Raw genomic sequence first — 57671 nt, forward strand, 5'->3', positions numbered from 1 at the left:
CGAACAGGGATTGCAGGCTGGAGCTCACTCTGGGAAGGCTGGCAAACACTGCAAAGTAAACTGGACGGCTTTATTGCCGCCAAAGAGATGATGGCTTCGGGGATCAAGATCTGATCAAGAGACAGGAGCAGGGCTTCAACCTCAGCTACCTCTTCACCAGCTTGGTGCTGGTGCTGGCCCTGAGCACCGCCGTGCTCAGAACCGTGCTGCCCCGCCTCAGACGCAGCTTGCGCTGGCGGATCATCGGCAGCCTGCTGCTCGGCAACCTCACCTTCGTGCTACTGCACGGCTTCGTGGTGTTCAAACTGGGGGAGTTTCTGCTCTGGTCAGGCTTTCGGCCCGAGCACTACTACCTCGCCTGGGGCAGCATGGTGCTGGGCTGGAGCCTGTGTGCACTAGCGGGTTTCAATCTCTACATGGGGCTGGTCTTTACCGCACTTTCCGGAATCGGTTTGCTCGCCAACTTCATGAAAATTGCCATCTACGGGGTGCCGCTGGGCGGGGACGATCTCGGTAACCTGCTGGCGCTGCTGCGTATCCTGTTGGGGCAACATCCCGTGTTGCCAGTGCTGGGCGCCAGCCTGCTGCTGTTTCTCTGCTGGCGTTTCGCCCTGTCACGCTGGATCCTGCGCACCGCTGCCGCCACCGCCGCCTTCTTTGCTCTGTGTGTATTCGCTACCCAGACCGGCAACAAGCTGCTGGGAGCCAACATTCGCTACGTGGACAGGGCGGTCAACTATCACAGGGACATCATACGGGCCGGCCCTGGCCTCTACCTGTTCAATCTGGTGGACGAGATGCTGCAAAACGGCAGCGTGTTTCGCTACCCCTTGCAGATCAACGAGTTCACTCCCCAGCTCAGCCATGCGAGCGAGGTGCCCCCCCCCCGCTTCGATCTGGTGATAGTGCTGCAGTACGAGTCGCTCTGGCTCGGTTGGCAGGGCAAGATCTGCGCCCCACCCCCTACCCTGAGCCTGCCCGCCAGCGTGCAGCAGTGGCACAAGACCATCCACTCTCCCACCACGGGCGGCATGACGGTGCTGGCCGAATTCGAGATGAACACGGGCCTGCCGGTGGGCCTGCTCAGACAAGGGGTCGTGCCTTACTACTACCTCTCCGAGCAGGTGCCCGGCCTTGCGCAAAGTGCCAAGCAAAGTGGCTACAAGACCCTGTTTGCCCACCCCTATGTGGAGAAGTTCTGGGGCCGCGCCAAGGCGATCCCGGCCCTTGGTTACGAGGAGCGCTGGTTCGATAGCCACTTCACCACGCTCGAACATAAAGGGCTCTATATCTCGGATGATGCCCTGATTGATCACCTGCTCAAGCGCAGCGAACAGGATAACCAGCCATTGTTTGCCTATGCGGTCACCATGCAGGGCCATGGCCCCTTCGACGGGGATCGCTATCAGGCCCAACAACTCGACAAGGCCTGCCCTGATCAGAGCGCGGCAGAGCGCCAGCTGCTCAACACCTACTACACGGGCGTGGTGGATGCCATGGCCTCGCTGGATCGGCTACTCAAGACTCTGGACCAGTCCGGCAAGCGGTATCTGGTGGTAGCCTTTGGCGATCACCAGCCGTTCCTGATGTCGGCAGGCAAGGGGATTCATGGTGACAAACCGCCTCGCGATGCCACTTACCAGATCCCCATGATGGCCTTTACCCGCAATAATGGTGGTATCTCACTCGCGCAGCAGTTTGCCTCTGTGCGCCAGCTCTACCAGATGGGCCAGGCCACCCGCCAGCTGCTGGCGGGAGACTTGACCCCGATCCCGGAGCTGGCCCTGCTCCATCCTGTGCTGGGTGAAGAGAAGGGATTCGACGTCTCGCCCCTGGTGCCACAGATCCGGGCCAGCTTCCGGCCGGATGCCCTACCCTGATCCCGAACCTGAGAACGTCAAAGAGGCCGCTGTTACGGCCTCTTTGCATACTGCGGTTGACGGGATGACTCACTCGCCAAGCCAAGGTTCGCACAAGGTGAGGGTCTGGGCATCGAGATCCAATTCAGCCTCGATGCCAAGAGGCAGGGTCAGCATGGGGTGGGTGTGGGCGCAGTCAAACTCCGCAAGGATAAGAAAGGCCGGCTCCCCCACCACCTCCAGCAGGATATCGAGCGGCCGCTTGCCACTGCCCTGATGGTTGAACAGCTCGTGCTTGCCGAGAACCAGGGCGCCGATGCGGTCAAACACCCCGCACAGCTTGAGATGGGCAAAGGAGCGCTCCACCGTATCCGCTGTCAAGAGGCTGTCTTCCAGTAGCAGAATATCCCCGCGCGCGATGGCTGGCATATAGGGGGAGTCCCAGATCCCCGCCATGGTATTGAGGTTGCCACCCACCAACCGTCCCCGCACCCGACCAGCCCCCACCGAGATCTGCCGGTTAGGCTGACACTGCTTGGCCCGCGTCTGGTTTTCCCAATCGAGCCGCTCGTCGGTCCAATAGGCTGGGGTCGGCAAGGTATGAGGCACGGCGCCCCCACCAGCCAGGCAGATCTGGCTAAACCCGGCCAGGGTCTCATCCACCAACGGAGACAATTCACCGAACGAGGCCACCAGCGCCGGGCCATAAAAGGTAACGAGGCCGGTTTTGGCATAAATGCCGAGCAGCAGGGCCGTCACGTCCGAGTAGCCGATGATGATCTTGGGATCCCGCTTGAGCGCATCAAAATCGAGATAGGGCAACAGGGAGTTGGAATTACTGCCGCCAATCACCGACATGATGCAGCGCACCTCGGGGTCGCGAATAAGGGCATTGAGCTCTTCGGCCCGCGCAGCGATGGAGCCGGATCGCCAGTGATCCTGCTGGCCGGTCAGGCTGCCCGCCTTGAGCCTGAAGCCCTGCGCTTCCAGAAAAGCCCTTGCGCGAGCAAAGCGATGTGGCGCCCAGGCCGTGGCCGCGCTGGAGGGGGAGAAAAAACCTATGGTATCGCCAGGTTTAAGCCTTGGCGGCTTGAGTAACGTCATCGCAAGAAATCCTGTTCCGAATATGGCCATCCAGGGCATGGCGCCCACAAAAGAGGACTCATAATAGCCACCCCATGACCCTGCCGTCACCAGGAAAAGATGACAGCGTCAACGTACTGGTCAGCTCCAACCGGTGGATGATCACGGGCTCAAGCCCAAGCATGGGGGTGCGGAACGCGCCACTCGCTCGTCAGTTTAGAGCCGTACTGCGTATAGAGGCTGACCCCCAAGAGCAGGTCGCGGATCGGTCGCCATCCACCCACTCCGGGGCGCAGAAACTGAAAAACCGGCAGCAGGTTGCCGGTTTTTCAGTGTTCTCAAGGGATCAGACCAACCTCAGTAGGGATCAGACCAACACGGCGGTACCGCTGATGCTGACCATCAGCATGCTGCCGTTTTGCCCCACCACCTCGTAGTCGATATCGATGCCGACCACCGCATTGGCCCCCAGTGCGCGGGCACGTTCTTTCAGCTCATCGAAGGCAATCTCGCGGGCACGGGCCAGCTCTTTTTCGTAAGCACCGGAGCGGCCGCCTATGATGTCGCGGATCCCGGCAAACAGATCCTTGAAGATGTTGGCGCCGAGGATGGCTTCGCCAACGACGATGCCGCGATATTCACGAATGGTCTTGCCTTCCAGAGTGGGGGTGGTTGAGAGGACCATCTTGGTTTCCTTATCGATTGTACTGGGGAGATAGCCTAAAACAGCGATAGTTTCCAGGCAAGCAAACAGACTCGATGCGTGTCTGTTGGATCATGGTGGCTGGTGTTGGGAGGGGCAGGATCTGCAGAGCGTCGACTGGTTGGATCCTGTAGGCATCAACCAACGGACGACAACGCCGATCAACCGGCAAGACAAGCACCAAAAGGCGCTCATTAGCCGATTTGGCTCAAACTTCAAGTGATACAAGTGTCAGTTGTGACCCATTTCGCCTTTCCATAGGGTGAGTCTGTCCCGGCCCTACGCCGGAGACTGACCCACTTCGTCACGAGGACAGCATCATGATGCAGCTCGACACCCGACCACCTCACCCCAGCCCCTCAACACGGGTACGTTTCCACGCAAGCCACCTCGCCGAAGCCGGTATGGAGGCCACACCATGACCACGATCACCACACTGGATCTGGGGGATCAAGGCCTGCTGGCAGCCTACCTGTCCGCGGCCTCACCGGCCCTACTCAACCAGAGCTATGCCAATCTGCTGCTGATGCAGCAGTCCCTGGCCAGGAGTGAGCTCGACTCATCTTTGGCCGTCAAGATTGAGGCCTACCAGGCGCAGATGCTCAACCAGGCGCGCTACTACCAACAAGATAACCTGCCTGGCTTTATCCATCTGATGAGCCATGGCTCGAATTTCTACGCCCTTGTTGCGGCGTTCAACCGGCTGCTCGGCCAGGATGACGATGCGGCTATGCTGGCCGGGCGAGCCCGGTTGGCAGAACAGCTGACCTCGCTGGCCGATCAGGCCCAGAGTTACCGGCTCATGGCCCAGACGCTCAATACCCGATTCCAGATCGCCTGGGGTTCGCTGCGTCCCCTGATGGACAACTTCCTTGGGGTGATCACTCGGCTCGAGCAGGATCTGATCGCCGACGCCCAGCGCCAGGCCAAGGCCATCGACGCACTGAACCAGGCCATAGCGGCAAACATTCAGGCCATTGTCGACGAAGGTGGCAAGGCCGGTGACGGCGTAGGCCAACTGGGCCGCGCTATCGTGACCTCGTTGGCGCTGGAGGAAACCCCCGCCGGCAAGCCTGCCGCGAGTCAAAGCTCGGCCAAGGGGTCAGACCAGCAGACCCAATACATGATCTCCGGTATCCAGGCCCTGTCATCCGGCATAGCCGGTGCCAGCCTGGCAGCCAAGGAGCTCAAGGCCAATACCCAGAAACTGGCACTGGCCTACCAGGCGCTGGCCGAGACCAACGCCATACTGACAGTCGCAAAGTCGGTGCAGGCCCAAAACCAGCTGTTTGTCAGCACCTACGAGACGGTAGCCCTGGCGATCACTGGCCTGCCCCTGGGCTGGCAAAAGGTGGCCGACGCCTATCAGAGCGCCGTACCCCTGGTGGCCGACCTCAACAACAGCGGTGATGTACGTCTGCTCAGGCGCACCCTGGCGCTGAATACCCAATCCTGGCAACAGCTCTCCGATCAGGTGAGTGACATCAAGGCCGCCTACGCCGGCAACGGCGTCCTGCCCGACGCTTAATCCCACCATAAAAGGACGATATACATGATGAATGCAACCATCTCCATGGACCAGAGCATGGCCGGTCAGGCCGGGCAAGCGCTGCAGATCCAGACCTATTGCAACAGCGTCAAGCAACAAGTGTCAGTGGACTTCAGCCAGTTCCCGAATCTCAAGGAGAATCAGACCCAGATCAACCAGGGACTGGACGTCGCCAAAGGGCATGCGGACCTGTACCTCAACCAGATCCAGCCACAGATCATCACCAACATCAGTAACATCTCCAACTACTACGCCCTGCAAAATGCCATCCCGACCGTGCTCCCCCCCGGTTCCACCAAGGCCCAGTGGCTCAGGCAGTTGAACGTTATCAAGGAACAAGCCACCGAGTACCATAAGGTCTCTTCCGATACTCGTCTCATTATCCTGGATCTCAACAACCAGCTGATCATCGACTCTCGCAACTTCCAGGGCATAGTGGTGAACCTCAACAGCAAGGTACAGGGTGACAACGGGGTGCTGGCTCAGCTCAACGGTGACATCGACAAGGTCAACGCAGCCATCGACGGCGCCATCGCCGGCATCGTGGTTGGGGGGTTGTTAGTGATTGGCGGAGCCTTCGTCACCGCCATAGGCGCAGTGGCCGACTTCGTCACCGCTGGCACCTCGACGCCTGTGGTCATCGGTGGCGTCGCCATGATGGTTGCAGGTGCCGCCGGTATTACGGCAGGCTCCATCGTGCTGCACAAATCGTTGGGCGCCCGCCAGGATCTGTACCAGAAGCGCAGCAGCCTCAACAGCGAGGTACTGATCGCCACCCAGATCGGCAATGGTTATCAAGGGCTCCAGGTGCAGGCCCAAAACGCTGTCTCTGCCGCGACCCAGATGAGCAATGCCTGGGACTCCCTGACCTCGGATCTCGGCAGCCTGATCACCGATCTGGACAAGGGCATCACCAGCGGCGACGACATCCGCCAGCTCTGGTTGACCGCCGCCGACACCACAGTGAAGACAGTGCTCACCGACGTGAACACCATCAAAGCACAGATGGCCGGTGTCAGCCCCATACAAGTACCCAGGACCGCCACCATAGCCGATTTCGTTGGCCGCCTGGCCGCCTGATGCCCAGAGGGCGGACCACCGCCCTCTCCCTATCGAGAAGACACCATGAGCAACGGAATCTTATCCCAGGCGATTGCCAACATGCAGCAGGCAGAAGCCACCATACAGTCCTTTAGCGGGCTCCCCCAGGGCGCCATCAACATTCAGCACAATGTGACCGAAGTCATTGCCAATCTGCTACCCGAGGTGCTGACGATGCAGCAACAGGTGCTGGTCTTCGGTCAACGCCTTGAGGGACAGCTGGAGCAGCAGCTGGCCAACCCCAACGGCCTCACGCCCCAGTCCCTGCAGGACTTCATTAATCTGGTGCAGGATGAGATAACGCCGATCCAGTCTTTGATGGCCCACACCTTGGGGGCAAGCCAAGCCGCCAATAGCCGTATCCTGCAGGACAACCTGGACCTGCAGCGGATTGGCGTCGAGCTGCAGGCCACCATCGCCGGGCTGCAGTCAAGCCTGGCGGGAGCCCGCCAAGAGCTGGATGAGCTGAACAAGAAGAAACTTTACCTGCTGGGCCTTGGGCTACTGGGGCTACCCGGCCTGATCGCCATGGCGGTGACCTTGTCGCAAGCCCAGAGCAAGGTGAACAGTCTGGAAGGACAAGTCAGCCAGATAGCGGGGCAGATCCAGCGCCAGCAAGGCTTCCTCGGACAAGCCAACGCCTTCTCTCAGAACTTCAGCACACTGATAGATCGCCTGACCAAGGTCGGCAACACCATTACCATCCTCGGTGGCGACATAGCCAACGTGGCCCACGATGCTGGCCAGAGGGATCCTGAAGTAGCACGACTCTTCTTCACTGCTGCACTAATGGAGGTGAAAACGCTGATCAATGATGCCTCCTGACGTACGAATCACATAAAACGAAAAGGAGAGGCCTGGCCTCTCCTTTTTTGTGCTTTGCACACCGGCTGTTCCGACTGCGGCTTAGTGCAGTTTCAGCGTCGGGCGCAACACCCGGTTGATGCGGCCCACCAGCATGATGAGGCCAGTCTTGACGTAGCCGTGCAGGGCAACCTGGTGCATCCGATAGAGCGAGATGTACACCATGCGGGCTATGTGGCCTTCCACCATCATGGAGCCACGCATCAGGTTGCCCATCAGGCTGCCCACGGTGGAGAAGCGACTCAAAGAGACCAGCGAACCGTGATCATGATAGAGGTAGGGCTTCATCTCGCCACCCGCCAGCTTGGCCAGGATGTTCTTGCACGCACGGGTCGCCATCTGGTGTGCGGACTGGGCGCGTGGCGGCACGAACTTGCTATTTGGCTGCGGGCAGGCGGCACAGTCACCGATGACGAAGATGTTCTCGTCACGGCTGGTCTGCAGGGTCTCTTTCACCACCAGCTGGTTGATGCGGTTGGTCTCGAGCCCGGCGATATCCTTCATGAAATCCGGTGCCTTGATGCCGGCAGCCCATACCATCAGATCCGCTTCGATGAGTTCGCCGTCCTTGGTGTGCAACCCTTCGGCGGTGGCTTCGGTGATCATGGTGGCGGTACGCACGTCCACCCCCAGCTTCACCAACTCCTGATGGGCGGCACCGCTGATGCGCTCCGGCAGCGCCGGCAGTATGCGGGGGCCCGCTTCCACCAGAGTCACCTTCAGGTTGTCGGTGGTGAGGTGCTTGAAACCGTAGGCATAGAGCTGCTCCACCGCGTTGTAGAGCTCGGCGGAAAGTTCGACGCCGGTGGCACCGCCGCCGACGATGGCGATCTTCACCTTGTCACCGGGCTGGTATTCGGTGGCGAACTGCAGGAAGCGGTTCATCATGCTGTTGTGGAAGCGGTGTGCCTGGGAGGGACTGTCCAGGAAGATGCAGTGATCCTTGATGCCCTTGGTGTTGAAGTCGTTGGACACGGAACCGATCGCCATCACCAGGATGTCATACGGCACTTCCTGCTCATGCACCACTATGTCGCCGTTCTCGTCGACTATCTTCGCCAGCACGATGCGCTTTTCATCGCGCTTGATGTCGGTGAGGGTGCCCAACTGGAAATCGAAACCGTGGTTTTTGGCATGGGACTGGTAGCTCAGGGCATCGATACCCGCGTCCATGGAGCCGGTGGCCACTTCGTGCAGCAGGGGTTTCCACAGATGGGTACGGTTACGGTCAACCAGGGTGATCCTGGCCTTGTTCTTCTTGCCCAGCTTGCGACCCAGACTGGTGGCCAGCTCCAAACCGCCAGCCCCGCCGCCGACGACAACAATATTGGTCATGGTTAATTACCTCGGTTCCATTAAAGCGAAGGGAGCCATCGGCTCCCTTGATAGTTGAATCCATGACGTGACGAGCAATCAGGCTTCCTTGAAAGCCTTCATCTGTTGCAGGTGATGAGAGATGTTCTTGAACTTGTGAGTCTCTCGCTCATCCCACTGGATGTTGTAATAATTCTTCAATTCACGCTCAGTTTCGCCATTATCGCGGATTTCATCCTGAACGGAAAGGATGCAGAGGCAATTTCCTGAATTTTTACTACGAAATTCAGACACACATTTGGTGCCTATATCCTCGTACTCTTCCGGTCTGTCTATCTTGCCCTGCATGGTGATCTCGGGGTGCAGATTGGGATTGAAAATCACCTGCTTGATGCCGCACAAGAAGCCGATCCGCTCGCTCCAGTAGCCTCCCAGCCCCACCCCGCAGATGAGGGGCTTGGGGTCTGTGCTCATGTCGAGCTGCTTCTTCACTTCCTTGAGCAGATGGCTCATGTCATGACGGGGGTGAACCGTGCTGTAGTGCACAAAACGCACATCATCATCGATAAACTGCAACTGCAGCACTTTTTCATGATTACCGGGGCTGGTGGCATCAAAACCATGCAGATAGATGATCATGGACAAGACCTCATAAACTGTGTCGGTTCTATCGAAACTACCCCAGCGGCAGGGCTCTGCGCCACCAAAACATCCCACTTTCTTGCTTTGGATCACGCCTGCGGTTGCGGATGAAACCAGAACCAGGATGCCTTTACCCCGCACGCGTATCAAAGTGAGAGCCCGCAAGGCAGAAGTGATACGCCGGCTACCAATGTGAGAACCCGCCCCGCAGGCCGGCCAACGATGACCCACCCACAACCTTCCCACCCTGTGATCCCGCCCACAAAACCGCCAGCCAACGTGCCACCGCTAAGCCAATGCGCACGTTTTGTGCAGTACCAACGTCCATGGGTGCGCACCCGGGGTGGCCATCCACGCCGATCCTGCCTGCCCGCGCACAAGGTCTGCGCTCGCATCCCCGTCCAGCCCATAATCCCTGAGCGGGGGGGCCAGCCCCATCTTGCCCGGCCGTACCGCTCGGGCCGCAAGGAGTGATGTCTTCATGAACCAGACCAATCCCCCCGGGACGACCACCTGCCGCCCCGTCGATGAAGTGGAACGCATGCTCCCCCCTGGCCAGCTCTTTACCCTGGGTTTGCAACATGTGCTGGTGATGTACGCCGGTGCCGTGGCGGTGCCGCTGGTGATCGGCGGCAGCCTGGGGCTGCCCAAGGCACAGATCTCCTACCTCATCAGCTCTGATCTGTTCTGCTGCGGTATCGTCACCCTGCTGCAGTGTCTGGGGATAGGCCGGTTTGCCGGGATCAGGCTGCCCGTCATCATGTCGGTCACCTTCGCCGCCGTCATGCCCATGCTGGCCATCGGTGCCAACCCGGATCTGGGGCTGACCGGCATCTTCGGTGCCACCATCGCCGCCGGGATCATCTCCACCCTGCTGGTTCCCCTGGTCGGCCGCCTGATGCCACTCTTTCCGACCGTGGTGACAGGTGTGGTCATCACCTCCATCGGGATCAGCATCATGCAGGTGGGGATCGACTGGATGGCGGGGGGCAAGGGCAATCCCGAGTACGGCAGCCTGCGCTACATAGGCACCAGCTTCCTGGTGCTCGCCTTCATCTTGCTGGTGACTCGCTTCACCAAAGGCTTTTTCAGCAACATCTCTGTGCTGCTCGGCATACTGTTCGGCTTTGTCATCGCCATCGGCATGGGCGAGGTGAACCTGACCGGCCTCAATGAGGCAGCCTGGTTTGCCCCCATAGTGCCGTTCGCATTTGGCTGGCCCACCTTCGATCCCATCTCCATCGCGACCCTCACCGTCATCATGCTCATCACCTTCATCGAATCCATGGGGATGTTTCTGGCCCTCGGCGACATAGTCGGCCACCCGGCCACCCGGGGCGACATAGTGCGAGGGCTGCGGGTAGACGGCATAGGCACCGTCATCGGCGGCATCTTCAATAGTTTTCCCCACACCTCGTTTTCCCAGAATATCGGGCTGGTCAGCGTGACCGGGGTGTCGAGTCGCTGGGTCTGCGTCATGTCGGGGGGGATACTGCTCGCCTTTGGCCTGATCCCCAAGATGTCACTGATGGTCGCCTCCATTCCCCCCTTTGTGCTCGGCGGCGCCGGCATCGTCATGTTCGGCATGGTGCTGGCCACCGGCATTCGCATCCTGGCGCGGGCCGATTACAACTGCAATCGTCACAACCTCTATATCGTCGCCATCAGCTTAGGCGTCGGCATGATCCCCACCGTCTCCGGCCACTTCTTTCAGCACTTTCCCGCCGTGCTGCAACCGCTGCTGCACAGCGGTATCCTGCTGGCAACCCTGAGTTCGGTGCTGCTGAATCTCTTCTTCAACGGCTACCAGCCGGATCTCAGCCACCAGCCCAGACCCCTGCTGGTGGGCCCGGTACGGCCAGTCGACCCCCAACCATAAAAAAAGCCGCCGGGCAGATAGACTGCCCGGCGGCACGTTCACCTGCCTGAGTCCCCTTAACCGCAGGTCTGCTCGAAGCGATCCACCACCGCCGCCACCAGCGCCATGCTGCCCTGCCAGAACGCGGCTTCACGGATATCCTGACCCAGATGTTTTGCCACCAGATCTTCGGCGCTCATACGGCCGGTATCACGCAACAGGGCGCGATAGGCCTCGGCCACATTCGTTTCCCCCGCCGCCTTGCGGCTCATCAACTGCTGATAGACCCCGAGGCTGAACAGATAACCGAACAGATAGGGGTAGTTGTAAAAGCCGAACCCCGCGATGGAGAAGTGCGCCTTGGCCGCCCAGAACATGGGGTGATAGTGGGCCAGGCTCCCCTCATACCAGCGGCCCCACGCCTCGTCGGTCAGCGCCTTGAGTCGCTCTGCCGACACATAGCCCTGCGCCCGCTCCGCCACCAGCGCCTGCTCGAAATCGAAGCGGGCCGGAATGTTGACCAGGAAGGTGGCAGCGCCATCGGCTTCCGCCCAGGCGATGGCCCGCTGCTCTTCCGGGCTTTGGGCCTGTTCAAACAGGGCGCTGCGCACCAGGGTTTCGGCGAAGATGGAGGCGGTCTCCGCCAGCGTCATGGGGTAACGACGCTGGCTCATCGGCAGGTCGCGAATGACCCAGTTGTGCCAGGCGTGACCCAGCTCGTGAGCGAGCGTGATGACGTTGTCCATGGTGCCGGCATAGGTGACAAAGACCCGCGGCTCCACCGGATCGGCAAACTTGGTGCAGTAGGCGCCGGTGCGGCGATTTGGCGTGGGCGCCGCATCAATCCACCCCTTCTCGGCCATCATGCGGGCAAAGTCCCCCATCTCGGGATCAAAGCGGGCAAAAGCCCCCTCGATGATTGCGATCGCCTCCTCGAACGGGATGGCGCGGCTGCTGGCGGCCGGGGGCGGTGCAAACAAGTCCTCCGGCCCCGGATCTGTGATGCCAAGCTGCCGGGCCATCAGCCCCAGCGCCCGCTGGCCCAGACCCCGCGCGTGATACGTCTCGGCCATGAGCGTATCCAGGGTGGTGCGCTCGATATGGCTCTGATGGCAGGAGAGATCCAGCGCATCGAGCACACGCTGCTTGCCGCGCTGGCGCGCCAGCTCCAGCCGCCAGCCATTGAGGGCATTGAGGATGGCCGCCACCGTCTCCTGCTCCCCTTCCCAGCCGGCACTGATGGCGTCAAAGGCCTCGCGGCGCAGGGCCCGCACCGGGCTGGAGAGCAGGTTGCTCGCCTCGGCCAGCCCCATCTCGCGGCCGTCAATCACGAGGCGGATCTTGCCCACCAGATCGTTGTAGAGGTTGCCCCAGGCGTGCAGCCCATCGGTGCCGAGCCCAATCACCAGCTGCTCGGCCTCCACCGGCAGGCGCTGATCCTGCAGCCGGCGCTCATGGCGCAGCCGGTACGCCTCCTCCCCCAGCAAGGGGTCCTGCATCAGCCGCTCAAACTCGGGCTCGGGCAGTGCCAGCATCAAGTCTTCCACCGGTGCCAGGGTCTTGAACAGATCGGCGTTGAGGGCGCGGGCACGGGACGCCAGCTGCTTGGCCTGCGGATCCCGCGCATCCTGACTGCCGCGGCATGCGGCCAGAATCGCCACGTTCCAGCCAATGTTGTGAATGTCCCGAGTCCGCAGGCGCACTTCCCGTAAAAAATCGGGCAAGGCATCGGTGCTCTCCAGCATCGGGGCAAGACCGTCGATAAAACCGGCCAGCTCGGCGAGGTTGGCACGGGCCAGGCTCATGTCAGCGTCCAGCTCGGGGCAATCGAGGGCGGGATAGATATGCTGGTTGTGCCACTGTTGTGGGTAAATTCGTTGCTGCATCAAACGCTCGTCATCAATCTCTGGGGGCAGAGGCTGCCCGGGGTGAAATGCGCGTGGCCAGGCCGCTGCAGGCCCGCCACGAAAGAAACAGGGGCCGCCTGGGCGACCCCGAACGGCCAGTCTGATCAGCCAATGCGATCAGAGGAGCCAGCCCGTCACACCAGTCGTTCGAGGCGCTCGACCGCCTCCTCCACATAGCGCAGGCTCTCCTGCCAGAAGGCGGGTTCGCGAATGTCGACCCCCAGGTGTTTCTCCACCAGATCCTCGGCGCTCATGCGGCCCGTGTCGATGAGCAGCGCGCGATAGGCGTGGGCAAACTCGCCCCCGGCCCGCTCCTTCTGGGCATAAAGCCCCAGGCTGAAGAGATAGCCGAACAGGTAGGGGTAGTTGTAAAACCCGAGTTCAGCGATGGAGAAGTGGCCCTTGCTGGCCCAGAACAGCTCGTCGTACTGGCTGAGGGTGTCACCATAGCACTGCTGCTGCGCGGATTTCATCATCTGCCGCAGCTGGCTTGCCCCCACATAGCCCTGCTCCCGCGCTGCCACCAGCGCTCGCTCGAAGGTGAAGCGAGCGGGGATATCGAGCAGCAGACTGGCGGCCCGCTCCCCGTCCAGCCAGGCGATGGCCCTGCGCTGCTCCATGTTGTCGGTGGCGGCCAACAGGGCATCACGCACCAGGGCCTCGGCAAACAGGGAGGCGGTCTCGGCCAGCGTCTTGGGGTAGTCGCGCTGCTCCAGCGGCAAGTCCCGCAACAGCCAACTGTGCCAGGCGTGCCCAAGCTCGTGGGCCAGGGTGATGAGGTTGTCCATGGTGCCCTCGAAGGTGAGAAACACCCGAGGCTCGGGGGGATCGGCATATTCGGTGCTGTAGGCACCGCTGCGCCTGTGACTGCTGGGGGCCGCATCAATCCAGCCCTGCTTGGCCATCATGCGGGCAAAGGCCCCCATTTCGGGGTCAAACCCGGCGAAGGCATCGGCCACCAGGGTCAGCGCCTGCTCGAAGCTGAGCGCGGCTGAGGGCGCGGCGGGCGCAGGGGCATAGAGATCCCAGGGGGCAAAATCGGTGATCTGCTGGGCGCTGGCCATGGCGCGCAAGGCTCGCCGTCCCAGCGCTTTGTGGGCGTCAGCCTCGGCCATCAGGGTATCCAGGGTGGCGCGTTCGATATGGCTCTGATGGCAGGAGACATCCAGCGCATCGAGCCGACGCGTCTTGCCACGCTGGGCGGCGAGTTCGTTGCGCCAGCCGTTGATGGCGTTGAGGATGGCGGCCACCGTCTCCTGCTCTGCCTGCCAGGCGGCCTGGATGCCGTGCCAGGCGCTGGCACGGCGCGCCCGATCCGGGTGAGCCAGCAAGTTGTCCGCCTGGGCCAGTCCCATGGGTTCGCCCTCCACCACGGGCCTGAGTCGGCCCACCAGACTGTCGTAGAGATCGCCCCAGCCTTGCAGCCCATCCACCGAGAGCCCCTCGATCAGCTGCTCGCTCTCCAAGGAGAGCCGTTGATCCTGCAGGCGGCGATCATGACGGATGAGGTAGGCCAGCTCGAACAGCTCGGGATCCTGCAACAGGGCCCGCACCTGCCCCTCGGGAGCGCTTGCCCAGAACAGGGTCACCGGTTTGCTGAGCTGGGCCAGGGTCGCCTGCAACTGCTGACCCCGGGAGAGCAGCACCTTGGCCGCCTCGTCGCGACCATCTCGGCTGAGCCGGTTATAGGCATAGGTCTGGCTGTTCCATTCCAGCCGACGCACATCAGTCCAGCAGGATCTGATGGCTCGCAGCAAGTGGCGCAAGGCATTGATGTCGGTGGTCTTGGGCAGTTCATCCAGCAAGCGTTGCAGGCTGTTCAGGGCCTCGCGGGCACGCTGGAAATCGGCGTCGATTGCCGGGCAATCGGGGGCGGCATAGATGTGATCATCCAGCCAAACGGGTGAGTTCATAACTGTCCTTGTTTGTTTGCATCCAGGTCGGGTGGCATCGCCTCTGCGGGCGAGTGCCACTGACGATAGTACGAAGGCGGTCGGCATTTTCCCAGCCCCCATCCAAGTCAGCAAACAGGAGACACAGTGGCCGGTACGACGGCTTTATCATCGAGCAGGGCAGACGCCACACGCGAGGACCGACCAGAGGGGGGTCCTTATTTCAGGCAAAAGATGGCACAGTGTAACGAGAAGTCGCCCGTAAGGCCGCAACCACACCAGGGTCAATGGACCCTGCTTCACCCCGAGTCATCCCGGCTCAAGGAGTTCCCATGCAACCCTGGCAATCTCTACTCGATTTCTGGTTTGGCGATGACACCGACGACGCCACCCGCGCCCAACGGCAAGCCCCCCTCTGGTAGGGAAAAAGCAGCGCAACCGATGCACTGATCACCCGCCGCTTTGGGGCACTGGCCGAGGCAGCCGCCACGGGCACTCTGGCCCACTGGGCCGAGGTGCCCGTCGGCCGGCTGGCGCTGATCCTGCTGCTGGATCAACTGCCACGCAACATCCATCGCGCCACCCCAGGCGCCTTTGCCCAAGATGCCGGGGCCCGGGATCTCTGCCTCAAAGGCTTGTCGCTGGGGGCAGACAAGGCGCTCTCGCCGCTGGCCCGGGTCTTCTTCTATCTGCCGCTGGAGCACGCCGAATCGCGAGAGCAGCAAGTCCGCAGCGTGACCCTGTTCGAAGCACTGGCAGCAGAGCAGGTCAACACACAGGCGCAGGCCACCTTCGAAGGATTTGCCGACTTTGCCCGCCGCCATCAGGTGATCATCGAGCGCTTTGGCCGCTTCCCTCACCGCAACGCCATCCTGGGTCGCACCAGCACTGCGGAGGAGGCTGAATTTTTGCAGCAACCGGGCTCCGGCTTCTAGGCTACCCGCAGAGATAAAAAACGGGCCCGATGGGCCTAATGCCAGTCAGTTAAGCATTTTTATGACTAAATATTCGAGATATTGAATATCAAAAACTGTTCCATGGTTGAAGAGTCAATTTGGCTCCAACCCTTGCCCTGACTGGCATGCAATAAAAAGAGGGAGGCATCATGCCTCCCTCACTCTTTAGCCCTTATCCCCTGCGGGTTGGGACTCAAATTCTCTTAACTGACTTGCATTAGGCCCGATGGGCCCGTTTTGCATGCAGGGAGTGAACAAGGGGCATCACGCCGCCTCTGCCAGCTCCTCCTCTTTCTTCTGGTAGGCCTGGGGCGAAAGACCCAGCAGCTCCTGCACCGTGGAAGCGACCGTGATGGAAGAGAGGGTCCCCACCAGGATGCCGGCGAACAGGGTGAAGGCGAAGCCGTAGAGGGCGTCACCCCCGAACAGCAGCAGGGCGCCCACGGTAAAGAGGGTGGTGCCCGAGGTGATCATGGTGCGGCTGAACGTCGCCTTGATCGCCACGTCCGAGCAGTCGTGGATGGAGAGCTTGGTGCGTGAGCTCAAGATGTCCCGCAACCGGTCCGAAATGACGATGCTGTCGTTGAGCGAATAGCCGATCACCGCCATCAGGCCGGCGATCACGTTGAGGTCAAACTCGATGTGGAACAGTGCCAGCAGCCCCAGAGCCACCAGACCGTCGTGCAGCACCGACACCAGGATGCCGATGGCCTGACGCCACTCGAAGCGCACCGCCAGGTAGGCGGAGATGGCGAGCGACGCCACCAGCACCGCCAGCATCCCCTGCTGGAACAACTCGGCGCCCACCTGAGGGCCGACGATGGTGGTGCGCAGCAGCTCCACCGGCAAGTTGAGCTGTTGGCCCAGCATGAGTGCCAGCTCTTCGGCCGGCCAGGGCAGCTCGTGGGGCGGCAGCTTGATGAGCCACTCCCCCGGGATGCCGGCGCCGCTCAGCTCGACCGCCCCTGCCAGCGGGGCGCTCAGCAGGGCGTTCAGTTCATGGGCCTCTTTCAGGGTCTGGATGCGAAATTCCAGCAATATGCCGCCAGTGAAGTCGAGCCCGAGCGACAACCCGTTGATGGCCAGCACGGCTATGCTCGCCACTGTCAGCAGCACGGAAATCCACAACCCGATGTAACGCCAGCGGGTCAACCCCATGGCAACGATCATTCTCAACATAGTTTTATCCTCGACAACAGCTGACTCGGGCTTCCCAACCGGAAGCGCGTGGCGCAGGCGCGGAGCAGGCTCGAACGCGCGACGCGATGGCACAAAGTGAATGCAGGGGTCATGATCACACCCTCAGCAGCTTGTCGCTGCACTTGCCCCACAGGGGGTTGATGATGGCGCGGGTGCCCCAGATGCCGGTCACCATGCTGGAGATGAGACCCAGGATCAGGGTGATGGAGAAGCCCTGCAGCGGGCCCGAGCCGATGGAGTAGAGCACCACGGCGCAGATCAGGGTGGTGATGTTGGCATCGAAGATGGTGCGAAACGCCGAGCGATAGCCAAAGTCGATGGCGTTGGCAAGGCTCCCCCCCTCCCGCAGGCGGTCTTTGATCCGCTCAAAGATCAGCACATGGGTATCCACCGCCATGCCGACCGTGAGTACCAGACCGGCGATCCCGGGCAGGGTCAGCACGGCCCCCGGCAGCACGGCCAGCATGCCCACCTGCATCAGCAGGTTGGCGATGAGCGCCGTGATAGCGACCCAACCGAACTTGCGATACCAGGCCATCATGAACAGCATCATGCCCGCCATGCCGAACGCCAGCGCGGTGAAGCCCGCCTCTATGTTCTGCAAGCCGAGAGTTGGGCCGATTGAGCGCTCCTCCAGGATCTTGAGCGGCGCAGTGAGGGCGCCGGCCCGCAGCAGCATGGCCAGCTCTTGCGCCTCAGGCAAACTGCCAATGCCTGTGATGCGGAACTGGTTGCCAAGGGCGGTCTGGATGGTGGCGACGTTGATCACCTCGCTCTGGGCACGCAGCTGGCCCTGGGCGTTGGTCTTGTATTCGGTGAAGACGGTGGCCATCGGTTTGCCCACGTGCTGGCGGCTGAACTGGTTCATCTTGCTGCCACCCAGGCTGTCGAGCACGATATTGACCTGGGGTTGGCCCATCTCGCCCATATTGGCGCGCGCATCGACGATGTGCTCACCAGTCAGCACCGGCTTGCGGGCCAGACCGACCGCCTGACCGCTGCGATCCGCCATGAAAAAGCGGCTGTCGGCCTGGGCCTCGTAGAAGGCCAGCGACGCAGTGGCTCCTATCACTTCCTTGGCTTGCTTGGGATTGTGCACCCCTGGCAGCTCGATGCGGATGCCATCCTGGCCCTGACGCTGGACCGAGGCCTCGACGATGCCAAGCTCGTTGATCCGTTTTTTCAGGATCGACAGGTTCTGGGTCACGGCGTTGTTGGCCAGCAGGGCGCGCTCGGTCTCGCTCATCACCAGTCGCAGCTCATTGCCGCTGCGACTGAGGATCCACTGATCCTGTCGGGTGCCGGCGGAATCCTTGATGATGTTGAGCCAGGGTGCCTGATCGGCCACCTCGGGCAGTGTGACTCTCACCTCCCCTTCGCTCACCCGGGCCACGTTGGCGCCCCGCAGGCGCGCCTCGCGAAACTGGGTGCGCAGCATGTCCACCAGGTTTCTGGTCTGGTTGTCCACCACGAAGCTGAGATCGACCCCGATCAGCAGCTGGGAGCCGCCGCGCAAGTCCAGCCCGAGCTTGATGGGGGAAGCGCCGAGCTGGCTGATCCAGGTCGGGGCATTGGAGTAGAACTCCAGAGTCAGGGCCGCGCTGTCATAGCCCTGCTGCTCCAGCAGCTGCTTGGCCCTTTGCTGTTCGGACTGGCTGTTGAACACCAGCTCGACCCGCTCTTTCTGTTGCACCTGTTTGACCGGCACTATCCGGTTGTCGGCCAGCAGGGTGCGCTGCGCCTCGGTCAGGCTGGTCTGGCCGTGCAGGCCGAGGGAAGGCTGCTCACCAAAGAAGGTGGGCAGGGAGTAAAACGCAAAGGTAACCAGCATGAGCAGCAGCAGGGCATACTGCCACATGCTCATGCGATTCAGGGTGGTACGACTCTTTTTGCTCATGGCAAAAGCCTCTGTCAGTAGAAGGCGGCGCGCTCGCCACCCATGGCGGGGGCGGTACGCAAGAAAACACAAATGAGATCAGGGCCCGTTCACGCACGGTGAGCAGGCTTTACAGGAGACGATGAGGCAGTGCAGCAAGGCCGGACCCCATCGGGATCAGGCGAGGTAACTCTGGGAGAAGCGGTATTGCAGGTGTTGGCGTTGCAACCTGTGCCGGTGAATGGTGGCAAAGCAGTCGCGGAAGCTGTTTGTGGGGTAGAAGAGGGCCGCGTAGAGCAGCAGGCCACAGAGCAGCAGCAGGATAGCCTGCTGCGACCAGCTCATGATCAGCTCGTAGACGACGCTGCCGGGCTGGTGATCACTGCGCAGGGAGTGTTCGAGCCGCAGCAGATGATTCTGGTAGGAGCCGACAAACTTGACGACACCGTCGTCGCTGTCGCTGGCGCTGTGGATCACCCGCGCGGTATCGGGCTGATCGCCTGTGCCGACATCACTCATCAGCTGGCCATGCTGGGAAGCGGCCTGAGGCGCGGATGCCTTGAGCCCCTCCACCGAGACGGTAGAGAGCAACAGAGTGAGCGAGATGAGCAGTGTCATCAACGCCAGTTTCACTTTGTCCAACAGGCTCAAAAAGTTAATTCCCGAATAATAGAAGGGGCAAACTACCACAGGCGCCCAACAAGGACAAGGGCGGCAGGGCCATCAAACCTCGCGCGGCGCCCTGCCGAAAACAAGACTCACCCCTGCGACATCTGCCTGAAATCGCGGGCATAGCCCTTGAGCAGGGTGTAGAGATGGGCGCGCTGGGAGATGTCCAGCGACTGGCTCAGGGCGCTCAGCCAGTTGACGGTGCGCTGGCGGGACTGATCCGTGTAGCCGGTGAAACGGCCATCCATGAGTCCATCCCCCTGCTGCAACAGGGCGGTGAGCTGGGCGCCGAAGTCCGGGCTCTGGCGCTGCTGCATCAGCCTGTCCAGCTCCTTGGTCCAGGCGCTCTGGAACTCCAGCCAGGGGGCCTGCAACTCGTACTGCCACGCCACCCACTGTGCCACCAGCGGCGCCTGGGCCGGCTTCACCTCCCCAATCCAGAACACCAGCCGCTTGTTCATCCTGTCGGTGAACTCCCTGAGCCGCTCGGCCTTGGGCTGGCGGGCAAAATCCTGCTCCCGCTCGGTCTGCCGGCTGAGCCTCTCCTTCATGAACAGGGCCACCTGCTCCTCGGTCAGGGTACGGGCCAGCCGGACGGCGCGGGGAACCGTGTTCTCCAGGGTGCGAGTCAGGCTCTGCTGGGCCGCCTCCAGATGAAGAGAGACCTGGGCCGGGCTCATGGGGCTCACCACCGCCTTGGCCAGCGCGTCCAGATCATCGGCGTAACGGGGCACCTCATACTGACGGTGCCAGGCCATCAGCCCCTTGACCTCGTTGCCCAGCAGCCGCTTCTGGCTGCGATCCAGCGAGAAGTAGTCATCCAGCTGCCAGACGATGGCCACGTCCAGCCAGTAATAGACCACCCGGGTGGAACAGCCCAGCAACAGCAGGCAGAGCAACAACAGACTCCAGCTGCGGGGCTGACGCCAGGAAAAGGAGGTCACCATGCACTACTCCAACGGTTGACGAGTTAATGATTCATCTCGATCTGATCCTGTCAGGGCCAGCCACTGAAACGTGGGCGATGCGTGTCGAGCCGCCCCTGACAACCCCGCCACCGGCACTACTCCAGCCGTTGACGATTGCTGTCGATCAACGCCTGATAATCGGGCCCGGGGGCTTGCTCGGCCATCAGCAGCGCCCACAGCAGCCCTATGTAGTCGACCCAGGGCAAGAAGGCCTGACTCTGAAAGCCCTTTGCTCCCAGCGCCCCCCCTGCCCGTTCAAGATAGCGCTGTTCCAGCGCCTCTCGCTGGTCGTCGTTCCATCCGTGGGTGCGCTGTATGCTGGCGACCTCGAAACCGGGATGGCCGGCGGCGCCATACTCCCAGTCGATGACCCAGGGGCGCGACCCCAACAAATTAGCCGGATTGAGATCATGATGGCAAGGGAGCCAGCAATCGGCCGGCTCACAGCTGGCGATCAATCCCCGCTCCAGCGCAGGCAACCATTCAGGGATCCGGGCCAGGCGGCCGCGATAACCGGCGGCATGAGCCCGCACCGCCATCACCACGGCGGGCACCGGCAGCCGGTGCAGTCGCACCAGCACCTCGGCCAGCAGACGGGGCTGCTCGGCGGATGGCGGGGGCGCCTCGGCCCAGTTGGGTTCATCGCACCAATCCAGCAACATCAGACCGCTGGCGGGGTCGCTGTGATGGCAGGGCAACGCCAGCCCCTGACCGATGGCCCCCCGATAGAGCTGCCACTCGGTCGCCCTGTCGATGCCGAGCCGCGTCGGATCCGGATGACCGAGCCGCAAAAAAAGGCTGCGCCCCGAGGGGAGGCGCAGTCGATAGTTGCAGTTGGTCAGGCCGCTGGCCAGCGCTTCCAGCCGCCCCGAACACCAGGGGGCCGGCAGGCTGGCCAGTAGCGCGAGCGCCGCCAGATCACCAGCCAAAGGTGGATTTCTTCGCCTGTTTGCGGATCTCCTTCTGATCGGCCCACAGCAGCTCGCCGTTTTGCAGATCCATCAGGTTCATGGTCATCTGGTAGTAGACATTCTTCACCTTGCCGTTGTCCTTGACGATGCTGGCGAGGTTGCCATAGATCATGTAACGGGCCCCGGTCTGCTTGCCCAGACGCACCATGGCGGCGGGATCCACCATGCCGCTGCCCTGCTGGTACTCAAGCTGCTGCTTGACCGACGCCACCTTGCTCATGTCGACGAAACGGAACTTGCCAGACCGCAACAACTTGGTGCGGATGGTGTCGGTGATGGCCTCGGTATCTATGTGCTCCGAGGTCTTGTTGCGGATGGAGTCCATAAACATCACCGGACGACCGCCGGCGGTGATCTCGCTGGTGGCCGGCGAGGCGAGCATGGAGTCCGCCATCTTGTCAGCGATGGCCTGCAGATCCGATGAACCGTAGTCCACTGTCACCGTCTCGGTTTCGGTCGGGTCGCCATAGCTGACAGTGGTGCTGGAACAGCCGCCGAGCAGCAGGGCGCCAGTCAATATCAGCAGGGCATGATTCATTTTCATCAGTAGGATTCCTCAATCACTTCGCGTACATAAATCCGGTATCCCCGGGCGGCCGGGCTCGGCGCCAGGGCTGAGAGGGTGCGGCTCTGATAGCCGTGGAGCTGAATAGGGGTCCAGCCGCGACCATCGCTGGCTACCTCCTGCCCCGCCTCATCATACCAATAGAAGAGGTATTGCAGCCTGTTATCGCCACGCTGGGTACTGGCCGCAGCCACATTGACCTGCAGCAGGCCATTTTGCTCGCGCCGGCTCAGTTCGGTCAGGGTCACATTGACGTTCTGATGCTGTTCCTGCACGGGTGCCGCCCCCGCCGCGCCATAGAGCGCCACGCCGGACGTATTGGTGGCGCAGCCGGTCAGCAGCATCGCCAGGGCCAAACCGTATGCTTTCATCTTGATCTCCTTCACCGGCAGGCCACAGGTCACGCCGGTTTATCGTATCTGTCACGCCATCCTTATAACGGCATAACGCGGGTGGTCAAGCCAGCCCCGAGGCGCTGTACCCAGACCAGGGTGGTGTGTCCCTTGTGGATGGTGAGTGGCACCTGGCGCTGGGCGCCGCCCGCCCCCAGGGTGAGCTGCACCTCGCCAGCCGGCAGCATGCCCTGCCAACTGGACGCCAGGGCCGGCAACGTCAGCCAGCTGCGGGTATCGGCCCGCTCCGAGAGGATATTGAAGATGCCGACCAGAATATTGCCCACATCGCCCCCCTCTTTGGCGGCGGTGTGCCTCAGCTGCTCCTTGGCCACCAGCCGCAGCGCCTGACGGGTCAGCATGCCCGGCAACCGCTCCTGCAGATCCTTGGCGGCCAGCGCTTCAAGCCTGACCAGCTCGCTGGTCTGCTCGATTCGCTTGCCAACCGAGACGACAAGGGGACCTGTCTGGCTGGCTCTATTGTCGTAATAGGGGATGGCAACGGTAAAGGTGCGAAAATCACCGCGAGAGGTAGCGATGGGCAGCGGCAGGAACAGTTCGCGCCGCGCCGGGATCAAGCCATCTTCAAACAGCACCACCAGCTGCCCCTGATCCTTGGCAAGCGGCGGCGCCTTGCGACCCACTTTCTTCTCGGTCTCGCGGATCTCGTCCGCGGAGCCCCGTAAACGGGCGAGGCGCAGCAAGGCATCCTGCAGGCTCTGGTTGTCCGGCGCTATCTGGTAGCCACGCTGATAGTCGACCCAGGCATCGTTAAGATCCCCGGCAGCCTCATACAGCACGCCAGAGAAATAGAAGGTATAGGCGTTCTGAAAGCCGTTTTTCACCTGGCCAATCAGCCGGTCAAGATCCGGAGCCCCGCGCGACATCATCTGGCGCATCTCGCGCTCTGTAGTGGCTTCAGCCCCCTTCTCTCTGGCCTTGTTCAGCTCCCCCGCCCGTGCCTTGAGGGCCCGCTCCTGCACCTGATTGGCACGGCGTACCTCCACCAGGGCGCCGTCGGCATCTCCCCGTTGCAGGTAATTGAGCGCCAGATAGTGATGCAGCATGGTGCGCTCATAATCCGGCGTCAGGTAAGCCATGCTCTGATCGTTAGTAAGCAGGCTACCCGCCTGACCCAACCCCTGGCTCAGCCGGTATTGGGCCTGATTGTCTTCCCACTCAAGGCGGCTGTCGGCGGCGGTGAACGCCTGCTTGCTGCCCGTATCCTGGCCGGCCAGCCAGGCGATGCGGCCCTGCTCGAGCCGGTCCAGCACATAGCTGTCGTCCCCTTGAGTGGATTCGCGCACCGCTGGCAACGCCTCGGCGGCGTGTCCCAGCAGCAGCTGGTTGCGCAGCGGCGCCATCTGATCGGAATAGGAGACGAATATGTCCTGCCAGTGGGAGGCGCAGCCCCCCAGCAGGGCACTGACCAGCAGAAGAGCGGCCAGACGGGGAAACCGAAGCATCACAGGCTAAGCAGCGGCCCCAGGGATTGACCCCCCAGCAGATGCATGTGGATGTGGTAGACCTCCTGCCCGCCGTGGCGATTGCAGTTCATGATGAGGCGATAGCCATCCTCGGCAATCCCGGCCTCGCTTGCCAGCTTGCGCGCCACCGTGAACATGCGACCAAGGGCCAGCTCATGTTCGGCTTCCACGTCGTTGACCGTGGGGATCAATACGTTGGGAATGATCAGGATATGGGTCTTTGCCTTGGGCTGGATGTCCCGGAATGCGGTCACCAGCTCGTCTTGATAAAGGATGTCGGCGGGGATCTCTTTACGGATGATTTTGCTGAAAATGGTTTCTTGCGCCATGGATAACTCCTTTATATGAAAAAGAAAATTCAACACCCACCTCAAGTTGCTCCCGAGGTGGTCATCAAGGGGTGTCAAGTGTGACACAAGCCAACATTTGACACAGCCGTTGTCCCATTTTCTTCAGTTATTGTTAAAAATACCGATAGCCGGAAGACGTCAGATGGCGTCGCTCGCCCAGGGTGGTAGCAGGGTATCAAATGGACGGGGTATTCAGGCAAGGGACTTTTGCATATAAAGCGGGACAATAATGAAACAAACAATGTCAGACCTCTCCATCTTGCAGAGGGTCTATTTAGGCTTTGCCATTCTGGTGGCCGTGATGGCGGCCTCCTCGGTACTCACCTTTCGCAGCCAGCGCGAGCTCAATCAGGCGCTCGATCAGGTCACCCGGCAATCCATGCCGCTGGTGATCGCCAGCAGTCAGACCCAGATCAGTTTGCTCAGCGCCAACAAGTGGCTCACCGACGTGCTGACCGAGCAGGATCCCAAGCAGATCAAGGCCGAGGTGGCCGCGCTACAACAGGCCAAGGCCCAGGTCGACAAGACGCTCGCCACCCTCAGTCGGCAGGCGGCGGCTCACCCTGAACTGCAAGGCGAGATGGCGGCACTGAGCACGCTGGTCAGCGACTATCTGCAACTGACCGGCACCCTGCCTGCCGAACATCAGGCCTTGCTCATTCGCTTGCACAAAGTGAACCAGGCCAAGGGGCAGTTCCAGGTCAGTCTGCCCCAGTTCAAGAAGAGCCTGGGGGACATGATGGTCACCATAGACGACAACTTCATCAAGATGCTGTCCGAGACCCTGACCACCAAACTCTCCGCCATCGAACTCTCCACCATGGATGCGCTCAACCAGACCATACCCGCCCCCATCGCGGGGGCGCTCAAACGCAACAAAATGCAGATAGAAGGCTTCAACAGCACCATCCAGGATCTGCAGGGAGAGCTCAAGAACTTCGACAATGACATGGGCCACTACGTGCACGGCTTCGTGCGCGATACCACCGCCAGCGAAGGGGTGCTCTCCCAGTACCTGGCGCTGATGCAGCAGCAAGAGCGGATGCGCGAGCAGAGCAAGCAGGCCAGCAAACTCATCGTCAGCATCCAGCGCAAGCTGGAGGGGATCACCGACCAGAGCCAGCAGCTGATGAACAACAACATACGCGCCTCCGGCAAGGTGCAGGCCCAGAGCACACTCACCCAGGGGATCAGCATCGCCATCGCTATCCTGGTGGCCATTCTGGTGGCCTACACCCTGGGCAAGGCCATTCGCCGCCCGCTCAAGGAGCTGCTACGGGTGCTGACCGAGGTGACCCAGGGCGACATGACCCAGCGCATCGGTTTTCGCAGCAAGAACGAGTTTGGCCAGCTCGGCAGCCAGATCAACCTGCTGATCCAGCAGATGGGGAACGTGCTGACCCAGCTCTCCCAGGCCTCGACCCAGCTCAACGCCACCGCCCACGACAACCGCCACACCACCGAATCGGTGCGGGTGGATCTGGAGAAACAGCGCCAGGAAACAGCCTCGGTCGCTGCCGCCATGACCCAGATGGAAGCCTCGGTACGTGAAGTGGCCCAGGCAGCCAACCAGACCCTGGAGCGGGTGCAGGACGTGGAGAAAGCCTCAGAGACAGGTCGTAAGGTGATGGCCGGCAACATCACCACCACCCATCAGCTGGCTGGCAAGTTGCAGCAGACCGGCAAGGTGATCGGCGATGTGAGCGCCATGAGCAACCAGATCGGCAACATACTCGACGTCATTCGCGGCGTCGCCGAACAGACCAACCTGCTGGCGCTAAACGCCGCCATCGAGGCGGCCCGGGCCGGCGAGCAGGGCCGCGGCTTTGCGGTGGTGGCCGACGAGGTGCGCAGCCTGGCGGGACGCACCGCCCAGTCCACCAGCGAGATCCAGACCATGATCGAAAACCTGCAGCAGGGGGTCGCCAAGGCGGTCACCGTCATGCAGGAGTGCTCCCGCGAGATGGACAGCTGCGTGAGCCAGAGCTCCCACGCTAACAACGCCATGGAGGAGGTGCAGGGGATAGTGGTGCTGATCAGTGACATGTCGAGCCAGATCGCCTCCGCCGCCGAGCAGCAGCAGGCCACCAGCGCCGACATCGCCACCAACCTCAACCGCATCTCGGATATCTCGGATCTCAACTATCAGGGGATCGAGCGGGTGGCCGAGACCAGCCAGCAGCTCGACTCCCTGGCCGAGCAGCAGGAGAGCCTGGTCAAACACTTCCGACTCAGCGCCTGATAAGGCAGTCTGTTTTTCCATTGCCCTGAAACGACAAGGCCCCGCAGATGCGGGGCCTTGGTTATTCTGACAACGAACGCGGGATCAGGCGTAGGCGATGGCGCCCTTGCCCACCCCTTCATACGCCACGATTTTCACGAACTTGTCGCCCACCGCCTTCTTCACCTCCCGGGCTATGTAGCATGCCAGCAGCTCTATGGTGGTATCGGTGTCGATCATCTCCACCTCCCCCGCCGGCATGGCAAGCTGGAACAATCCCTGAGGGGCCACGTACTTGAAGCCGAGGTAGTGCTCACCCGGCTGCGTGTTGGCCGCATCATTCAGGATGCTTTTGGCCAGCTCGCTCAGGCTCAGTTCGCCAAGAGCCACCTTGTCTTCATCGGTGCCAAGGTAGATATCGGCCCAGCGCTCGGCCCAGTTCAGCTCCAGCTCACCATCGCGCTCACCGTCTACATGGATCTCGATGGGAGAACGATGGCCGTGGGCGATGCGCTGGCAGTTGCCATCGTGCTTTTTCAGGCCGTGGCTGTAGTGGTAGAAGGCGCCATCAATCTGCTCCTGGCGCAGGGTCAGCGCCAAGTCCTTGATGTTGCCGGGCAGCCGCTGGGCCAGCACCGCCAGCAGATAGCGAGTGACGGACTCCTTGTCTATCTGGGGGGCCGGAATGAAGGCAAACCCCTGAGTGGGGCAGCGCAAGTGAATAGAGCGGCCAGGGCGCAGCAGATCGACCGTGCTCTCCTCCCCCTCCAGATGGGCCACATGGACCAGGGCGCATTCGGCCGGTACCAGCAGCTTGTGATCCACCTCTTCATCGATGATCGACTTGATCAGTTTTTTCACCCGACCAAAGTCAAGCAGCATGCTCATCTCGTTGAGCTCGCCGCTCATCTCGACATCCACCAGCCAGCTCTCCCCTACCATGCCACGGCGTTCACACAGGTAGCTGGAATCGATCACGGTCAAATCTCTTACAAATAACTTCATCAGTCAGGCCTTGCTACAGAGAAAGTGCAGTTTGCGATATTATGACCCGCGATCACTGACAAAGGAACCGGACTCCCCCATGAACAAATTGCTTATCAAGAATGCCACCCTGGTCAATGAAGGCCGCATCTATGCCTCGGATGTATTGATTGAAGGGGAACGGATCGCCCGGATCGCCCCTCACATAGAGGCGCCCGATGCCGTGGTGATAGATGCAACCGGTCGCCACCTCATCCCCGGGATGATCGATGATCAGGTCCATTTCCGTGAGCCAGGCCTGACCCACAAGGGGACCATCGCCAGTGAATCCCGGGCCGCCGTGGCAGGGGGCACCACCAGCTTCATGGAGATGCCCAACGTCAATCCCCAGACCACTACCCTCGATGCCCTCGAAGCCAAATACCAGATAGCCGCCAACGCCTCCGCCGCCAACTACAGCTTCTATCTCGGCGCCACCAACGACAACCTCGACGAGATAAAGCGCCTCGATCCCAAGCAATCCTGCGGGGTCAAGGTGTTCATGGGCTCCTCGACCGGCAACATGCTGGTGGACAACCAGGAGACACTGGCGGCGATTTTCCGCGAGAGCCCGGTGATGATAGTCACTCACTGCGAGGACACCCCTTCCATCAAGGTGCTGGAAGACGAGGCCCGCGCCAAGTGGGGCGAGGATGTGCCGATGCGCGAGCACGGTCGCATTCGCAATGACGAGGCCTGCTACAAGTCCTCCAGCATGGCGGTGGGTCTGGCGAAAAAGTACGGGGCCAAGCTGCACGTGCTGCACCTCACCTCCGCCAAAGAGCTGTCGCTGTTTACCGCCAGCCATGACCTTAGCGAACTCAAAGACAAGAGCATCACCGCCGAGGTGTGCGTCCACCACCTGTTCTTCAACGAGGCGGATTACGACACCCTGGGCAGCCAGATCAAGTGCAACCCGGCGGTCAAGACAGCCGCCGACCAGCACGCCCTGCTGGATGCGGTGCGCAACGACGTGCTGGACATTATTGCCACCGACCATGCCCCCCACACCTGGGAGGAGAAGCAGAACAGCTACTTCAAGGCGCCGTCCGGCATCCCTCTGGTGCAGCACTCCATGCTGGCGCTGCTGGAGCTCTACCACAACGGCGTGTTTTCACTGGAGACTATCGTCAAGAAGACATCCCACGCGGTAGCCGAGCGCTTCCAGGTGCAGGATCGCGGCTACATTCGTGAGGGCTACTTCGCAGACTTGGTGCTGCTGGATCTGGGCAAGCCCTATGTGGTCAACGACAGCAACCTGCTCTACCTGTGTGGCTGGTCCCCCTTCAACGGTTACCGCTTCCACAGTACGGTGGAGATGACCCTGGTCAATGGCCAGATCGCCTGGCAAAACGGTCAGGTCACCGATCAGGTGCTGGGCAAGCGGCTGACCTTCAACCGCTGATCCCTTCATCACTGATGCAAACGGCCGCCTCCGGGGCGGCCGCTTTCATGGTGGGTTGAAACCTGCGTAGCAAAAGGCCCCTGACATGGGCCCTCAATGGCCGAATGTCGCCGCCATGGCGGTACTTTGAACGCCAATTGCTCGTAAAGCAGGCAAACGGTCTCGGAGTGGGATTTCCCCTGTTGACAGGGTCGGGGCATCTCCATAAACTCAGCCCCCGTCAGCCGAGCTGACTCCGTCGGTGTGTAGCGCAGCCAGGTAGCGCATCTGCATGGGGTGTAGAGGGTCGGAGGTTCGAATCCTCTCACACCGACCAAATTCCCCGGTAAAGGCCTTGTCAAACGACAAGGCCTTTTCTTTTATCCCCAGTATCCCCACGGTGACCCGACCGGCGATTGTCTCACGGATCGGTTTGTGCTGTAGTGGTGAGGTGTTTCGCCAAACGGCCCTCATGATGCAACGTCTGCTCCCCCTCTCCTTCTGCTCCCGTCGCCATGCACGACGGTTTGCCAGCGCTGCAAGCCTGCCTGATCTGGTGCTGGCCTGCCTGCTGAGCGCCCTGCTGCTCGGCTGTGCCACCCCTTATCACAGCGAAAAATCATTCTGGAACGGCCAGACCGGCTTCTCCCAGACACAACTTGGCCCCGACAAGTGGCAGCTGGAGTTTGTCGGTAACGATCTGATCGATCGGGAGACGGCCCGCAAGTATGTGCTCAAACGGGCGGGTGAGATGGCACTGAGCCAGGGTTACGAGTGGGTGGAGGTGAACGAGCTGACCCTGTCGCGGGATGCGGTCAGGGTCACCCCCTCACATCCAGTATTCGGCTTTGATACGGACGAGCCGGACCCCTTTCTGGCGCAGATGCAGGTACAGCACACAACCTCGGCCCTGCTGATCTTCACCCTGTCTCATCGCTCATTAAACGAACAGGACATGCAAGCCAGTTATCTCGCCAACATCAAAATAAACAGTGATTAATATTGATGAAATGCAAGATCCATATCACATACAACTAATGGCAACATAAAATTCTGCTACAAGACTCTGGATTTACCCCCCCGGATTAGGCATGCTGCAAGCACACCGGCTGTCAGGGATCTACTGCCCGGATCACAAAAACGGACTTGAAGTGGCCCCCCTGCCACCCTCAACGCGTTGCACTTATCAAAACTGGGACCCCCCCATGAAAATGAATAAATTGACGGTTGCCATCCTCATCGCAATGCTGGTTGGCATCCTGACTGGTCAGGGCTATCGCATGTTTGCCCCGGATCAGGCTGCTGGCTTTGCCAGTGACATCACCATACTGACCGATATCTTCCTGCGACTGATCAAGATGATCATTGCTCCCCTTGTCTTCACCACCCTGGTCGTCGGTATCGCCAAGATGGGTGATACCCGTACCGTGGGCCGCATCGGAGCCAAGACCCTGGGCTGGTTCATGCTGGCCTCCTTGCTCTCCCTGACCCTGGGTCTGGTGATGGTCACCCTGATGCAACCGGGTGTGGGGCTCTCCCTCTCCCTGCCGGATGATACTGCCAGTTCCGGCGTGGTCGCCGGTGCCATCTCCCTCAAGGACTTCGTCACCCACGCCATCCCGAAAAGCGTGGTGGAGGCCATGGCCACCAACGAGATCCTGCAGATAGTGGTGTTCTCCCTCTTCTTCGGGCTGGCCGCCGCCGCTCTGGGCGATGCCGCCAAACCCGTGGTCAAGCTGATGGCCAGCGCCGCCGAGATCATGCTGAAGGTGACAGGCTACGTGATGAACTTCGCGCCGTTCGCCGTGTTCGGTGCCATCGCCGCCATGGTTGCCAAGGAAGGGCTCGGCATACTCGCCACCTACGGCACTTTTATGGCCCAGTTCTATCTGGCCCTGGCCTGCCTCTGGCTGCTGCTCATCGCCATGGGCAGCCTGTTCATTCGCCGCCGCGTGCTGACCCTGCTGGCCATGATCCGCGAGCCCATCCTGCTGGCCTTCTCCACCGCCAGCTCCGAGGCCGCCTATCCCAAGACCCTGGATCGGCTGGAGAAGTTCGGCTGTGACAAGCGCATCGCCAGCTTCGTGCTGCCCATGGGTTACTCCTTCAACCTGGACGGCTCCATGATGTACTGCACCTTCGCGGTCATGTTCATCGCCCAGGCCTATGGCATAGAGCTCTCCCTGGCTCAACAGATCACCATGCTGCTGTTGTTGATGGTCACCTCCAAGGGGATGGCCGGCGTGCCGCGCGCCTCTCTGGTGGTCATAGCCGCCACCCTGAACCAGTTCCATATTCCGGAAGCTGGCATCCTCTTGCTGCTCGGCATAGATCACTTCCTCGACATGGGTCGCTCCGCCACCAACGTGCTGGGCAATGCCATCGCCGCCAGCGTAGTGGCCAAGACCGAAGACAGCCTGGGTGAAACCGAGCCGCTGGGTGAGGTGGATACCGCCAAGGTGTGATCTGTCCCGCCAGCAAGATACAAAAACGGCCCGCGGATACGTAACACCCGTCACTTAAACACTTTTGTGACTGAATATTAGAAAGGTTGAATAACAGGAGCTGTACCAGGGTTAACGCGTCAATGTGGCTGACACCTTTGCCCTGACTGGCATCCAATAAAAAGAGGGAGGCATCATGCCTCCCTCACTCTTTGGCCCTTATACCTCGCGGGCTGGACTCACATTCTCTTAACTGACTTGCATTAAACTTCAAGCCACCTTTTTCTTTTTACGGGTCACAAAGAGTCTTAGCCCCATGGACACCAACAGGATCAGCGCGACGACACCGAGTGCTATGTCATTCAGGGGGATCTGGAACTGTCCCCCCCGAGATGATGTTCAGCGCCTTCAAGCCACCTTTTTCTTTTTACGGGTCACAAAGAGACTTAGCCCCATGGACGCCAGCAGGATCAGCGCGACGACACCGAGTGCTATGCCGGTCGGGATCTTGAAGATATCCAGCAACAGCATCTTGACCCCGATAAACATCAGGATCAGCGCCAGACCGTACTTGAGCAGGGCAAAGCGATCAGCCACACCAGCCAGCAGGAAGTACATGGCGCGCAGACCCATGATGGCAAAGATGTTGGAGGTCAGCACGATGAAGGGATCCGTGGTCACCGCGAAGATGGCCGGGATACTGTCCACCGCGAAGATGAGATCGCTCACCTCCACCAGCACCAGAATGAGCAGCAGCGGCGTGGCATAACGCACACCGTCACGCCAGACGAAGAAGTTCTCCCCCTCCAGCGTCTCGGTCACCTTGAAGCGGCGGCGCATCCAGCCCAGCAGCGGGTTGTTGGCCAGATCTGGCTCCTTGTCGGCCGCCCACAGCATCTTGGCACCGGTCAGCAGCAAGAAGGCGCCGAACAGATAGAGGATCCAGTGGAACTGCTCGATGAGCCAGCTGCCCGCGAACACCATGCCGGCCCGCATCACGATGGCGCCCAACACCCCGTACAGCAGCACCCGGCGCTGCAGCTCGGCCGGAATGGCAAAATAGCTAAACAGCATCAGCCAGACGAAGACGTTATCCACCGCCAACGCTTTCTCGATGAGGTAGCCGGTGAGGAACTCCAATCCCTTCTGGTTGGCAATGTCACGGCCAGCACTGTGATCCAGCCAAAACCAGATGGCCAGGTTGAAGAGCAGGGCCACGCTGATCCAGATGAGAGACCAGATCCCCGCCTCTTTGAGAGACACCTTGTGTGACCTGCCACCACCGACAAAGCGTATGTCAATCCATAACAGGACCAGCACTATGCTGAAAAAACCGGTCCACATCCACCATTCACCCATTTTTATCCCTCCCAAAAATGACAAAACCCACGTCCGAGAGGCGTGGGCTTGCGTTTGGAGCAGATACGCCTTGCCTCTCGGCAAGGTCTCACTTATAGCCCATTTTCATCGACTGCCCGGCTGCCGGGTGCACTGCAGGATATGGGTGCACCGTAATGACGACAAACCAGCGAGAAGTTACTCCCCTTGTTAGGCAAAGAGTAACAGTGGCCAAAGAGAACGCCAAGGGAGATCTTCCCTATTACCCAAGTTAATCGGGGCTCCATCTGGGAGCCCCGAAAACACGTTCAACAAACCACCATCAAAGCGGATCAGCCTTGAGGCAGGAGACCGCATGGTCGAAGTTTCCCTCAAGCATGGGGCGGGTCTTGGCACACTCGGGGCCAGCCACCGGGCAGCGGGTGCGAAACACGCAGCCGGACGGCGGGTTCATGGGAGATGGCAAGTCCCCCTCCAGGATCTGGATGACCTTGCTGCGCTCCAGATCCGGATCCGGAATGGGCACGGCCGACATCAGGGCCTTGGTATAGGGGTGCAAGGGGTTTGCGAAGATCTCCTTGCGAGTGCCGAGCTCCACCGCATTGCCCAGATACATCACCAGCACCCGATCCGAGATGTGTTTGACCACCGACAAGTCGTGAGCGATGAAGATGAGCGACAAGCCCATCTCCTTCTGGATAGCCTTGAGCAGGTTCACCACCTGGGCCTGGATGGAGACATCCAGCGCAGAGACCGGCTCGTCACAGATGATCATCTTGGGTTCCAGGATCAGTGCCCGGGCAATCCCGATCCGCTGGCACTGGCCGCCGGAGAACTCGTGCGGATAGCGATTGACCAGGTTGGGCAAGAGGCCCACCTTGGTCATCATGGTGCGCACCTTCTCCTTCACCTGCTCTTTGGAGAGGTTGGGATAGAAGGTGATGAGCGGCTCGGCGATGATGTCGCCTATGGTCATGCGCGGATTCAGGGAGGCCAGCGGATCCTGGAAGATCATCTGGATCTCCTTGCGTTTCTCCCGCAGTGCCTTCTGATCTAGCTTGGTCAAATCGTTGCCCAGCCACACCACCTTGCCGTCGGTGGCCGGTACCAGGCCTATCAGGGCACGGGCGAAGGTGGACTTGCCACAGCCGGACTCGCCCACCACACCCAGGGTCTCCCCCTCGTACAGGCGCAGAGTCACCCCATCTACCGCCTTCAACGCCGAGGGCTTGGCCCAGGGCCAGGCTCTGTCACTCTTGATGCTAAAGTGGACCTTGAGGTCAGACACTTCCAGCAGCAGTTTCTTGTCAGTACCCATTTAATTCGCCCCCTTGATCATGGCATCCGATACCCAATGGCAGGCCCGTTCGCGGCCGTCGTTGAACGGGGTCAGGATCGGTGACTGCTGGCCGCAAATCCCGCTGACACGGTGGCAGCGCTCCTGGAAGGGGCAGCCGGTGGGCAGACGCAGCAGGTTGGGCGGATTGCCCGGAATGGTAGGCAGCTCTTCCCCTTCGGTGTCGAGGCGGGGAATTGCGCGCAGCAAACCTTCGGTATAGGGATGGCTCGGGCGATAGAAGATGTCCTTCACCCGGCCGTACTCCATGGTACGACCGGCGTACATCACCAGCACCTTGTCACAGATGCCCGCCACCACGCCCAAGTCGTGGGTGATCATGATGATGGCGGTGTTGAACTCGCGCTTTAGCTCGTTCATCAACGTCATGATCTGGGCCTGCACCGTCACGTCCAGCGCCGTGGTCGGTTCATCGGCGATGAGCAGCTGTGGCCGGCACAAGAGGGCCATGGCAATCATCACCCGTTGACGCATACCGCCAGAGAACTCGTGGGGGTACATGTTCATCCGCTTGCGCGACTCGGGGATCTTCACCGCATCCAGCATGCGTACCGACTCTTCGAACGCTGCGGCCTTGCTCACACCCTTGTGCAGCATCAGCACTTCCATCAGCTGATCCTTCACCTTCATGTAGGGATTAAGAGAGGTCATGGGATCCTGGAAGATCATGGCGATCTTCTCGGAGCGGATCTTGTTGAGCTTGTGTTCCGGCAGGTTGAGGATTTCGTCGCCCTGAAACTTGGCCGACCCCGTGATGATGCCGTTCTTGGCCAACAGCCCCATGATGGCAAATGCAGTCTGGGACTTGCCGGAACCGGACTCGCCGACGATCCCCAGGGTCTCGCCAGCCGCCAGGGAAAAGTTGAGGTCGTTGACCGCCACCACATTGCCGTCCGGGGTCTTGAACTCGACCCGCAGATCTTTTACATCCAGTAACTTCATATAAAAACTCCTTATCGATCTTTCGTGATGCTTTCCTGTCGATCCGATGCTCGATTAACGATCTTTCGGATCGAGGGCGTCACGCAGACCATCCCCGAGGAAGTTGAAGCAAAACAGGGTCACCACCATGAAACCGGCGGGGAACAAGAGTTGCCAGATGGCCACTTCCATCGACTTGGAGCCTTCATCCAGCAGGGCACCCCAGCTGGTCATGGGTTCCTGGACGCCGAGGCCCAGAAAACTCAGGAAGGATTCAAACATGATCATGCCCGGTACCAGCAAGGTGGCGTAGACGGCCACGATACCGAGCACGTTCGGCACTATGTGACGGGTGATGATCTTCCACTTGGATACGCCACAGACGTGGGCCGCCTCGATAAACTCCTTGCTCTTGAGACTCAGGGTCTGGCCTCGCACGATCCGCGCCATGTCGAGCCAGCTCACCGCCCCGATGGCGATGAAGATGAGTGCCAGATTGCGGCCGAAGAAGGTCACCAGCATGATCACGAAGAACATGAAAGGGAAGGCGTTGAGGATCTCGAGTACGCGCATCATCAGACTATCGACCCGACCGCCGATAAAACCGGAAGCCGCGCCATACAGGGTGCCGATAACCACGGCCACCATGGCGCCCATGATGCCGACCATCAGCGAAATGCGGCCCCCCAGCAGGGTACGCACGAACAGATCACGCCCCAGACTGTCGGTACCGAACCAGTGGCCGGTTTCCATATCCGGTGCCGCCTGCATCGCGCCCCAGTCCGGATCGTCGAAGGTATATTGGGACAGGTGCGGCCCCACTATCACTGCCAGACCGATAATGGTCAGTATGATGAGGCTGGTCAGCGCGGCCTTGTTACGCAGGAAACGGCGACGGGCATCCTTCCACAGGGAGCGTCCTTCCACCACTTCCACTTGCTGTGCGAACGCCGCTATGGCTTCGCGTTTCTCAGTTGTGACAACCATGATCTACTCCCGACTTAGTAACGGATCTTGGGATCGATAAAGGCATAGAGAATATCGACCACGGCGTTAAAGGTGATGGTGAGGGCGCCGACCAGAATGGTCAGCCCGAGCACCATGGAGTAATCACGGTTGAGGGCACCGTTGACAAACAACTGACCAATTCCCGGCAGACCGAAGATGGTCTCAATCACCACGGAACCCGTGATGATACCGACGAAGGCCGGGCCCAGATAGGAGACCACCGGCAGCATGGCCGGACGCAGTGCGTGTTTCAGTATGATGTGACGCAGCGGCAAGCCCTTGGCACGGGCGGTACGGATGAAGTTGGAGTTCATGGTCTCGATCATGCTGCCACGCATGATGCGCGAGATGGCGGAGATGTAGTACATCATCATGCCGAACACCGGCAGCACCATAAACTGGATACCGCCCCCCTGCCAGCCACCGGCCGGGAACCAGCCCAGATAGATGCTGAAGAAGAGCACCAGCAAGGGTGCCAGCACAAAGCCCGGGATCACCACCCCGGCCATGGCCGACGACATCAGCAGATAGTCGATGATGGTGTTTTGTTTCAAGGCCGCTATGGTGCCGAAAGTGCCCCCCAGCAAGACGGCAAAGACGAAAGCCGCGCTCCCGATCTTGGCAGAAACAGGCAACGCCTGGCTCACCAGATCATTGACGCTGAAGTCCTTGTATTTGAAAGAGGGGCCCAGATCGCCCCGTAACAGGTTGCCCAGGTAGGTGAGGTATTGCACGCCAATGGGCTTGTCCAGGCCGTACTTGGCCTCGATATTGGCCAACACTTCCGGCGGCAGGGCACGTTCGCTGGTGAAGGGGTTGCCCGGCGCGAAACGCATCATGAAGAAGGAGACGGTGATCAAGACCAGCAGCGTCGGGATCGCTTCCAATAGCCGTTTAAAAATGAATTTCAACATAGACAATTCCTGTCCTGTACAGCTTCCAAAGGGTCGCGGTTGTAATAAAGGCCCGCCGTCTGGCGGGCCTGCTTGTTATGCGACTTGTTATGTTATTCAGTGAGCAATGATGTACATGTCTTTGCTGTAGAGGTTATCCAGCGGGTTGGCCGGATAGCCGCCCACATAGGGCTTGACCATGCGAGAGGTCACGTACTGATAGATAGGGGCAATCGGCATGTCCTTGGCCAGGATCTCTTCGCCCTGGACATAGAGCTTGTTGCGCGCATCCGCATCAACCTGATCGCGTGACTCGTCCATCAACTTGTCAAACGCAGCATTGGAGTACTTGCCATCGTTGTTACCGTGAGTGGTCTGCATCAGATCCAGCATGGAGGAGGCTTCATTGTAGTCGGCGATCCAACCGCGACGAGCCACGTCAAACTGACCTTGCTTGAGCGTCTCCAGATAGGTTTTCCACTCCTGGTTCACCAGACTCACCTCTACCCCCAGCTTTTTCCACATGGAGGCGACGGCGACCGCCACTTTCTTGTGGTTGTCATCTGTGTTGTAGAGCAGTTCAAACTTGAGTGGATTACCCGGACCGTAACCGGCATCGGCCAGTAGCGCCTTGGCCTTGGCATCGAGCTCCGCCTGGGTCAACTTGGACCAGGCCGGGGCAACAGGTTTGAAACCATCAACGAAGTCCGGCACCAGGGCATAGCCTGGGGTCTCTCCCTTGCCCATTACCTTGTCGGCTATCACATTGCGATCGATGGCATAGGTGAGCGCGGTGCGTACCCGCACATCATCATAGGGTTTTTTCTTGGTGTTGAAGGTGTAGTAGTAGGTCCCCACATAGCCACTCACCTGCACCTCATCGGGCTTCTCTTTTTTCATCTGCTTGAAGCGTTCGATGGGCATGTTGTAGGTGAGATCCAGTTCGCCCGCCAGATAGCGGTTCAACTCGGCATTGGTAGACTGGATCGGCAGGTAACTCACCGTGTCGACCACCGTTTTGCTGTTATTCCAGTAGTTGGGATTACGCTCGATATCGACACGCTCGTTGACCACCCAATCTTTGAGCTTATAGGCGCCGTTGGATACCATATTTTCCGGCTGGGTCCACTTGTCACCAAACTTCTCGATCACCTTCTTCGGGACTGGGTAGGTGGTGGTGTGAGAGAGCATGCTGACGAAGTAAGGAATCGCTTTTTCAAGCTGTACTTCAAAGGTGTAATCGTCGGTCGCCTTCACGCCCAGGGTGTCAGACGGCTTCTTGCCGGCAATGATTTCGCTGGCGTTGAGGATGGTCGGAATTTCCATGTACCAGGCGTAGGGAGAGCCAGTCTTGGGATCCACGGCCCGCTTGAAGGCGAACTCGAAATCGTGGGCAGTAACCGGTTCACCATTGGACCATTTCGCATCTTTGCGCAGGTGGAATACGAAGTGTTTGTTGTCCTTGGTTTCCCAGGACTCGGCCATGGCAGGGAGCACTTCCCCTTTGGGACCGGAAGAGACGAGACCTTCGAACAGGTCGCGCAAAATATTGGATTCAACCGTTCCTTCGGTTTTATGAGGGTCGAGGGTAGCCGGCTCCGAGGCATTGCCTTTGACCAGTTGCTGGACTTCAGCCAGCTTGGTTCCCGCCGGGACATCGGCAGCCTGAGCCACGTTGACGCCACCAAACAGGGCAGCCATCAGCAGTGTGTTAATCATTGTTTTTTTATGAGTCATTTCCCTACTCCAACAAGAACATTCCATGCGTTTGTCCATCAACGAGATAAATACCCGCTGCCAGCATAATTCCCTGACAATTCTAATAATGCAATAGATATCATCAGACCAAGCTGGGCTTCATGGTTAAAAAAACAGCTTTCAGCCAATTATTCAGCATTTAAATATGGCGTTACGGACGCTTTTTATACAGATCCGCTCGATTCTAGGAAATGACCAACAAAAAAGAAACAATAAAAAGCCGGTCACGAGGACCGGCTCAGACAAAACAGACCTGAATCACATCAATCCGGGGAAGACCCCCTTGATCCCCGCCACCATGATCTCGATGCCGAGCGACATCATGATGAGACCCATGATCCGGGTGACCACGTTGATGCCGGTGTTGCCCATCAGCTTGAACAACAAGGGGGCGGCGCGGAAGATGAGCCAGGAGCAGAAGGCAAATACCATCACCACCAGCGACATGCCCAGCATCTGGGACCAGGTACTCTGGCTGGCGTTGACAATAGAAGAAGAGATGGCACCCGGACCCGCCATCAGCGGCAGTGCCAGCGGCACCACAGCGACTGATTCCCGCGTGGCCAGTTCCCCTTTCTCCTGCTTGTTATGCTTCACCTCCCCCAGCTTGCCCTGCAGCATGGACCAGGCGATCAGCGTGATGAGCGACCCGCCGGCGATGCGAAACGACGCCAGCGAGATACCAAAACCGTCCAGGATCAGCTGCCCCATGTACATGGAGACCAGCAGGATGATCATCACCGCAATGTTGGCGGTGGTGTTGGTCTTCATCCGCTCTTCCGGGGTTTGATGGCCGGTCAGACTGACAAAAACCGGCAGCAATCCCAGCGGATTGATGATCGCGAACAAACCGATGAAAAACTTCAGATATAAAGAGACGTCAATTGCTGCCATAGGCGCCATCCAGAAGGTAAGCAAAGCCACGCGGGCCACCCCGATAAACCGAGCGTAAATTTACACCATGCCCTCAACCTGCACCAATCAAATAATCTCACCCTTTCCGTGGCTTTTCAGTTAGTTCCTCTAATGTATAGCCAAAATTCAACATATTTACTTGTTAACAAACATCGTCACCATTTAACACGCTGATAAAATCACTCCGCGTTTTATGTGGTCATGCCGTTTTGGTGCGACATTTTCTCTCAGCAAACAAGGATTTTTTAATGATTGATACGGACATCAAGTTGCAATGGTGCCTGGCTTCGCAGCAGGCAGGCACGGTCGATCCCCTGCTCGGCTTTTTTGACCGGCGGCAATGAGGGTGTCAGTGGCGGCAAGCTTCAGCGCTATCATGGATTAAAAGAACAACCATTTTTTCAACAAGAATTAAACGCTGGTGGGTATCTGCTCCTGGATGATCGCCGTTTCTATCACAATACGGCCCCCATACTGCCCCAGGCCCCGACCCGAGGACACCGGGACGTAATCGTGCTAACTGCTTGAAAGATGGTGTGTAGCGCCTTGTTCACGCGCCATTCAGCCCACTTTCGCCCCAAGCTACATTCGTGTAACATCCGAAAAACATGTATTGTGAAACAAAATTTCTTTTGTTCTTTTGTTACACATGATCCAGATCAACTTTTTCTGAGTCAGCCGCGCTCTATAATCGACTCAGAAAGCAATTTAGTAAGGCATGTAAATACCCCCTTGTAGTGATTCTCGCCTTGACAAGGCGACTATAATTGCCGGGCATTGCCAAGCTCTTACTAAACAGTTTTCAAATCATCAGGAGATAAACATGGCAGTAACCAATTTGGCCGAACTGGATGCACTGGTCGCCCGCGTTAAAGAAGCACAGCGTGAATTCGCCAGCTTCTCGCAAGAGCAGGTAGACAAGGTTTTCCGTGCCGCCGCCCTGGCCGCCAGCAATGCCCGTATCCCCCTGGCCCAGATGGCCGTGGAAGAGTCCGGTATGGGGATCATCGAAGACAAGGTTATCAAGAACCACTTCGCCTCCGAATACATCTACAACGCATACAAAGACGAGAAGACCTGCGGCATCCTGAGCCAGGATGACGAGATGGGCACCATGATCATCGCCGAGCCGGTCGGTATCATCTGCGGTATCGTTCCGACCACCAACCCGACCGCTACCGCGATCTTCAAATCGTTGATCTCCCTGAAGACCCGCAACGCCATCATCTTCTCCCCGCACCCACGTGCCAAGAACTCCACCAATACCGCAGCCAAGCTGGTACTGGATGCAGCCGTGGCCGCTGGTGCACCGAAAGACATCATCGGCTGGATCGATCAACCGTCCGTTGAGCTCTCTAACGCGCTGATGAAGCACAACGACATCAACCTGATCCTGGCCACTGGTGGCCCAGGCATGGTGAAAGCCGCTTACTCTTCCGGTAAGCCTGCTATCGGTGTGGGTGCCGGTAACGTGCCGATCGTCATCGACGAAACCGCCGATGTAAAACGCGCCGTTGCCTCCATCCTGATGTCCAAGACCTTCGACAACGGTGTGGTCTGTGCTTCCGAGCAAGCTGTTATCGTCGTTGACTCCATCTACAACCAGGTGAAAGAGCGTTTCTCCAACCACGATGGCTACATCCTGTCCAAAGATGAAGCGGACAAGGTACGTAAAGTGCTGCTGATCAACGGCGCGCTGAACGCAGATATCGTCGGCCAGCCGGCCACCAAGATCGCCGCCATGGCTGGCGTGACTGTGCCTGCCACCACCAAGATCCTGATCGGTGAAGGCCTGGAATTGTGCGCTGAAGATGAGTTCGCTCATGAGAAGCTCTCCCCGACCCTGGGTATGTTCCGCGCCAAGAACTTCGAAGAAGCCGTCGAGATGGCCTGCACCATGGTTAACATCGGTGGTATCGGTCACACCTCTGGTCTGTACACCGACCAGGATCGCAACCAGGACCGTATCAGATACTTCGGCGACAAGATGAAGACCGCTCGTATTCTGATCAACACCCCCTCCACCCAGGGTGGTATCGGTGACCTGTACAACTTTGCTCTTGCTCCTTCCCTGACCCTGGGTTGCGGCTCCTGGAGTGGCAACTCCATCTCCGAGAACGTCGGTCCCAAGCACCTGATCAACAAGAAGACAGTCGCAAAACGGGCAGAAAATATGCTGTGGCACAAACTTCCGAAATCCATCTATTTCCGTCGTGGCTCCCTGCCGATCGCCCTCGGTGATCTGGAAGGCAAAAAGCGTGCAATGGTTGTCACCGACCGCTTCCTGTTCAACAACGGCTATGCCGACGACGTGGTTCGTCTGCTCAAGAAGCTGAACATGGAAGTGGAAGTATTCTACGAAGTAGAAGCTGACCCGACGCTGTCGGTGGTTCGCAAGGGCGCCGAGATGGCCAACTCCTTCAAGCCGGACGTTATCCTGGCACTGGGTGGTGGTTCACCGATGGATGCCGCCAAGATCATGTGGGTCATGTACGAGCACCCGGATACCGCGTTTGAAGATCTTGCCATGCGCTTTATGGACATCCGCAAGCGTATCTACAAGTTCCCGAAAATGGGCGTGAAGGCCGAACTGGTTTGCATCACCACCACTTCCGGTACCGGTTCTGAAGTCACCCCGTTTGCGGTCGTGACCGACGACGCCACCGGCATGAAGTACCCGCTGGCTGACTACGAGCTGACCCCGAACATGGCCATCGTCGATGCCAACCTGGTCATGAACATGCCCAAGTCCCTGTGCGCCTTCGGCGGTGTGGATGCGGTCACTCACGCCATGGAAGCCTACGTTTCCGTACTGGCCAACGAGTACTCAGACGGTCAGGCGCTGCAAGCCCTGAAACTGCTGAAAGAGTACCTGCCGTCCAGCTACCAGAACGGTGCCAACGATCCGGTTGCTCGCGAGAAAGTACACAACGCAGCCACCATCGCCGGTATCGCGTTCGCCAACGCCTTCCTGGGTGTGTGTCACTCCATGGCGCACAAACTGGGTGCAGAATTCCACATTCCGCACGGTCTGGCTAACGCCCTGCTGATCAGCAACGTGATCCGTTACAACGCCAACGACAACCCGACCAAGCAGACTGCGTTCTCCCAGTACGACCGTCCGCAAGCTCGCCGTCGTTATGCCGAAGTGGCTGACCACCTGGGTCTGAGCGCAGCCGGTGACCGTACCGCTGCCAAGATCGAGAAGCTGCTGGCCTGGCTGGATGAGCTGAAAGCCACTCTGGGCATCCCGGCCTCCATCCGTGAAGCTGGCGTGAACGAAGCCGACTTCCTGGCCAAGGTTGACCAGCTGGCGCTGGAAGCCTTCGATGACCAGTGCACCGGTGCCAACCCGCGCTACCCGCTGATCACCGAGCTCAAAGCCATACTGATGGACACCTACTACGGTCGCCCCTTTACCGAGGAAGCACGAGTAGCAGTGGAAGCCAAGGCTGAGACCAAGGCGGACAACAAGAAAAAATCCAAGGCCTGATAATCGGACTTGAACTAGAGAGCCCGCGCACATGCGCGGGCTTTTTTGTTTGTCTATCTCTCTAATTTTGCTAGCTTGTTGGTAAGCATTCATGGACCTCGAGTTAGCACATGTCGCTGATACAAGCCTCGATAGAGCAGTTACGGATCGGCCACTACATCCATCTCCCCACAGGATGGACCAGTCACCCTTTTATGTTCAATGCCTTCAAGATCAAGGATCAGCAACAACTCGACATCATTCGCCATCTCGACCTCAATCTGTTGATGGTGGATCCGGACAAGAGCGACCTGCCCATAGAGCCCATCTTGCGCGGCGATATCCCCGCCGCCGGCCCCGATCTGTCGATCATCGATGAGGTCATAGACACGGGCCTCACTCCCTTCGACGAGAAAGCTTTCCGCCGCTCCCTGCGCGCCGCCGATAAAGCCTTTGGCCAATCCATGTCCGAGCTGCGCGATGCACTGGGGGCCCTCAACCTCAAGCCTGACGAAGGGCTGGCTAATACGGCGCAAATAGTGCGCAATGCCGCCGCCCGTATCAGTGAACACGAGGGGCCACTCGGCCTGCATCTCATTCGCAGCCCGCACACCGACATATTGCTGCAGCACAGCCTGAACGTGGCTTTCATCGCCATGCTGATGGCCCGGGAACTCGGCATGAACCCCATCGAGATCGAGGAAACTGGACTGGCAGGCCTTGTACACGATATCGGAGAGCTGAGAATCCCGAGCCAGATCACCCAGAAACGAGGGGATCTCAACAAGTCAGAGCAAAATTTTCTCAACATGCATCCCCAGTACGGGCTGGAGATGCTGACCCAGTTACAGGCATTTGAGTTCAAGATCCGCCAGGTGGCCCATCTGCACCACGAGCGGCTCGATGGCAGCGGCTTTCCTCTGGGCATCAAGGGCGGCGAGATCCCGCCACTGGCACGGATCATCGGGCTGGTGGACTACTATGACGAGCTGCTGCACCCGCGCAGCAGTGCGACCCCGGCCGCCCCGAGCCAGGCCATCAGCCAGCTCTACAAGCTGTCCCAGAAGAAGTTCGATCAGGATCTGGTCAAGCTGCTGATCAAGGTGTTGGGAGTCTATCCCCCCGGTTCACTGGTGCAGCTCTCCGACGACTCTGTGGCGCTGGTGCTCTCAACCGAGCCCACCATGCCCCTCAAACCCAAGGTACTGCCCTACCTCAAAGCGCAGCGACCGGAAGGGGTGGCCATGCTGGATCTGCGGGAGGATGAGCGCACCATCAAGTCATTTATCAAGCAAGAAGACCTGGATGAGGGACAAAGGCTGTTTTTTAACCTTACCCGGCGTTTCTGTTACTATTTTGCCTTCTGAGTTATCCCCAGAAGCTGGGGATAACTCATTGGACAAACCTGAATAATTGCCCAATTACCTTCAAAAGGGTTCACTGCCGACCCTGGATAAAAAACGCCCAGCCAGGGGGCAGGGCGGAGCATGCCACCTCCGTGTGGCGTATCCAGCGGATACATTCATGCTCCATCCAGCAATACCAACCCTGGGGCGATTATACAAATATCAATTTAACATGCTGATTTGATATGGTTTTATTTCACGTTTCTGGCAAACTTCGCCCACAATCGAACGCACCTTGCTCACAGAACAAGATCCTGATCACACTTATTCATGACTGCCGCTTTTTTCGGCACGGACTCTGAGGAACGTTTTTTATGCAGTTGATCCTCTCCCTGCTTCAACAGATGAGCGTCAGTCTGGTGATCGCCTATCTCTTCTCCAAGAGTCCGCTGCTGCGTCCCCTGGCCAACTATTCCGTCAGACTTCCTCACAAGATACTGATATACATTATTTTTTCCGGCTTTTGCATCCTCGGCACCTATGTCGGGCTCGATATCGATGATGCCATCGCCAACACCCGGGCAGTCGGCGCCGTATTGGGGGGGCTGCTGGGAGGCCCGCTGGTGGGCTTTCTGGTAGGGCTGACCGGTGGCCTGCACCGCTACACGCTAGGGGGATTTACCGATCTCGCCTGCGCCATCTCCACCACCCTTGAGGGCTTGCTGGGGGGGCTGGTGCACTGGCGGCTGATGCGCTCCGGGCGGACAGATGCCCTGTTTGAACCGCGTATCGCCTTCTTTACCACCCTCTATGCCGAGATCATGCAGATGCTGATCATCCTGCTGGTGGCCACCCCGTTCGAACAGGCTCTGCTGCTGGTGCGCACCATCGCCACCCCCATGATCCTGGCCAACTCCTGCGGTGCCGCGCTCTTTATCAGCATGATCCGCGACCAGCAGCGGATGTATGAAAAATTCTCCCGGGTCTTCTCCGCCAAAGCGCTCAATATCGCCAATCGCACGGTCGGCATCATGAGCCAGGGCTTTACCCCGGAGGCGAGCCGCAAGATTGCCCGCATCATTCAGGAGGAGACCGGCGTAGGTGCGGTCGCCATCACGGATACCGACAAGATCCTCGCTTTTATCGGCATCGGAGAAGATCACCATCTGCCAGGTACGCCCATCGCGTCAGCCACCACCATGAAGGCCATCACGCACAACAAGGTGCTGTTTGCCGATGGCAACAGCCAGCCCTATCGCTGCAGCCTCTCGCCTGCTTGCCAGCTGGGCTCTGTGCTCGTGATCCCGCTGCAGGGTGACAAGGGGGTGATCGGTACCATCAAGCTGTATGAGCCGAAGAAACGGCTGTTTCTCAAGATCAACCACACCCTGGGGGAAGGGATCGCCAACCTGCTGTCACAGCAACTGCTGGCTGGTCGGCTGGAGCAGCATCAGCGGCTGCTGGTGCAATCCGAGCTCAAGCTGATCCAGGCCCAGATCAACCCCCATTTTCTGTTCAACACCCTCAATACCATCAGTGCCATCACCCGGCGCGATCCCGACAAAGCGCGGGATTTGCTGCTGCACCTGTCGCTGTTCTTTCGCAAGAACCTCAAGCGCCAGAGCGGGCTGGCCACCCTGCAGGAGGAGCAGGAGCACTGCCAGTCTTATCTGGAGATCGAGCTAGCCCGTTTTGGCGACCGATTGACGGTGGTCAAAGAGATCCCGCTCCACCTGGCCACCTTGCGCCTGCCAAGCTTCACCCTGCAGCCGCTGATCGAAAATGCCATCAAGCACGGCATCTCGACGCTGCTGGAACAGGGGCGCATTCGCCTCTATACCGAGGAACATCCCACCAGTGTCACCATCCATGTGGAAGACAACGCCGGCGCCTGGCAAGAAAGGCCCGCCGGTGACGGTCTTGGCATGACCATCGTCGACCGACGGCTCAAGAGCGCCTTTGGCGAACGCTACGGCGTGACCATTGCGTGCGAGCCGGAGCAGTGGACCCGGGTTTCGTTCACCATCCCCAAGGAGCAACCATGATCCGCACCCTGATTGTTGATGACGAACATTACGCCCGCGAGGAGCTGAAACTGCACCTTGCCAGCGATCCCGCCATCGAGATAGTCGGTGAAGCGGCCAACGCCATCGAGGCGCTGCCACTGATCCAGCGGCTCAAACCGGATGTGGTGTTTCTCGACATCCAGATGCCCAAGCTGAGCGGCATGGAACTGGTGGCCATGCTCGATCCCCTGCCCCGCATCGTGTTTGTCACCGCCTTCGACGAGTATGCCATTCAGGCATTTGAGGAGAACGCCTTCGACTACCTGCTCAAACCGGTGGAACCGGCACGGCTGGCCAAGACGCTGGCTCGCCTCAAGCAGGATATCTCCCCGCAGCCGGTCGAGCGGCTGGCCCCCACCATCGAACACATTCCGGGCTATCTGCACAATCGGGTACGGCTGCTGCCGATCGCTCAGGTGGAGTATGCCTTTTCCGATCTCGGCGGCGTCCACGTTGCTTGTCAGGGGGAGCTGTTCCACACCCAGCTCACCCTCAAATCCCTGGAGGAAAAGAGCCTCCTGTTGCGTTGTCACCGCCAGTACCTGGTCTCCCCCAAGGCCATCTTCGAGATCCGGCTGCTGGATAACCAGCTGGCGGAGATCCTCACGCCGAGCGGCGCCCGGGTGCCGGTCAGCCGTCGCTATCTCAAGGAGCTAAAGGATCAACTGGGGCTGGACTGACCCAGGGAATGTGCGCCTGATCACAGCCGCTGACCACTCGGCGCGCCAAAGCGCCACTCGGGAGGTTTCGCCTGCCAGAGAGAAGCAAGCGTTTTAAACTCGCGACGCATACTAAAAAATAACAATGCAGGAGCGTAGTAATGATCTGGTTCTTCCTATGTGTCGGCCTACTTGTCGCCGGCTATTTCATATATGGCAAATTCATCGAGCGGATATTCGGCCCGAAACCCGAGCGCGCCACCCCCGCCATCACCATGGCTGACGGGGTGGACTATGTCCCCATGTCGGACAAAAAAGTCTATCTGGTACAACTGCTCAACATCGCAGGCGTCGGCCCCATCTTCGGTCCCATCCTCGGTGCCCTCTACGGCCCGGTCGCCATGCTGTGGATCGTGTTTGGCTGCATCTTCGCCGGCGCAGTACACGACTACTTCTCCGGCATGCTGTCAGTGCGCGCCAAGGGCGCCTCGGTACCGACCGTGGTCGGCGAACATCTGGGCACCGTCGCCAAGCACTTCATGAACCTGTTTGCCGTGGTACTGCTGATGCTGGTTGGCGTGGTGTTCGTGCTGAGCCCGGCAGGCTTGCTCGCCAACCTCACCTCCACCGATATGGTCTACTGGATTGTGGCGATTTTTGCCTACTACATCCTGGCGACCATAGTCCCCATCGACAAGATCATCGGCCGTTTCTACCCCATCTTCGGCGCACTGCTGGTGTTCATGTCAGTCGGCCTTATCATTGGTCTGATTGTCTCCGGCAAAGGCTTCTACAACACAGGGATGGACTTCTCCAACCTGCACCCGACCGAGTTGCCGCTGTGGCCGCTGCTGTTCATCACCATCGCCTGTGGCGCGGTATCGGGCTTTCACGCCACCCAGTCACCGCTGATGGCTCGCTGCATGCAGAACGAAAAATCCGGTCGCTTCATCTTCTACGGCGCAATGATCGGTGAAGGGATCATCGCTCTCATCTGGTGTACCCTGGGTCTCTCCTTCTACGACAGTACCGAAGCGCTCAACGCCACCATGGCCAACGGCGGTCCGGCGGCTGTGGTACATGAAGTCTCCACCAGCCTGCTCGGCACCGTGGGCGGCATCCTCGCCATCCTCGGCGTGGTGATCCTGCCCATCACCTCCGGCGATACCGCGTTTCGCAGTGCTCGCCTGATCGTGGCGGACTTCCTCAAGATGACCCAGAGGCCGCTGGTCAAGCGTCTGCTGATCGCCATCCCCATGTTCATCCTTGGTTTCATCATCTCCAAGGCCGAGTTCGGGGTGATCTGGCGCTACTTTGGCTGGGCCAACCAGACCACGGCCGTCATCATGCTGTGGACTGCGGCGGCCTATCTGGCCAAAGAAGGCAAGCTGCACTGGGTCTGCACCATCCCTGCCATGTTTATGACCGCCGTGGTGTTTACCTATCTGGCCAACGCCCCTATAGGTTTCGGGTTGGAAATGGGCATCTCCACCATCATAGGCCTCATCTGCACCCTGGTGACGACGGTGGCCTTCCTGGTGAAATTCAGACCGGCACTGGTGAGCAGCACCAGCTAACGTTGACCGATTCAAACACTGAAACAAAGGGAGCCATTTAGGCTCCTTTTTCATTACTCATTTCACGCCAGTGATGCCATACTCCTCCAGTAAGTGATTGTCATCGATAGGACTTTTTTGGACTTGCGACGTATGGCACACCATACTGTTTGACGACTTCAGACTCACTTAAGCTCCAGTACAACAATGTTGCTTAAGATGCCGTCCTCAAAACCGATAAACGTGTGATTCCCCATTGCTTTATAAAAAATGGAATCCAATGATTGGTTGTATATCAAACCTCTGGAGACCCCCATGTTCCTTGATTATTTTGCCCTTGGCCTGCTCTTTTTCGTCGGGCTGGTCATGTTCTACGGGATCATAGTGATCCACGACATTCCTTATGAAATAGCCAAACACCGGCAGCACCCCCATCAGGATGCCATCCACGTGGCGGGATGGGTCAGTCTGTTTACCCTGCATGTACTCTGGCCATTCCTCTGGATCTGGGCCACCCTCTATCGCCCCGAGCGGGGATGGGGCTTCAACCAGCGCCTTAAACAGGATGAGGACGAGATACAACTGCTCAAGCAGGAACTCACCGATCTCAAGACGCGCATCAACACCATCGAACAGACTGAACAACAGGGATAAATTATGGACCTGCTACTGATCCTGACCTACACAGCACTGTGCGTGGCCGTGTTCAAGATTTTCCGCATTCCGCTCAACAAGTGGACAGTGCCCACCGCGGCACTGGGCGGGGTGCTCATCATAGGTACACTGATCATACTGATGAACTACAACCACCCCTACTCGGAAATGGCGCGCAATTACTACGTCTCCACCCCCATAGTGCCGCTGGTGAAGGGTCGTGTGGCCGAGGTGTCGGTCAAGCCGAATCAGAAGGTGAAACAAGGGGATGTACTGTTTCGTATTGAGGCCGAGCCGTTCGAGCAACAGGTTGCCAGCCTGCAGGCGCGACTCCAGTCCAATCAGGATCACGTCAAATCCATCCAGGCCAGGCTGAGATCCGCCAGGCTGGATCTCGGTCGCTTCCAGGAGCTGGTGCGCCGTGGTATCGGCAAGCAGCGGGATCTCGACGTGAGCCAGGCCAATGTCGACGATCTGGTCTCCCAGCGGGATCAGCAGCAAGCCCTGTTCAACGATATTCAAGCTCAGCTGAAGAAGGCTCAGTATGACCTCGAGCAGACTGTCGTCCACGCCCCCTCGGATGGCTTCGTGCTGCAACTGGCGCTCCGTCCCGGCATGATTGCCACTCCCTACCTCTACCGCCCCGTCATGACCTTCGTGCACCAAAACGAGAACTACTATGCGGGCTGGTTCTGGCAAAACAGCATGCAACGGCTGGCCATCGGCGATGAGGCCGAGGTGGTGATAGACGGCATCCCGGGCAAGATCTTCAAGGGGGAAGTGACCATAGTGTTGCCCGCTATCGCCGCCGGTAACGTGCAGGCCAACATGGGGCTGCTGGATCAGAGCACGGCCCAGCGCCCGGGCCGCCTGCCAGTCACCATCAAAATCACCGACCCCGAGTGGCCCAAGTATCAGGTGATCGCCGGGGCCAGCGGTCAGGCCGCCATCTATACCCAGCATTTCCACCACGTCGCCGTGATGCGCAAGGTGCTGCTGCGCATGGCGAGCTGGATGAACTACGTTTTCCCCTTCCATTAATCAACGCAACACTCCCAGCGGGCCGGCATCATGCCGGCCCGCTATTTTTGTGGCGCCAAGACCCCTATAATGGCGCCATCCTGCACCACAGCCGTTCCCCATGTTCGTTCTCAGACCCTATCAAACCGACGCCGTCAATGCCGTGATCAGCCACTTTCGCCAGCACCCGGACCCCGCCGTGGTGGTGCTGCCCACCGGCGCCGGCAAGAGTCTGGTGATCGCCGAGCTGGCCCGCAAGGCGCGCGGTCGGGTACTGGTGCTGGCCCACGTCAAGGAGCTGGTGGAGCAGAACCACGCCAAGTACGAGGCGTGGGGGCTCAAGGCCGATATCTTTGCCGCAGGCCTCGCCCGCAAGGAGGCGAGCGCGCAGGTGGTGTTTGGCTCGGTGCAATCGGTCGCCCGCAATCTGGCGGCCTTCGACGGCGCTTTCTCGCTGCTCATCATCGACGAGTGTCATCGGGTTTCGCTCGATGATGACAGCCAGTACCATCAGGTGATCGAGCATCTCAAGGCCGCCAATCCGGCCCTCAAAATTCTGGGTCTCACCGCCACCCCCTATCGGCTGGGGCTGGGCTGGATCTACCGGCGCCACTACCATGGCATGGTGAAGAGTCACGGCGAGCGACTGTTTGGCGACTGCGTGTTCGAGCTGCCCCTGCGCTTCATGGTGAAAAACGGCTACCTGACGCCACCCCGTCTCGTCGATGCCCCCATCGTCCACTATGACTTCAGCAAGCTGGTGGCGCGGGAGAACGGCCTGTTCAGCGAGGCGGATCTCAATGGCGAGCTCAAACGCCAGCAGCGGGTCACCCCCCATATCCTGAGCCAGGTGCTGGAGTACGCCGCCGACCGGCAAGGAGTGATGATCTTCGCCGCCACCGTCGAGCATGCCAGCGAGATCCACGGCCTGCTCGGCGCCAAAGGGGAGCAAGCGGCCCTGATCACCGGCGAGACGCCGGGCCCGGAGCGCGACGCCCTGATCCATGCCTTCAAGGCGCGAGAGCTCAAGTTTCTGGTCAATGTGGCCGTGCTCACCACCGGCTTCGATGCCCCCCACGTGGATCTCATCGTCATGCTGCGCCCCACCGAGTCGGTCTCGCTCTATCAACAGATCGTCGGCCGCGGCCTGCGCCTCTCGCCGGGCAAGGCCGATTGTCTGGTGCTCGACTATGCGGGCAACAACTTCAATCTGTTTGCCCCCGAGGTGGGGGAGCCCAGGCCTCACGCCGGCACCGAGCCGGTGCAGGTGCCCTGCCCCGCCTGCGGCTTTGCCAACACCTTCTGGGGTAAAACCGATGAGGATGGCAAGGTGATTGAGCACTACGGTCGCCGCTGTCAGGGCTTGTTTGAAGATGACGAGGGCAACCGCGAGGAGTGCGACTACCGCTTTCGGTCAAAAATTTGCCCCGCCTGCGGCGCCGAAAACGACATCGCCGCCCGCCGCTGCCAGAGCTGCGATCAGCTGCTGGTGGATCCGGACGACAAACTCAAAGAAGCCCTCAATCTCAAAGATTGCATGGTCATTCGCTGCGCGGGGCTGACCCTCACCGCAGGGCGCGGCAAACAGGGGGAACGGCTGGAGGTGACCTACCACGATGAGGATGGTCTGACCCTGAGTGAATACTTCGGTTTTCACTCCCCGGGCGCACAACGCTTGTTTCAACAGCGCTTTGTGCGTCATCATTGGCCCGCCCCGGGGCTGGAGCCCGAATTCACCACCCTGGCGAGCGTGCTGGCCGCGCAAAGTCAGTTCCGTCATCCGGATTTTGTCATCGCCCGCAAATCGGGCCGTTTTTGGCAGATAAAAGAGAAGATTTTTGATTATGACGGCCGCTATCGCACCGCCAACTCGATGGCGTGATAGTCACTGGCGACCGGCATAAATGGCATGAATTGCGTTACCCCCGTCGATTTCGCATCGACGGGTAACACCAGGTTGAATTATCAGGGTCGGCATCGCACTGCCGACACCCTTCGTCACGTTAGAGGATCTTATGCAGCGGCTGTTGATTGGTTTTTGTGCTCTCTTTTCTCTGGCGGCCCAGGCCGCCCCGCTGACGCCCCCTCAGGGTGGCCAGTACGCCATCATAGTGCAGGGCAATAACGGCGTTGAGTTTGCCCGTCATGCGGATCAGATGATCGCCCCCGCCTCCACCATGAAGGTGCTTACCGCATTGGCCGCCCGCCTCGAGCTCGGGGCCGATTTTCGCTTTGCCACCGACATTCAGACCCAGCCGGGCGCCAAACAGGGTGACACTATCAAAGGCGACATCTGGATCAACTTCGTCGGCGACCCCACCCTCTCCCGAATGGATCTGCTGGCGCTGTTCAAACAGCTCGGCGTCACCCACATCAAGGGCAATGTCTACGTCAACACCGGCGCCTACAACGGCTACGAGCGCGGCAACGGCTGGTCGTGGGGGGATCAGACCCTCTGCTTCGCTGCTCCGGTCTCGTCTGTCATCATCGACAAGAACTGCGCCTATGGCACCATCACCGCTACCCAGATTGGCAAACCCGCCACCGGCAATGTGGCCACTGGCGTGGCCATCGGCATCGGTGCCGACAATGTGGAAGTGATGAGCTACGGTGACATGGCGCGCCAGTTCTGCGCACTGGAAGTGGACATGGCCAAGGGCAACTTCTACGAGCTCAAGGGCTGTATTACCCCGAACAAGGAGCCTCAGGGTCTGCGTTTCGCCATCCATGACGTGGAAGCCTGGGGCTGGGACAACATCCGCTGGGCGATGAACCGGGCCGGCATCAAGCACGAGGGGCTGCTGCGAGTGACCCACAAGGCACCGATCGGCGCCGAGACGCTGGGCACCCACTATTCTGTCTCATTGCCCATCATGCTCTCCAAGATGTTGAAAAAATCTGACAACCTCTACGCCGACACCTTCCTCAAAACCGTGGGCCGTCACTACTACAACAAGCCGGGCAGCTATCGCAGCGGCACCATGGCAGTGCGTGCCATCCTGACCAAAAACGGTATCGATCTGGGCAACGCCACCCTGGCCGACGGCTCGGGTCTCTCGGCCCACAACCTCATCAGCGCCCGCCAGATGCTGTCGGTGCTCAACTTCATCCAGAAAAACGATGCCGAACTCGGTCTCATCAAGTTGCTGCCCAGCTCTCAGGTGGATGGCACCCTGGCCTGGCGCCGCAGCGTCACCGCCCCCATGATGAAAAACAAGGTGCATGCCAAAACCGGCACCATCACCGGCACCTCCAATCTGGCCGGCTTCATCGATACCGCAGGCGGCCAGCGCAAGGCCTTCGTGATGTTCCAGCGCGGCCTGTCGCAGGATCCCGCCACCCATGAGCGCTACCGTGCCAGCAAGGCCGCCTGGCCATGGACAGTGTTCGAGAAAGGGGTGCTTGAGAGCATCTATCAACAGCAGCCGATCCAGATTGCCGAGCCGCAGTGAGCTGCTGAGGATCGGGGGGCAACCATCGCCATATCGCCGACCCGCGATGCGGCAATAGGCCCACTCGAATCACGGTATCGATAATTTCGGCTTCAAGTCGCCACGAGGCATGGCTATGCTGTTGCCGGCCTCATATCAACGGCCATACAAAAACGGCTTAAAGAACGGAGAATAAATATGTTTGCAGTGATTTTTGGTCGCCCGGGTTGCCCCTACTGTGTCCGTGCCGTACAGGTCGCCGAGCAGCTGACCGAGCAGCGCGATGACTTCAAATTCCGCTACGTGGACATCCACGCCGAAGGCATCACCAAAGAAGATCTGGCCAAGAGCGCCGGCAAGCCGGTCAATACCGTGCCGCAAATCTTCCTGGACGAGCAGCACCTTGGTGGCTGCACCGATTTCGAAGCCTATGCCAAAGAGAACCTGGGTCTCTACCAGTAAGCTCCCCCGCATGGGAAAAAGGCGCCTGATGGCGCCTTTTTTGATGGTGCAAACCGCCGTTCAGCCCGCGGTCGGGGTGAAGCGGCTCACCACCTGCCCCTGATGCTCGATCCACTCCATGAACAGGGCGACAGGACGGGCATAGACAACCCCATCCTGCTCGGATTGATAGATCACCAGCGGCTCCCGGGTTTCGGTGTGCAGGGCCAGGGTGAGCACCTGATAAAACCCTCCCTTGAAGTGGCGATAACGGCCGGGCGCGGGTGCGTGCATGGAAATACCTCAACAGATGACCAAAATGGGCCCATCAACGACGCGCCAAGGCGCCACACAGGAGACAAGCCACGACTTTTTATCGCAAGCCAATCGTGCCATTGGATGCGAATATTTCAACACAGTTGGGCAACTTTGTTAATCAGCCCCTCATCTTTCACTAGTGAACCTCGGCTCACACAAACGATTGTGCTGAATTTAACGTTTCAGCAACCCTGTTTGAAGGCTAAAAATCAGGGAATTCTACTAATAATAAGATTGTTCTAGCATTCAATTCTGTGAAGAATAGAGGAAAAGAAATTTGATACTAAAAATCGCCTTTTTCGCCAACGCGTCCCCACGGGGAAGGAAGCACACTCACCATGTTCACTATCGACAAGTCGCACAAGCTCGACGATGTCTGCTATGACATTCGCGGCCCGGTGCATAAAGAGGCTCGCCGTCTCGAAGACGAAGGCCACCGCATTATCAAGCTCAATATCGGCAACCCGGCCCCGTTCGGTTTCGATGCGCCGGAAGAGATCATCAAGGATGTGATCCTCAACATGCCGCTGAGTCAGGGCTACTGCGATTCCAAGGGGCTCTTCTCGGCCCGCAAGGCGGTGATGCAGTACTACCAGCAAAAAGGGATGCGCAAGGTCGATATCGATGATATCTACATCGGCAATGGCGCGAGCGAACTGATCGTGATGGCGATGCAGGCGCTGCTCAACAACGGCGACGAGATGCTGGTGCCCTCCCCCGACTACCCGCTCTGGACTGCCGCCGTCACCCTCTCCGGTGGTCATGCGGTGCACTATCGCTGCGACGAAGGCGCCGACTGGTATCCGGATCTCGACGATATCCGCGCCCGTATCACGCCGCGCACCCGCGGCCTGGTGCTGATCAACCCCAACAACCCGACCGGCGCCGTCTACGGCAGCGAGTTCCTGCTGGAGGTGATCGAAATCGCCCGCCAGCACAACCTCATCATCTTCGCCGACGAGATCTATGACAAGATCCTCTACGACGACATCTCTCACACCAGCGTCTGCACCCTGTGTGACGATGTGATGGTGGTGACCTTCAACGGTCTATCCAAGGCCTACCGTGCCTGTGGCTTCCGTCAGGGCTGGATGGTCATTACCGGCCCCAAGGGCCGTGCCAAGGGGTATATCGAGGGGCTGGAGATGCTGGCCTCCATGCGGCTGTGTGCCAACGTGCCGATGCAGCACGCCATCCAGACCGCGCTCGGCGGCTACCAGAGCATCAACGAGCTGATCCTGCCGGGCGGCCGCCTGCGCCGTCAGCGGGACAAGGCGTGGGAGCTGCTCAACGAGATCCCCGGCGTCTCCTGCGTCAAGCCCAAGGGGGCGCTCTACATGTTCCCGCGCCTGGATCCCAAGGTGTATGACATTCGCGATGACCAGAAGATGGTGTTCGACCTGCTGCAGCAAGAGAAACTGCTGCTGGTGCAGGGCACCGGCTTCAACTGGCCGGCGCCGGATCACTTCCGGCTGGTGTTCCTGCCCCGTGAAGAGGAGCTGGAAGAGGCCATTGGTCGCCTCGCCCGCTTCCTCAAGGGTTACAAGCAGTAAGCACAACTCATCGCAATAAAAAGGCTCCTTTGGAGCCTTTTTTCATCTTGCGCGCCATGATGCTGGCAACCAATGTGGCGCTATCCCTCTCACGACCATAGTGCGAGGCAACCACGCCACCGCCACACCATTGCGTTGATAAAAAAAGCCCCCTCTTTTTCCAAAGAGGGGGCCCTGTTTTCGCTTGCGTCAGGATCAGAGCTCGACCACGTCGAATGTCACGTCCGGGTTGACATCCGCCTCGTAATCCACCTCGGCCAGACCGAAACCGAACAGGCGCAGGAACTCCTGCTTGTAGCCGGTGTAGTCGGTCAGATCGGAGAGATTTTCGCTGGTGATGGAGGGCCACAGATCGCGGCAGGTCTGCTGCACGTCATCACGCAGTTCCCAGTCATCCATACGGATGCGGGCCTGCTCGTCCAGTACCAACGCCTCCCCGTAGAGACGGGTGCGCATCATGCGATCCACCTGCTCCATGCAGCCCTCGTGAATGCCCTTCTCTTTCATGATCTTGAAGGCCATGGAGATATAGAGCGGCATCACCGGAATGGCGGAAGAGGCCTGGGTCACCACGGATTTCAGCACGGCCACGTGGGCGGTGCCGCCCTTGGCAGCCAGATCGCCACGGATGGCGGTAGCGGCGCGGTCCAGATCTTCCTTGGCGCGGCCCAGAGTGCCATGCCAGTAGATGGGCCAGGTCAGATCGGTGCCGATGTAGGAGTAAGCGACGGACTTGGCGCCGTCGGCCAGCACACCCGCGTCACGCAGGGCAGCCATCCACAGCTCCCAATCCTGACCGCCCATCACTGTGATGGTGTTCTGGATCTCTTCCTCGTTCGCCGGCTCGACGGTGGCGGTGATGATCTGATCCTTGTTGGTATCGATGGCGGTGGTGGTATAGACCTCACCGATCGGTTTGAGGGCAGAACGCACGACTTCACCGGTTTGTGGCATCTTGCGCACTGGTGAGGCCAGGGAGTAGACCACCAGATCAATTTGACCCAGATCGGCCTTGATGAGCTCGATCACCTTGGCGCGGCACTCGTTGGAGAAGGCATCGCCGTTGACGCTTTTCGCATACAAACCAGCCTCTTTGGCGGCCTTGTCGAAGGCGGCTGAGTTGTACCAACCGGCGGAGCCCGTCTTGGTCTCGGTGCTCGGCTTTTCGAAGAAGACGCCAATGGTGGCAGCGCCGCTACCAAAGGCAGTGGCAATCCTGGAGGCCAGACCATAACCGGTGGAGGCGCCTATCACCAGCACCCGCTTGGGGCCATTGGCAATCATGCCCTGCTCTTGGGTGTAAGCGATCTGGCGACGAACATTGGCCTCACAGCCAACCGGGTGAGTGGTGGTGCAGATAAAGCCGCGAACCTTGGGTTTGATAATCATATGGGGGTCTCGGATCCGTTAAATGGATGAAATCGGTGCATAAGATACCTCATCTTGCCATGATAGGGTGCTCTGATGTGTTGAACTGCGGGGAAAATGAACAGATTCATGTAGCCCGCCGCCGAAAATGAAAAAGAGTTACGGGGAAAATGAGAAACTACCAGCCCAGTAGTTTATCAAACTTGGTGGCACCGGAATCGCTGAGTGTGATAAGCCGGTTAAACCGGCATTAAACCTCTATCTCATAGGTCGGTAAATCCGGCGCCTCTCCTGCCAGCTCCCCTCCCCTGTAAAATGC

General features: G+C 59.5%; 46 protein-coding genes, 1 tRNA gene and 2 pseudogenes (1 of these 49 running past the window's edge). 23 read left to right on the top strand and 26 right to left on the bottom strand.

All coding sequences use genetic code 11. The features are described 5' to 3' along the window. Nucleotides 1–125: 125 nt before the first annotated feature. A pseudogene (locus GWQ22_RS08330) lies at nucleotides 126–1880 on the top strand (sulfatase-like hydrolase/transferase); the annotation flags it as partial. Nucleotides 1881–1949: 69 nt separating this feature from the next. On the opposite strand, the gene GWQ22_RS08335 reads toward GWQ22_RS08330, so the two are convergent. Both GWQ22_RS08335 and GWQ22_RS08340 read right to left on the bottom strand, forming a co-directional pair. After that, complete coding sequence (locus GWQ22_RS08335) at nucleotides 1950–2963, bottom strand: S66 peptidase family protein (protein WP_275930011.1); 1014 nt, start codon at nucleotides 2961–2963, stop codon at nucleotides 1950–1952. Nucleotides 2964–3309: 346 nt separating this feature from the next. Then, complete coding sequence (locus GWQ22_RS08340) at nucleotides 3310–3627, bottom strand: heavy metal-binding domain-containing protein (RefSeq protein WP_042036789.1); 318 nt, start codon at nucleotides 3625–3627, stop codon at nucleotides 3310–3312. Between the two features lie 436 nt (nucleotides 3628–4063). Between GWQ22_RS08340 and GWQ22_RS08345 the strand changes: the two genes are divergently transcribed. From GWQ22_RS08345 to GWQ22_RS08355, 3 genes are read left to right on the top strand one after another with little or no spacing between them, the layout of a single operon-like run. Then, nucleotides 4064–5173, top strand: a complete 1110-nt coding sequence (locus GWQ22_RS08345) for a hypothetical protein (protein ID WP_275930012.1) — start codon at nucleotides 4064–4066, stop codon at nucleotides 5171–5173. 24 nt (nucleotides 5174–5197) lie between these two features. Continuing rightward, nucleotides 5198–6274, top strand: coding sequence for an HBL/NHE enterotoxin family protein (locus GWQ22_RS08350; RefSeq protein WP_275930013.1), 1077 nt, complete (start codon nucleotides 5198–5200; stop codon nucleotides 6272–6274). A 45-nt stretch (nucleotides 6275–6319) separates the two neighbouring features. Beyond that, nucleotides 6320–7120 (top strand): hypothetical protein, encoded by an 801-nt coding sequence (locus GWQ22_RS08355; RefSeq protein ID WP_275930014.1) that lies wholly within the window; start codon nucleotides 6320–6322, stop codon nucleotides 7118–7120. Nucleotides 7121–7201: 81 nt separating this feature from the next. Here GWQ22_RS08355 and GWQ22_RS08360 read toward each other — a convergent pair whose 3' ends face one another. Then, nucleotides 7202–8494, bottom strand: a complete 1293-nt coding sequence (locus tag GWQ22_RS08360) for an NAD(P)/FAD-dependent oxidoreductase (RefSeq protein WP_042036783.1) — start codon at nucleotides 8492–8494, stop codon at nucleotides 7202–7204. A 78-nt stretch (nucleotides 8495–8572) separates the two neighbouring features. After that, entirely contained in the window at nucleotides 8573–9112 is a 540-nt protein-coding gene (gene ycfP / locus GWQ22_RS08365) for an alpha/beta hydrolase YcfP (protein WP_275930015.1), read from the bottom strand. A gap of 484 nt (nucleotides 9113–9596) precedes the next feature. Here ycfP and GWQ22_RS08370 point away from each other — a divergent pair, with 484 nt between their 5' ends. Further along, nucleotides 9597–10994 (top strand): nucleobase:cation symporter-2 family protein, encoded by a 1398-nt coding sequence (locus tag GWQ22_RS08370; RefSeq protein WP_212513835.1) that lies wholly within the window; start codon nucleotides 9597–9599, stop codon nucleotides 10992–10994. 56 nt (nucleotides 10995–11050) lie between these two features. On the opposite strand, the gene GWQ22_RS08375 is transcribed toward GWQ22_RS08370, so the two are convergent. Together GWQ22_RS08375 and GWQ22_RS08380 are read right to left on the bottom strand one after the other, a co-directional pair. Beyond that, entirely contained in the window at nucleotides 11051–12859 is a 1809-nt protein-coding gene (locus GWQ22_RS08375; protein WP_275930016.1) for a M3 family oligoendopeptidase, read from the bottom strand. A gap of 155 nt (nucleotides 12860–13014) precedes the next feature. Next, the gene (locus GWQ22_RS08380; protein ID WP_275930017.1) at nucleotides 13015–14793 is read right to left on the bottom strand and encodes a M3 family oligoendopeptidase; all 1779 of its coding nucleotides are present in this window, start codon (nucleotides 14791–14793) and stop codon (nucleotides 13015–13017) included. Between the two features lie 311 nt (nucleotides 14794–15104). Between GWQ22_RS08380 and GWQ22_RS08385 the strand changes: the two are divergent. Continuing rightward, nucleotides 15105–15707: pseudogene (locus tag GWQ22_RS08385) on the top strand (DUF924 family protein). Between the two features lie 285 nt (nucleotides 15708–15992). On the opposite strand, the gene secF reads toward GWQ22_RS08385, so the two are convergent. The 9 genes from secF to hinT all read right to left on the bottom strand — a co-directional run bounded on the left by secF (nucleotide 15993) and on the right by hinT (nucleotide 24185). Continuing rightward, complete coding sequence (gene secF / locus GWQ22_RS08390; protein ID WP_181364867.1) at nucleotides 15993–16907, bottom strand: protein translocase subunit SecF; 915 nt, start codon at nucleotides 16905–16907, stop codon at nucleotides 15993–15995. A 115-nt stretch (nucleotides 16908–17022) separates the two neighbouring features. After that, nucleotides 17023–18825 carry a protein translocase subunit SecD gene (secD, locus tag GWQ22_RS08395; RefSeq protein ID WP_275930018.1) on the bottom strand — a complete coding sequence of 601 codons (1803 nt, stop codon included), beginning with the start codon at nucleotides 18823–18825 and terminating at the stop codon, nucleotides 17023–17025. Between the two features lie 156 nt (nucleotides 18826–18981). Then, on the bottom strand, nucleotides 18982–19455 hold the full coding sequence (locus GWQ22_RS08400; RefSeq protein WP_275930019.1) for a hypothetical protein: 474 nt from the start codon (nucleotides 19453–19455) through the stop codon (nucleotides 18982–18984). Between the two features lie 107 nt (nucleotides 19456–19562). Next, on the bottom strand, nucleotides 19563–20420 hold the full coding sequence (locus GWQ22_RS08405; RefSeq protein ID WP_275930020.1) for a DUF6279 family lipoprotein: 858 nt from the start codon (nucleotides 20418–20420) through the stop codon (nucleotides 19563–19565). 116 nt (nucleotides 20421–20536) lie between these two features. Then, nucleotides 20537–21370 (bottom strand): phosphotransferase, encoded by an 834-nt coding sequence (locus GWQ22_RS08410; protein ID WP_275930021.1) that lies wholly within the window; start codon nucleotides 21368–21370, stop codon nucleotides 20537–20539. Then, nucleotides 21360–21956: a penicillin-binding protein activator LpoB gene (gene lpoB / locus GWQ22_RS08415; RefSeq protein ID WP_275930022.1), complete on the bottom strand. Its 597-nt coding sequence runs from the start codon at nucleotides 21954–21956 to the stop codon at nucleotides 21360–21362. Before lpoB ends, GWQ22_RS08410 begins: the two co-directional genes overlap by 11 nt. Further along, nucleotides 21956–22348, bottom strand: a complete 393-nt coding sequence (locus tag GWQ22_RS08420; protein ID WP_042036812.1) for a YcfL family protein — start codon at nucleotides 22346–22348, stop codon at nucleotides 21956–21958. Before GWQ22_RS08420 ends, lpoB begins: the two co-directional genes overlap by 1 nt. A 62-nt stretch (nucleotides 22349–22410) precedes the next feature. Next, complete coding sequence (locus tag GWQ22_RS08425; protein WP_212513518.1) at nucleotides 22411–23835, bottom strand: hypothetical protein; 1425 nt, start codon at nucleotides 23833–23835, stop codon at nucleotides 22411–22413. Further along, nucleotides 23835–24185: a purine nucleoside phosphoramidase gene (hinT, locus tag GWQ22_RS08430; protein WP_042036766.1), complete on the bottom strand. Its 351-nt coding sequence runs from the start codon at nucleotides 24183–24185 to the stop codon at nucleotides 23835–23837. Before hinT ends, GWQ22_RS08425 begins: the two co-directional genes overlap by 1 nt. 250 nt (nucleotides 24186–24435) lie before the next feature. Here hinT and GWQ22_RS08435 point away from each other — a divergent pair, with 250 nt between their 5' ends. Further along, nucleotides 24436–26448, top strand: coding sequence for a methyl-accepting chemotaxis protein (locus GWQ22_RS08435; RefSeq protein WP_275930023.1), 2013 nt, complete (start codon nucleotides 24436–24438; stop codon nucleotides 26446–26448). Between the two features lie 84 nt (nucleotides 26449–26532). Here the strand turns inward: GWQ22_RS08435 and GWQ22_RS08440 are convergent, their stop codons facing one another. Beyond that, complete coding sequence (locus GWQ22_RS08440; protein ID WP_275930024.1) at nucleotides 26533–27432, bottom strand: 6-carboxytetrahydropterin synthase; 900 nt, start codon at nucleotides 27430–27432, stop codon at nucleotides 26533–26535. 79 nt (nucleotides 27433–27511) lie between these two features. On the opposite strand from GWQ22_RS08440, the gene GWQ22_RS08445 reads away from it, so the two are divergent. The 4 genes from GWQ22_RS08445 (at nucleotide 27512) to GWQ22_RS08460 (ending at nucleotide 31299) form a co-directional block, all read left to right on the top strand. After that, nucleotides 27512–28855: a dihydroorotase gene (locus GWQ22_RS08445; protein WP_275930025.1), complete on the top strand. Its 1344-nt coding sequence runs from the start codon at nucleotides 27512–27514 to the stop codon at nucleotides 28853–28855. 239 nt (nucleotides 28856–29094) lie between these two features. Beyond that, nucleotides 29095–29171 (top strand) — tRNA-Pro (locus GWQ22_RS08450). A gap of 138 nt (nucleotides 29172–29309) precedes the next feature. After that, the gene (locus tag GWQ22_RS08455; protein WP_275930041.1) at nucleotides 29310–29834 is read left to right on the top strand and encodes a hypothetical protein; all 525 of its coding nucleotides are present in this window, start codon (nucleotides 29310–29312) and stop codon (nucleotides 29832–29834) included. Between the two features lie 205 nt (nucleotides 29835–30039). Beyond that, nucleotides 30040–31299, top strand: a complete 1260-nt coding sequence (locus GWQ22_RS08460; RefSeq protein WP_275930026.1) for a dicarboxylate/amino acid:cation symporter — start codon at nucleotides 30040–30042, stop codon at nucleotides 31297–31299. Between the two features lie 387 nt (nucleotides 31300–31686). Here the strand turns inward: GWQ22_RS08460 and GWQ22_RS08465 are convergent, their stop codons facing one another. The 7 genes from GWQ22_RS08465 to GWQ22_RS08495 form a co-directional block, all read right to left on the bottom strand. Continuing rightward, a complete protein-coding gene (locus GWQ22_RS08465; RefSeq protein WP_275930027.1) occupies nucleotides 31687–32637 on the bottom strand; it encodes a TerC family protein in 951 nt (316 codons plus the stop codon). 301 nt (nucleotides 32638–32938) lie between these two features. Further along, a complete protein-coding gene (oppF, locus tag GWQ22_RS08470) occupies nucleotides 32939–33934 on the bottom strand; it encodes a murein tripeptide/oligopeptide ABC transporter ATP binding protein OppF (RefSeq protein WP_043141223.1) in 996 nt (331 codons plus the stop codon). After that, nucleotides 33935–34915 carry an ABC transporter ATP-binding protein gene (locus GWQ22_RS08475; protein WP_108535802.1) on the bottom strand — a complete coding sequence of 327 codons (981 nt, stop codon included), beginning with the start codon at nucleotides 34913–34915 and terminating at the stop codon, nucleotides 33935–33937. 54 nt (nucleotides 34916–34969) lie between these two features. After that, nucleotides 34970–35881 carry an oligopeptide ABC transporter permease OppC gene (gene oppC / locus GWQ22_RS08480; RefSeq protein ID WP_042036753.1) on the bottom strand — a complete coding sequence of 304 codons (912 nt, stop codon included), beginning with the start codon at nucleotides 35879–35881 and terminating at the stop codon, nucleotides 34970–34972. 14 nt (nucleotides 35882–35895) lie between these two features. Further along, nucleotides 35896–36816, bottom strand: a complete 921-nt coding sequence (gene oppB, locus GWQ22_RS08485; RefSeq protein WP_275930028.1) for an oligopeptide ABC transporter permease OppB — start codon at nucleotides 36814–36816, stop codon at nucleotides 35896–35898. Nucleotides 36817–36912: 96 nt separating this feature from the next. Continuing rightward, the gene (locus GWQ22_RS08490) at nucleotides 36913–38532 is read right to left on the bottom strand and encodes an ABC transporter substrate-binding protein (protein ID WP_275930029.1); all 1620 of its coding nucleotides are present in this window, start codon (nucleotides 38530–38532) and stop codon (nucleotides 36913–36915) included. Between the two features lie 279 nt (nucleotides 38533–38811). Next, entirely contained in the window at nucleotides 38812–39447 is a 636-nt protein-coding gene (locus GWQ22_RS08495) for a YchE family NAAT transporter (RefSeq protein ID WP_212513524.1), read from the bottom strand. A gap of 348 nt (nucleotides 39448–39795) precedes the next feature. Here GWQ22_RS08495 and GWQ22_RS08500 point away from each other — a divergent pair, with 348 nt between their 5' ends. From GWQ22_RS08500 to GWQ22_RS08550, 11 genes are all read left to right on the top strand, one after another. Further along, nucleotides 39796–39996 (top strand): 2OG-Fe dioxygenase family protein, encoded by a 201-nt coding sequence (locus GWQ22_RS08500; RefSeq protein ID WP_275930030.1) that lies wholly within the window; start codon nucleotides 39796–39798, stop codon nucleotides 39994–39996. Between the two features lie 295 nt (nucleotides 39997–40291). Further along, nucleotides 40292–42961 carry a bifunctional acetaldehyde-CoA/alcohol dehydrogenase gene (adhE, locus tag GWQ22_RS08505; protein WP_212513525.1) on the top strand — a complete coding sequence of 890 codons (2670 nt, stop codon included), beginning with the start codon at nucleotides 40292–40294 and terminating at the stop codon, nucleotides 42959–42961. A 110-nt stretch (nucleotides 42962–43071) separates the two neighbouring features. Next, on the top strand, nucleotides 43072–44307 hold the full coding sequence (locus GWQ22_RS08510) for an HD-GYP domain-containing protein (RefSeq protein WP_042036746.1): 1236 nt from the start codon (nucleotides 43072–43074) through the stop codon (nucleotides 44305–44307). Nucleotides 44308–44660: 353 nt separating this feature from the next. Then, nucleotides 44661–46331, top strand: a complete 1671-nt coding sequence (locus GWQ22_RS08515) for a sensor histidine kinase (RefSeq protein WP_275930031.1) — start codon at nucleotides 44661–44663, stop codon at nucleotides 46329–46331. Then, nucleotides 46328–47032: a two-component system response regulator BtsR gene (gene btsR, locus GWQ22_RS08520; protein WP_108536265.1), complete on the top strand. Its 705-nt coding sequence runs from the start codon at nucleotides 46328–46330 to the stop codon at nucleotides 47030–47032. The genes GWQ22_RS08515 and btsR overlap by 4 nt, the downstream gene beginning before the upstream one ends. A 140-nt stretch (nucleotides 47033–47172) precedes the next feature. Continuing rightward, entirely contained in the window at nucleotides 47173–48588 is a 1416-nt protein-coding gene (locus GWQ22_RS08525) for a carbon starvation protein A (protein WP_042036743.1), read from the top strand. Between the two features lie 294 nt (nucleotides 48589–48882). After that, the gene (locus GWQ22_RS08530) at nucleotides 48883–49221 is read left to right on the top strand and encodes a DUF3302 domain-containing protein (protein WP_275930032.1); all 339 of its coding nucleotides are present in this window, start codon (nucleotides 48883–48885) and stop codon (nucleotides 49219–49221) included. Between the two features lie 3 nt (nucleotides 49222–49224). After that, nucleotides 49225–50262 (top strand): HlyD family secretion protein, encoded by a 1038-nt coding sequence (locus GWQ22_RS08535; RefSeq protein ID WP_275930033.1) that lies wholly within the window; start codon nucleotides 49225–49227, stop codon nucleotides 50260–50262. A 100-nt stretch (nucleotides 50263–50362) separates the two neighbouring features. Further along, complete coding sequence (locus GWQ22_RS08540) at nucleotides 50363–52123, top strand: DEAD/DEAH box helicase (protein WP_275930034.1); 1761 nt, start codon at nucleotides 50363–50365, stop codon at nucleotides 52121–52123. A 133-nt stretch (nucleotides 52124–52256) separates the two neighbouring features. Next, on the top strand, nucleotides 52257–53693 hold the full coding sequence (gene dacB, locus GWQ22_RS08545; protein WP_275930035.1) for a D-alanyl-D-alanine carboxypeptidase/D-alanyl-D-alanine-endopeptidase: 1437 nt from the start codon (nucleotides 52257–52259) through the stop codon (nucleotides 53691–53693). A gap of 177 nt (nucleotides 53694–53870) precedes the next feature. Beyond that, the gene (locus GWQ22_RS08550; protein WP_042036732.1) at nucleotides 53871–54134 is read left to right on the top strand and encodes a GrxA family glutaredoxin; all 264 of its coding nucleotides are present in this window, start codon (nucleotides 53871–53873) and stop codon (nucleotides 54132–54134) included. Nucleotides 54135–54194: 60 nt separating this feature from the next. Here the strand turns inward: GWQ22_RS08550 and GWQ22_RS08555 are convergent, their stop codons facing one another. Next, a complete protein-coding gene (locus tag GWQ22_RS08555) occupies nucleotides 54195–54407 on the bottom strand; it encodes a DUF1653 domain-containing protein (RefSeq protein WP_042036731.1) in 213 nt (70 codons plus the stop codon). A gap of 362 nt (nucleotides 54408–54769) precedes the next feature. Between GWQ22_RS08555 and GWQ22_RS08560 the strand changes: the two genes are divergently transcribed. After that, on the top strand, nucleotides 54770–55984 hold the full coding sequence (locus GWQ22_RS08560) for a pyridoxal phosphate-dependent aminotransferase (RefSeq protein WP_029300366.1): 1215 nt from the start codon (nucleotides 54770–54772) through the stop codon (nucleotides 55982–55984). Between the two features lie 195 nt (nucleotides 55985–56179). Here the strand turns inward: GWQ22_RS08560 and fabV are convergent, their stop codons facing one another. Then, the gene (gene fabV / locus GWQ22_RS08565) at nucleotides 56180–57373 is read right to left on the bottom strand and encodes an enoyl-ACP reductase FabV (protein ID WP_275930036.1); all 1194 of its coding nucleotides are present in this window, start codon (nucleotides 57371–57373) and stop codon (nucleotides 56180–56182) included. Between the two features lie 229 nt (nucleotides 57374–57602). Further along, nucleotides 57603–57671, bottom strand: partial view of a hypothetical protein gene (locus GWQ22_RS08570; protein ID WP_275930037.1) — the final stretch only. It continues 156 nt past the right edge of the window; 69 of the gene's 225 nt are visible here — the last part of the coding sequence; the start codon falls outside the window, past its right edge; its stop codon occupies nucleotides 57603–57605.

Origin of the sequence: Aeromonas sp. 1HA1, assembly GCF_029237385.1 — a bacterium.
Classification (GTDB): domain Bacteria; phylum Pseudomonadota; class Gammaproteobacteria; order Enterobacterales; family Aeromonadaceae; genus Aeromonas; species Aeromonas popoffii.

Bases quoted from the DNA above. Each gene is read 5' to 3' on its own strand.
- secD (WP_275930018.1), bottom strand. From the start codon at position 18,825: ATGAGCAAAAAGAGTCGTACCACCCTGAATCGCATGAGCATGTGGCAG.
- oppF (WP_043141223.1), bottom strand. From the start codon at position 33,934: ATGGGTACTGACAAGAAACTGCTGCTGGAAGTGTCTGACCTCAAGGTC.
- GWQ22_RS08360 (WP_042036783.1), bottom strand. From the start codon at position 8,494: ATGACCAATATTGTTGTCGTCGGCGGCGGGGCTGGCGGTTTGGAGCTG.
- GWQ22_RS08440 (WP_275930024.1), bottom strand. From the start codon at position 27,432: ATGAAGTTATTTGTAAGAGATTTGACCGTGATCGATTCCAGCTACCTG.
- hinT (WP_042036766.1), bottom strand. From the start codon at position 24,185: ATGGCGCAAGAAACCATTTTCAGCAAAATCATCCGTAAAGAGATCCCC.
- GWQ22_RS08475 (WP_108535802.1), bottom strand. From the start codon at position 34,915: ATGAAGTTACTGGATGTAAAAGATCTGCGGGTCGAGTTCAAGACCCCG.
- oppC (WP_042036753.1), bottom strand. From the start codon at position 35,881: ATGGTTGTCACAACTGAGAAACGCGAAGCCATAGCGGCGTTCGCACAG.
- GWQ22_RS08375 (WP_275930016.1), bottom strand. From the start codon at position 12,859: ATGCAGCAACGAATTTACCCACAACAGTGGCACAACCAGCATATCTAT.
- GWQ22_RS08355 (WP_275930014.1), top strand. From the start codon at position 6,320: ATGAGCAACGGAATCTTATCCCAGGCGATTGCCAACATGCAGCAGGCA.
- dacB (WP_275930035.1), top strand. From the start codon at position 52,257: ATGCAGCGGCTGTTGATTGGTTTTTGTGCTCTCTTTTCTCTGGCGGCC.
- GWQ22_RS08350 (WP_275930013.1), top strand. From the start codon at position 5,198: ATGATGAATGCAACCATCTCCATGGACCAGAGCATGGCCGGTCAGGCC.
- lpoB (WP_275930022.1), bottom strand. From the start codon at position 21,956: ATGAAAATGAATCATGCCCTGCTGATATTGACTGGCGCCCTGCTGCTC.
- GWQ22_RS08345 (WP_275930012.1), top strand. From the start codon at position 4,064: ATGACCACGATCACCACACTGGATCTGGGGGATCAAGGCCTGCTGGCA.
- adhE (WP_212513525.1), top strand. From the start codon at position 40,292: ATGGCAGTAACCAATTTGGCCGAACTGGATGCACTGGTCGCCCGCGTT.
- GWQ22_RS08550 (WP_042036732.1), top strand. From the start codon at position 53,871: ATGTTTGCAGTGATTTTTGGTCGCCCGGGTTGCCCCTACTGTGTCCGT.
- GWQ22_RS08435 (WP_275930023.1), top strand. From the start codon at position 24,436: ATGAAACAAACAATGTCAGACCTCTCCATCTTGCAGAGGGTCTATTTA.
- GWQ22_RS08455 (WP_275930041.1), top strand. From the start codon at position 29,310: ATGCAACGTCTGCTCCCCCTCTCCTTCTGCTCCCGTCGCCATGCACGA.
- oppB (WP_275930028.1), bottom strand. From the start codon at position 36,816: ATGTTGAAATTCATTTTTAAACGGCTATTGGAAGCGATCCCGACGCTG.
- GWQ22_RS08515 (WP_275930031.1), top strand. From the start codon at position 44,661: ATGCAGTTGATCCTCTCCCTGCTTCAACAGATGAGCGTCAGTCTGGTG.
- secF (WP_181364867.1), bottom strand. From the start codon at position 16,907: ATGTTGAGAATGATCGTTGCCATGGGGTTGACCCGCTGGCGTTACATC.
- GWQ22_RS08560 (WP_029300366.1), top strand. From the start codon at position 54,770: ATGTTCACTATCGACAAGTCGCACAAGCTCGACGATGTCTGCTATGAC.
- GWQ22_RS08555 (WP_042036731.1), bottom strand. From the start codon at position 54,407: ATGCACGCACCCGCGCCCGGCCGTTATCGCCACTTCAAGGGAGGGTTT.
- fabV (WP_275930036.1), bottom strand. From the start codon at position 57,373: ATGATTATCAAACCCAAGGTTCGCGGCTTTATCTGCACCACCACTCAC.
- GWQ22_RS08490 (WP_275930029.1), bottom strand. From the start codon at position 38,532: ATGACTCATAAAAAAACAATGATTAACACACTGCTGATGGCTGCCCTG.
- GWQ22_RS08340 (WP_042036789.1), bottom strand. From the start codon at position 3,627: ATGGTCCTCTCAACCACCCCCACTCTGGAAGGCAAGACCATTCGTGAA.
- GWQ22_RS08540 (WP_275930034.1), top strand. From the start codon at position 50,363: ATGTTCGTTCTCAGACCCTATCAAACCGACGCCGTCAATGCCGTGATC.
- GWQ22_RS08425 (WP_212513518.1), bottom strand. From the start codon at position 23,835: ATGCTTCGGTTTCCCCGTCTGGCCGCTCTTCTGCTGGTCAGTGCCCTG.
- GWQ22_RS08445 (WP_275930025.1), top strand. From the start codon at position 27,512: ATGAACAAATTGCTTATCAAGAATGCCACCCTGGTCAATGAAGGCCGC.
- btsR (WP_108536265.1), top strand. From the start codon at position 46,328: ATGATCCGCACCCTGATTGTTGATGACGAACATTACGCCCGCGAGGAG.
- GWQ22_RS08465 (WP_275930027.1), bottom strand. From the start codon at position 32,637: ATGGGTGAATGGTGGATGTGGACCGGTTTTTTCAGCATAGTGCTGGTC.
- GWQ22_RS08405 (WP_275930020.1), bottom strand. From the start codon at position 20,420: ATGGTGACCTCCTTTTCCTGGCGTCAGCCCCGCAGCTGGAGTCTGTTG.
- GWQ22_RS08510 (WP_042036746.1), top strand. From the start codon at position 43,072: ATGTCGCTGATACAAGCCTCGATAGAGCAGTTACGGATCGGCCACTAC.
- GWQ22_RS08370 (WP_212513835.1), top strand. From the start codon at position 9,597: ATGAACCAGACCAATCCCCCCGGGACGACCACCTGCCGCCCCGTCGAT.
- GWQ22_RS08335 (WP_275930011.1), bottom strand. From the start codon at position 2,963: ATGACGTTACTCAAGCCGCCAAGGCTTAAACCTGGCGATACCATAGGT.
- GWQ22_RS08495 (WP_212513524.1), bottom strand. From the start codon at position 39,447: ATGGCAGCAATTGACGTCTCTTTATATCTGAAGTTTTTCATCGGTTTG.
- ycfP (WP_275930015.1), bottom strand. From the start codon at position 9,112: ATGATCATCTATCTGCATGGTTTTGATGCCACCAGCCCCGGTAATCAT.
- GWQ22_RS08460 (WP_275930026.1), top strand. From the start codon at position 30,040: ATGAAAATGAATAAATTGACGGTTGCCATCCTCATCGCAATGCTGGTT.
- GWQ22_RS08535 (WP_275930033.1), top strand. From the start codon at position 49,225: ATGGACCTGCTACTGATCCTGACCTACACAGCACTGTGCGTGGCCGTG.
- GWQ22_RS08380 (WP_275930017.1), bottom strand. From the start codon at position 14,793: ATGAACTCACCCGTTTGGCTGGATGATCACATCTATGCCGCCCCCGAT.
- GWQ22_RS08525 (WP_042036743.1), top strand. From the start codon at position 47,173: ATGATCTGGTTCTTCCTATGTGTCGGCCTACTTGTCGCCGGCTATTTC.
- GWQ22_RS08420 (WP_042036812.1), bottom strand. From the start codon at position 22,348: ATGAAAGCATACGGTTTGGCCCTGGCGATGCTGCTGACCGGCTGCGCC.
- GWQ22_RS08530 (WP_275930032.1), top strand. From the start codon at position 48,883: ATGTTCCTTGATTATTTTGCCCTTGGCCTGCTCTTTTTCGTCGGGCTG.